General features: G+C 68.6%; 47 protein-coding genes and 4 pseudogenes (2 of these 51 cut by a window edge). 35 read left to right on the top strand and 16 right to left on the bottom strand.

From position 1 onward, the window contains the following. From ACNPQM_RS15195 to ACNPQM_RS15185, 3 genes are all read right to left on the bottom strand, one after another. A protein-coding gene (locus tag ACNPQM_RS15195; RefSeq protein ID WP_418084398.1) for a response regulator transcription factor crosses the window boundary here: on the bottom strand, positions 1 to 440 show its 5' portion. 235 nt of this gene lie to the left of the window's left edge; 440 of the gene's 675 nt are visible here — the first part of the coding sequence; its start codon is at positions 438 to 440; its stop codon lies off the left edge, out of view. 216 nt (positions 441 to 656) lie between these two features. Next, positions 657 to 1,433 carry an SDR family oxidoreductase gene (locus ACNPQM_RS15190; protein WP_418084397.1) on the bottom strand — a complete coding sequence of 259 codons (777 nt, stop codon included), beginning with the start codon at positions 1,431 to 1,433 and terminating at the stop codon, positions 657 to 659. A 202-nt stretch (positions 1,434 to 1,635) separates the two neighbouring features. After that, complete coding sequence (locus ACNPQM_RS15185) at positions 1,636 to 2,265, bottom strand: TetR/AcrR family transcriptional regulator (protein ID WP_358859259.1); 630 nt, start codon at positions 2,263 to 2,265, stop codon at positions 1,636 to 1,638. A 165-nt stretch (positions 2,266 to 2,430) separates the two neighbouring features. Here ACNPQM_RS15185 and ACNPQM_RS15180 point away from each other — a divergent pair, with 165 nt between their 5' ends. After that, positions 2,431 to 3,474 (top strand): phosphatase PAP2 family protein, encoded by a 1,044-nt coding sequence (locus ACNPQM_RS15180; RefSeq protein ID WP_418084396.1) that lies wholly within the window; start codon positions 2,431 to 2,433, stop codon positions 3,472 to 3,474. Continuing rightward, positions 3,471 to 4,436 carry a hypothetical protein gene (locus ACNPQM_RS15175; protein ID WP_418084395.1) on the top strand — a complete coding sequence of 322 codons (966 nt, stop codon included), beginning with the start codon at positions 3,471 to 3,473 and terminating at the stop codon, positions 4,434 to 4,436. The genes ACNPQM_RS15180 and ACNPQM_RS15175 overlap by 4 nt, the downstream gene beginning before the upstream one ends. Positions 4,437 to 4,526: 90 nt before the next feature. On the opposite strand, the gene ACNPQM_RS15170 is transcribed toward ACNPQM_RS15175, so the two are convergent. Together ACNPQM_RS15170 and ACNPQM_RS15165 are read right to left on the bottom strand one after the other, a co-directional pair. Continuing rightward, positions 4,527 to 5,081, bottom strand: coding sequence for a PadR family transcriptional regulator (locus ACNPQM_RS15170; protein WP_418084394.1), 555 nt, complete (start codon positions 5,079 to 5,081; stop codon positions 4,527 to 4,529). Positions 5,082 to 5,107: 26 nt separating this feature from the next. Then, positions 5,108 to 7,123 carry an FAD-dependent oxidoreductase gene (locus tag ACNPQM_RS15165; RefSeq protein ID WP_418084393.1) on the bottom strand — a complete coding sequence of 672 codons (2,016 nt, stop codon included), beginning with the start codon at positions 7,121 to 7,123 and terminating at the stop codon, positions 5,108 to 5,110. A 207-nt stretch (positions 7,124 to 7,330) separates the two neighbouring features. Here ACNPQM_RS15165 and ACNPQM_RS15160 point away from each other — a divergent pair, with 207 nt between their 5' ends. The 17 genes from ACNPQM_RS15160 (at position 7,331) to ACNPQM_RS15080 (ending at position 23,672) form a co-directional block, all read left to right on the top strand. After that, complete coding sequence (locus tag ACNPQM_RS15160) at positions 7,331 to 7,855, top strand: DoxX family protein (RefSeq protein WP_418084392.1); 525 nt, start codon at positions 7,331 to 7,333, stop codon at positions 7,853 to 7,855. A 197-nt stretch (positions 7,856 to 8,052) separates the two neighbouring features. Next, positions 8,053 to 9,837: an enoyl-CoA hydratase-related protein gene (locus ACNPQM_RS15155; protein WP_418084425.1), complete on the top strand. Its 1,785-nt coding sequence runs from the start codon at positions 8,053 to 8,055 to the stop codon at positions 9,835 to 9,837. 59 nt (positions 9,838 to 9,896) lie between these two features. After that, positions 9,897 to 10,982 (top strand): hydrogenase expression protein HypE, encoded by a 1,086-nt coding sequence (locus tag ACNPQM_RS15150; protein ID WP_418084391.1) that lies wholly within the window; start codon positions 9,897 to 9,899, stop codon positions 10,980 to 10,982. A 112-nt stretch (positions 10,983 to 11,094) separates the two neighbouring features. Then, the gene (locus ACNPQM_RS15145; protein WP_418084424.1) at positions 11,095 to 12,879 is read left to right on the top strand and encodes a nickel-dependent hydrogenase large subunit; all 1,785 of its coding nucleotides are present in this window, start codon (positions 11,095 to 11,097) and stop codon (positions 12,877 to 12,879) included. Then, the gene (locus ACNPQM_RS15140; protein ID WP_418084390.1) at positions 12,876 to 13,490 is read left to right on the top strand and encodes a hypothetical protein; all 615 of its coding nucleotides are present in this window, start codon (positions 12,876 to 12,878) and stop codon (positions 13,488 to 13,490) included. The genes ACNPQM_RS15145 and ACNPQM_RS15140 overlap by 4 nt, the downstream gene beginning before the upstream one ends. Continuing rightward, positions 13,487 to 14,158: a DUF5947 family protein gene (locus tag ACNPQM_RS15135; protein ID WP_418084389.1), complete on the top strand. Its 672-nt coding sequence runs from the start codon at positions 13,487 to 13,489 to the stop codon at positions 14,156 to 14,158. The genes ACNPQM_RS15140 and ACNPQM_RS15135 overlap by 4 nt, the downstream gene beginning before the upstream one ends. Then, positions 14,155 to 14,865: a DUF6084 family protein gene (locus ACNPQM_RS15130; RefSeq protein WP_358859250.1), complete on the top strand. Its 711-nt coding sequence runs from the start codon at positions 14,155 to 14,157 to the stop codon at positions 14,863 to 14,865. The genes ACNPQM_RS15135 and ACNPQM_RS15130 overlap by 4 nt, the downstream gene beginning before the upstream one ends. Beyond that, a complete protein-coding gene (locus ACNPQM_RS15125) occupies positions 14,862 to 16,310 on the top strand; it encodes a hypothetical protein (RefSeq protein WP_418084388.1) in 1,449 nt (482 codons plus the stop codon). Before ACNPQM_RS15130 ends, ACNPQM_RS15125 begins: the two co-directional genes overlap by 4 nt. Next, on the top strand, positions 16,307 to 16,855 hold the full coding sequence (locus ACNPQM_RS15120; RefSeq protein WP_418084387.1) for a hydrogenase maturation protease: 549 nt from the start codon (positions 16,307 to 16,309) through the stop codon (positions 16,853 to 16,855). Before ACNPQM_RS15125 ends, ACNPQM_RS15120 begins: the two co-directional genes overlap by 4 nt. A 19-nt stretch (positions 16,856 to 16,874) precedes the next feature. Further along, positions 16,875 to 16,979 carry a DUF6893 family small protein gene (locus ACNPQM_RS15115; RefSeq protein WP_418084386.1) on the top strand — a complete coding sequence of 35 codons (105 nt, stop codon included), beginning with the start codon at positions 16,875 to 16,877 and terminating at the stop codon, positions 16,977 to 16,979. A gap of 129 nt (positions 16,980 to 17,108) precedes the next feature. Further along, positions 17,109 to 17,501 (top strand): hydrogenase maturation nickel metallochaperone HypA, encoded by a 393-nt coding sequence (hypA, locus tag ACNPQM_RS15110; RefSeq protein ID WP_418084385.1) that lies wholly within the window; start codon positions 17,109 to 17,111, stop codon positions 17,499 to 17,501. A gap of 3 nt (positions 17,502 to 17,504) precedes the next feature. After that, positions 17,505 to 18,383, top strand: a complete 879-nt coding sequence (gene hypB / locus ACNPQM_RS15105) for a hydrogenase nickel incorporation protein HypB (protein ID WP_418084384.1) — start codon at positions 17,505 to 17,507, stop codon at positions 18,381 to 18,383. After that, positions 18,380 to 20,785 carry a carbamoyltransferase HypF gene (gene hypF / locus ACNPQM_RS15100; RefSeq protein ID WP_418084383.1) on the top strand — a complete coding sequence of 802 codons (2,406 nt, stop codon included), beginning with the start codon at positions 18,380 to 18,382 and terminating at the stop codon, positions 20,783 to 20,785. Before hypB ends, hypF begins: the two co-directional genes overlap by 4 nt. A 48-nt stretch (positions 20,786 to 20,833) precedes the next feature. After that, positions 20,834 to 21,154, top strand: a complete 321-nt coding sequence (locus tag ACNPQM_RS15095) for a HypC/HybG/HupF family hydrogenase formation chaperone (protein WP_418084382.1) — start codon at positions 20,834 to 20,836, stop codon at positions 21,152 to 21,154. Then, the gene (gene hypD / locus ACNPQM_RS15090) at positions 21,151 to 22,275 is read left to right on the top strand and encodes a hydrogenase formation protein HypD (protein WP_418084381.1); all 1,125 of its coding nucleotides are present in this window, start codon (positions 21,151 to 21,153) and stop codon (positions 22,273 to 22,275) included. Before ACNPQM_RS15095 ends, hypD begins: the two co-directional genes overlap by 4 nt. Continuing rightward, on the top strand, positions 22,268 to 23,386 hold the full coding sequence (hypE, locus tag ACNPQM_RS15085) for a hydrogenase expression/formation protein HypE (RefSeq protein WP_418084380.1): 1,119 nt from the start codon (positions 22,268 to 22,270) through the stop codon (positions 23,384 to 23,386). Before hypD ends, hypE begins: the two co-directional genes overlap by 8 nt. 91 nt (positions 23,387 to 23,477) lie before the next feature. Beyond that, the gene (locus tag ACNPQM_RS15080) at positions 23,478 to 23,672 is read left to right on the top strand and encodes an antitoxin (RefSeq protein WP_358859242.1); all 195 of its coding nucleotides are present in this window, start codon (positions 23,478 to 23,480) and stop codon (positions 23,670 to 23,672) included. A 164-nt stretch (positions 23,673 to 23,836) separates the two neighbouring features. On the opposite strand, the gene ACNPQM_RS15075 is transcribed toward ACNPQM_RS15080, so the two are convergent. Next, positions 23,837 to 24,736, bottom strand: coding sequence for a DUF427 domain-containing protein (locus ACNPQM_RS15075; protein WP_358859241.1), 900 nt, complete (start codon positions 24,734 to 24,736; stop codon positions 23,837 to 23,839). A 538-nt stretch (positions 24,737 to 25,274) separates the two neighbouring features. On the opposite strand from ACNPQM_RS15075, the gene ACNPQM_RS15070 reads away from it, so the two are divergent. The 5 genes and pseudogenes from ACNPQM_RS15070 (at position 25,275) to ACNPQM_RS15050 (ending at position 30,423) form a co-directional block, all read left to right on the top strand. Beyond that, a complete protein-coding gene (locus ACNPQM_RS15070) occupies positions 25,275 to 27,170 on the top strand; it encodes a LamG-like jellyroll fold domain-containing protein (RefSeq protein ID WP_418084379.1) in 1,896 nt (631 codons plus the stop codon). Between the two features lie 447 nt (positions 27,171 to 27,617). Next, positions 27,618 to 28,709 carry a PP2C family protein-serine/threonine phosphatase gene (locus tag ACNPQM_RS15065; RefSeq protein WP_418084378.1) on the top strand — a complete coding sequence of 364 codons (1,092 nt, stop codon included), beginning with the start codon at positions 27,618 to 27,620 and terminating at the stop codon, positions 28,707 to 28,709. Between the two features lie 115 nt (positions 28,710 to 28,824). Further along, positions 28,825 to 29,031 carry a DUF5988 family protein gene (locus ACNPQM_RS15060; RefSeq protein WP_418084377.1) on the top strand — a complete coding sequence of 69 codons (207 nt, stop codon included), beginning with the start codon at positions 28,825 to 28,827 and terminating at the stop codon, positions 29,029 to 29,031. 191 nt (positions 29,032 to 29,222) lie between these two features. After that, a pseudogene (locus ACNPQM_RS15055) lies at positions 29,223 to 29,857 on the top strand (IS200/IS605 family accessory protein TnpB-related protein); the annotation flags it as partial. Positions 29,858 to 30,060: 203 nt separating this feature from the next. Beyond that, positions 30,061 to 30,423 (top strand): DUF1330 domain-containing protein, encoded by a 363-nt coding sequence (locus ACNPQM_RS15050; protein ID WP_418084376.1) that lies wholly within the window; start codon positions 30,061 to 30,063, stop codon positions 30,421 to 30,423. Between the two features lie 548 nt (positions 30,424 to 30,971). Here ACNPQM_RS15050 and ACNPQM_RS15045 read toward each other — a convergent pair. The 6 genes and pseudogenes from ACNPQM_RS15045 to ACNPQM_RS15020 all read right to left on the bottom strand — a co-directional run. After that, a pseudogene (locus tag ACNPQM_RS15045) lies at positions 30,972 to 31,145 on the bottom strand (VOC family protein); the annotation flags it as partial. A gap of 99 nt (positions 31,146 to 31,244) precedes the next feature. Next, a complete protein-coding gene (locus tag ACNPQM_RS15040) occupies positions 31,245 to 33,635 on the bottom strand; it encodes an ATP-binding cassette domain-containing protein (protein ID WP_418084423.1) in 2,391 nt (796 codons plus the stop codon). A gap of 527 nt (positions 33,636 to 34,162) precedes the next feature. Beyond that, positions 34,163 to 34,579, bottom strand: coding sequence for a VOC family protein (locus ACNPQM_RS15035; RefSeq protein ID WP_418084375.1), 417 nt, complete (start codon positions 34,577 to 34,579; stop codon positions 34,163 to 34,165). Between the two features lie 384 nt (positions 34,580 to 34,963). After that, on the bottom strand, positions 34,964 to 35,953 hold the full coding sequence (locus ACNPQM_RS15030; protein ID WP_418084374.1) for a class I SAM-dependent methyltransferase: 990 nt from the start codon (positions 35,951 to 35,953) through the stop codon (positions 34,964 to 34,966). A 550-nt stretch (positions 35,954 to 36,503) separates the two neighbouring features. Beyond that, positions 36,504 to 37,808: a preprotein translocase subunit SecY gene (gene secY, locus ACNPQM_RS15025; protein WP_418084373.1), complete on the bottom strand. Its 1,305-nt coding sequence runs from the start codon at positions 37,806 to 37,808 to the stop codon at positions 36,504 to 36,506. A gap of 561 nt (positions 37,809 to 38,369) precedes the next feature. Beyond that, a complete protein-coding gene (locus ACNPQM_RS15020) occupies positions 38,370 to 39,413 on the bottom strand; it encodes an alpha/beta fold hydrolase (protein WP_418084372.1) in 1,044 nt (347 codons plus the stop codon). Positions 39,414 to 40,243: 830 nt separating this feature from the next. Between ACNPQM_RS15020 and ACNPQM_RS15015 the strand changes: the two genes are divergently transcribed. Together ACNPQM_RS15015 and ACNPQM_RS15010 are read left to right on the top strand one after the other, a co-directional pair. Next, positions 40,244 to 41,545, top strand: a complete 1,302-nt coding sequence (locus ACNPQM_RS15015; protein ID WP_418084371.1) for a Dyp-type peroxidase — start codon at positions 40,244 to 40,246, stop codon at positions 41,543 to 41,545. Positions 41,546 to 41,626: 81 nt separating this feature from the next. Then, the gene (locus ACNPQM_RS15010; RefSeq protein WP_418084370.1) at positions 41,627 to 42,691 is read left to right on the top strand and encodes a beta-propeller fold lactonase family protein; all 1,065 of its coding nucleotides are present in this window, start codon (positions 41,627 to 41,629) and stop codon (positions 42,689 to 42,691) included. Between the two features lie 70 nt (positions 42,692 to 42,761). On the opposite strand, the gene ACNPQM_RS15005 is transcribed toward ACNPQM_RS15010, so the two are convergent. Further along, positions 42,762 to 43,526 carry an SDR family NAD(P)-dependent oxidoreductase gene (locus ACNPQM_RS15005; RefSeq protein WP_358859231.1) on the bottom strand — a complete coding sequence of 255 codons (765 nt, stop codon included), beginning with the start codon at positions 43,524 to 43,526 and terminating at the stop codon, positions 42,762 to 42,764. Between the two features lie 485 nt (positions 43,527 to 44,011). On the opposite strand from ACNPQM_RS15005, the gene ACNPQM_RS15000 reads away from it, so the two are divergent. The 5 genes and pseudogenes from ACNPQM_RS15000 (at position 44,012) to ACNPQM_RS14980 (ending at position 50,232) form a co-directional block, all read left to right on the top strand. Then, on the top strand, positions 44,012 to 45,235 hold the full coding sequence (locus tag ACNPQM_RS15000; protein WP_418084369.1) for a permease: 1,224 nt from the start codon (positions 44,012 to 44,014) through the stop codon (positions 45,233 to 45,235). Between the two features lie 273 nt (positions 45,236 to 45,508). Beyond that, positions 45,509 to 46,882 (top strand): annotated as a pseudogene (locus ACNPQM_RS14995) (IS1380 family transposase). A 175-nt stretch (positions 46,883 to 47,057) separates the two neighbouring features. Then, entirely contained in the window at positions 47,058 to 48,059 is a 1,002-nt protein-coding gene (locus tag ACNPQM_RS14990; protein ID WP_418084368.1) for a hypothetical protein, read from the top strand. A 178-nt stretch (positions 48,060 to 48,237) separates the two neighbouring features. Continuing rightward, complete coding sequence (locus ACNPQM_RS14985) at positions 48,238 to 48,480, top strand: zinc ribbon domain-containing protein (RefSeq protein WP_418084367.1); 243 nt, start codon at positions 48,238 to 48,240, stop codon at positions 48,478 to 48,480. 552 nt (positions 48,481 to 49,032) lie between these two features. Next, the gene (locus ACNPQM_RS14980; protein ID WP_418084366.1) at positions 49,033 to 50,232 is read left to right on the top strand and encodes an RNA-guided endonuclease InsQ/TnpB family protein; all 1,200 of its coding nucleotides are present in this window, start codon (positions 49,033 to 49,035) and stop codon (positions 50,230 to 50,232) included. 150 nt (positions 50,233 to 50,382) lie between these two features. Here the strand turns inward: ACNPQM_RS14980 and ACNPQM_RS14975 are convergent, their stop codons facing one another. Beyond that, on the bottom strand, positions 50,383 to 50,877 hold the full coding sequence (locus ACNPQM_RS14975; RefSeq protein ID WP_418084365.1) for a MarR family winged helix-turn-helix transcriptional regulator: 495 nt from the start codon (positions 50,875 to 50,877) through the stop codon (positions 50,383 to 50,385). 114 nt (positions 50,878 to 50,991) lie between these two features. Between ACNPQM_RS14975 and ACNPQM_RS14970 the strand changes: the two genes are divergently transcribed. After that, on the top strand, positions 50,992 to 52,356 hold the full coding sequence (locus ACNPQM_RS14970) for a pyridoxal phosphate-dependent decarboxylase family protein (protein WP_418084364.1): 1,365 nt from the start codon (positions 50,992 to 50,994) through the stop codon (positions 52,354 to 52,356). A 229-nt stretch (positions 52,357 to 52,585) separates the two neighbouring features. Further along, a pseudogene (locus ACNPQM_RS14965) lies at positions 52,586 to 53,299 on the top strand (IS5 family transposase); the annotation flags it as partial. Between the two features lie 468 nt (positions 53,300 to 53,767). Here ACNPQM_RS14965 and ACNPQM_RS14960 read toward each other — a convergent pair. Both ACNPQM_RS14960 and ACNPQM_RS14955 read right to left on the bottom strand, forming a co-directional pair. Next, complete coding sequence (locus tag ACNPQM_RS14960; RefSeq protein WP_418084363.1) at positions 53,768 to 54,433, bottom strand: LuxR C-terminal-related transcriptional regulator; 666 nt, start codon at positions 54,431 to 54,433, stop codon at positions 53,768 to 53,770. Then, positions 54,424 to 55,572 (bottom strand): sensor histidine kinase, encoded by a 1,149-nt coding sequence (locus ACNPQM_RS14955; RefSeq protein ID WP_418084362.1) that lies wholly within the window; start codon positions 55,570 to 55,572, stop codon positions 54,424 to 54,426. The genes ACNPQM_RS14960 and ACNPQM_RS14955 overlap by 10 nt, the downstream gene beginning before the upstream one ends. Positions 55,573 to 55,737: 165 nt before the next feature. Between ACNPQM_RS14955 and ACNPQM_RS14950 the strand changes: the two genes are divergently transcribed. Next, positions 55,738 to 56,976, top strand: a complete 1,239-nt coding sequence (locus ACNPQM_RS14950; protein WP_418084361.1) for a serine hydrolase domain-containing protein — start codon at positions 55,738 to 55,740, stop codon at positions 56,974 to 56,976. A 327-nt stretch (positions 56,977 to 57,303) separates the two neighbouring features. After that, positions 57,304 to 57,671 carry the beginning of a cytochrome b gene (locus tag ACNPQM_RS14945; protein ID WP_418084360.1) on the top strand. Its footprint extends 1,324 nt past the window's final position, so the window shows 368 of its 1,692 coding nt (coding positions 1–368); the start codon lies at positions 57,304 to 57,306; its stop codon lies beyond the right edge, outside the window.

Genomic DNA, 57,671 nt, shown 5'->3' with positions numbered 1-57,671 from the left:
TGCACCTCCAGGAGGTGGCGTACGGGATCGAGCCGCAGCTCCGCCAGCTCGACCACGGGGTCCGGTCCGGCGCGGCGCAGCGCCGCGCGAATCCGGGCGGCGAGTTCGGCCAGGTGGAAGGGTTTGGCGAGGTAGTCGTCGCCGCCCGCCGAGAAGCCCGAGAGCCGGTCGGTGAGCGTGTCGTGCGCGGTGAGGAAGACCACCGGGGCCTGCAGCCCGGCCGAACGCATGGCCTGGCACACGTCCCGGCCGTCCGAGTCGGGCAGCCCGATGTCGAGGACGACGGCATCTACTCGGTCATCGAGGGTGCGCAGGGCGCCGGCTCCGCTGGCGGCGGTCACGACGGCGAAGTTCTCCTCGCGCAGTCCGCGGGCGAGCACGTCGCGCAGCCCGTGGTCGTCCTCGACGACCAGGACGCGGCGTTGCAGAAGTTCCGTCATGGCAGTCGAGTCCTTCGTCGGGGGCCCGCAGCCCGGTCGCAGCACTTTCGTCTACAGGACTGTAGACGAATCTGGTGGGCTCATGCTCCGCCGTGATCGTGACCGGCACTGTCGGTCTCCAGGCGGTAGCCGTGTGCTCTCACGGTGGTGATCTGTGGCCGGCGCAGGGGCGCCGCCGCGGGCGGCCAGGTCGGGGCGTCCCCTGGACCCGTCCCGCTATCGGCCCTTCGCAGCCAGGAACCGGGCCGGCACCTCTCCGCCGCCGTGCACCGCCAGATCGGCGCCGTTGACATACACCGCGAGGTCTCCGGCCAGGTACAGACAGGCGCGCGCGACATCGTCCGGCACCGCCATCCGCCGCATCGGGATGACATCCGCCACCGCCGCACCTCCGTCCTCGCCGTACACCGACGCGGCGCTCTCGGTGCGGATCAGTCCGGTCGTGATGTGGTTGACGCGCACCTTCGGCGCCCATTCCAGGGCCAGCGCCCGGGTCAGTGCCAGCAGTCCCGCCTTCGCCGCCGAGTACGCGGCGGTACCCGGCTGCGGGGTGTGTGCGGAGACACTGCCGATGTTGATCACCGAGCCGCCGCCGTCCTGTCGCTGCATGACCCGGTTCGCCGCCTGCGCCACATAGAACGGCGCCAGCAGATTCAGCGCGACGACCTTTTCGACGAACCGCGGCGACACGGTCGCCGCGGCGGCGTCGGGGGAGCCGCCCGCATTGTTGACGAGCACATCCAGCCGTCCGTACCGCTCCACCGCGGCGTCGACGAGTGCGGCGGACGCCGCCGCATCACGGACATCGACCGACCGGAAGCGGGCGGTCCGCCCACCGGCCGCCGGGAGTCGGGACGGTTCATTGCGCCCGCAGACCAGCACCTCCGCGCCCGCGGACAGGAACGCCTCGGCGATCGCGGCGCCGATGCCCTTCGTGCCACCGGTGACGATCGCCGTTCGGCCGGTGAAGTCGATGGGGCTGCCGATGTCCATGGTCCGCCTCTGCTGGTGCCGAACTCGTGGAGTCAATCTACCAATCGTTTGTTTGGCAAGCCAGGCCGTGAGTGTCCCGGGAGCACGGGCGGCCGGTGACTCCCGAAGAAGTCACCGGCCGGCCGGACGGTGCGCCACCCCCGTCCCCACGGTGCGGCGCAGGCGGGCCCTCGTCCTCCGCTCGGACGACGGCCCACGTTCATCAGGACCCGGTGTCGGGCAGGTCCAGTCCCAGTGCGGGGAAGATGGTGCTCTCCACGAAGCGGGTGAGATATGCCTCATCCGCGATCTTCGCCTCCAGCAGTGGCCTGGCCCGCACCACGCCCAGCAACTGCGCGGAGACGAACTCCGCCGCGGGGTTGTCCATGGGGATTTCGCCACGCTCCATGGCCCGCCGGACCATGACGTCGATCGCTGCGATCTCCGGCAGGATCAGCGCCTCGCGCAGCGCGCAGAGCAGCTCCGGGCTCTGCAGTGCGGCATGGCTGAGTGCGTGCAGCAGCGGGACGTCCCGTCCGGAACCCGCGCTGATGGCCTGGACCGCCAGACGCAGGTCACCGGCGAGCGAGCCCGTGTCGATGTGCGAGAGCAGCATTCGCTGGGTGCTGCGCAGTGCCGCGACGACCAGTTCCGGCTTGGAGCCCCACTGCCGGTAGAGCGTGGACTTCCCGCATCGGGTGCGGGAGGCGACCCCCTCCATGGTGAGCGATTCGTACCCGCTCTCCCTGAGCATCTCGAGCACAGCCGCGTAGAACTCTTGCGCCCGCTCCGGCGTGATCTTCGAGCGCCGAGAAGCGTGGGCCTGTTTCTGCACGGAATCGTGCGACGACATGTGCTTTCCCTCTCTGCGGCTCTGCGACGAGGTCTTCCGATACGCCAGTGTACCGAAACGCGCGTGTACCGATACGTGAACGTATCGGTACACTGGCGTATCGATTTGGCAGGGACTGGACCATGCCGCCGTAACACCGCTTCGTCAGCAAAGGGGCACCGGGTGATGTACGCCCGTAGCGAGCCCGCAGATCGGGAGCCGGACACTTCTGCCCGACCGCCCCTCGTCCGCGAGCTCCTTCTTGTCGTAGGGCTCTTCGTGGTCTACAAGTTCGGCCGGCAGGCCGCGAACGGTCACGTCGAGGAGGCGTACCGCAACGCCGGACACGTCTGGGACTTCGAACGTGCGGCGCATCTGCCGAGCGAGGGCGCCGTGCAGGGCGTGCTGCTGCACAGCGAGACGCTGGTCCGCCTCGCGAACACCTACTACGCGACCGTGCACTTCCCGGCCACGCTGCTCTTCCTGGCCTGGCTGTACTGGCGCCGCCCGCGCCATTACGTCTGGTCGCGCCGGATCCTCGCCGCGCTCACCGGTGCCGCTCTCGCACTCCACCTGCTGTTCCCGCTCGCCCCGCCGCGGATGCTGGACGCCGCCGGACTTGTCGACACCGGCCAGGTGTACGGGCCGACGGTGTATGGGGACACGCCGGAGACCGACTCGATGGCGAACCAGTTCGCCGCGATGCCCTCGCTGCACTTCGGCTGGGCGCTGATGGTCGCCGTCGGACTGATCGTCGCGACGCGTTCGCGCTGGCGCTGGCTGTGGCTGCTGCACCCGCTCGTCACCCTGCTGGTGATAGTCGGCACCGCCAACCACTACTGGCTCGACTCGATCGTCGTCAGCGCGCTGCTCGCCGTGGCGCTCGCGGTGCTGCGGCTCCAGCCGACGGAGCCGGTCCGCGGGCATCTGCCGTGGCCTTCCGGTGCAGGGGGCGAGCCAGGGCGTGTTTCGGAAGTCCCGTCTGCCGGGCGGCGTCTGGCACGCACGCTCGCTGCGTTGTCGGGCTCGCTCCGATACGCCCGCTATCGGGGCGGCGACTCCCTGCCTTGCGATCGCATGCACCGGACGCCGCCCGGCCCGCCCTACGGCCGGACAACGCCCCTTTCGAAACACGCCCTGGCGCCCGCCCGTACCGCGCCGCCGATGTCCCGTGTTCCCGTCCAGGCCGCCTCCCGGGCGTACGCCTCGTCGTCCGAGGGCCGGTCATGAACGCCACGCTCATCGCCGTCACCCTCTCCCTGGTCTCCGCCGCCGCGTACGCCTCGGCGGCGGTGGCTCAGGCCCGGCTCGCCGGACGCACGGATCCGGGCACCGGAGTGCTCCGGATGCTCGGGCGCGGGGCGTGGTGGTCGGCGGTCGGACTCAACGCCGGTGGCGCGCTGCTGCATGTCGCGGCGCTGAAGTACGGGCCCCTCACCCTCGTCCAGCCGCTCGGCGCGCTGACCCTGGTCGCCGCCGTACCGCTGGGCGCGCGCACCGCCGGGCGTCGGGTGACCGGGATGGAATGGCGCGGCACGATTCTCACCCTCCTCGGCCTGGGCGCCCTCCTGCTGACGGCGGGCGGCTCCGCACCGCTCGAGACGCTGAGCCTGGTCGAGGCGCTCGCGGTCGGTGCGGTGACCATGGCGGTCGTCGCCGGACTCAGCCGGCCGGGGGCCCGCCCCGGACTGAGGCACGCTGCGGCATCCGGCATCACGTCGGGCGTCGCCTCGGCGCTCACCCAGACAGTGACGGTGGCGGTCACGGGCCACACGGGCCCGTTGTTCAGCTGGCGCCTGGTGACCGTGGCGCTGCTCGTGTCGGCCTTCGCGATGGGGGGTCTGCTGCTCTCGCAGACCGCCTACCAGGGTGGTCTCGGTGCGCCGCTCGCGGTCCTGACGCTCGCCAATCCCGTTGCCGCCGCGGTGATAGGTGTGGCGCTGCTCGGAGAACGCCTCCAGGGCGGGACGATCGCGCTGGTTCCGGCGCTGCTGGGGTCGGCGGCGGCGGCGCGGGGAGTCATTCTGCTCAGCCGGGCGCAGGACGGGGCGACGCCGTCTGCGTACCGGGCCAGGATCGAGGCGGAGCCGGCGCCGAGTGTGCCGTCGCGGGTCGTGATCGGCAGCTCCCGGACGACGGACCAGCTGACGCTGCGACCGGAACTCGGCAGGACGCCGGTCGGCGGGCCGTAAGAGGAGCTCACCGGGGGACCGGCGCCGGACATCCGGTGGCTGTTTCCTCCTCGGTCTCCCCCCGTGACCCCAAGGACATGGGGGAGATCCCTACCCCGCCGACGGGCCCGGCCCGGTGGCCGGGATCCCGTCCAGAGCCCGGGTCAGCCAGCCGATCCAGAAGTTCTCCAGATCGATGCCGCCGCGGAGTACGAGATGCCGCAGCCGGTCCTCCTCCGAGTTCCGTTCCGGCGGGAAGTCCCGCTCCTCGATTGCCAGATACTCGGCCAGCTGGTCTCGGTGCAGCTCCAGGTGGCGCCGTAGTTCCGCGTCCAGGCCCGGTGCGCCGACCACCGCCGCCGCGCGCATCCGCAGCAGCAGCGGATCGCGGATCTGCTTCGGGTCCTCCCGGAGCGCCACCCATGCGGACAGTGCCGCGCGGCCGGCGGGCAGGACCTCGTACTCCTTCTTCTGCCCACGGGCGGGCTGCGCCGACGGCAGGGCCCGGATCTGCCCGGCCTGCTCCAGCTTTCCCAGTTCGCGATAGATCTGCTGATGCGTGGACGACCAGAAGTAGCCGATCGACCGGTCGAACCTGCGGGTCAGCTCCAGCCCCGACGACGGCCTTTCGAGCAGGGCGGTGAGGATCGCGTGCGGGAGTGACATGGAGAGCATCCTAGGGACGGCCGGCGTCACAGGGCTGCCGCGAGCTCCGTTCCCTGGTGGATGGCACGCTTGGCATCCAGCTCGGCGGCCACGTCGGCGCCGCCGATCAGATGCGGCGTACGACCCGAGGCGATCAGCTCCTCGTACAGTTCGCGGCGTGGCTCCTGACCGGCGCAGAGCACCACCGTGTCCACCGGTAGGAGGTGCTGTTCGCCGTCGACCGTCAGGTGCAGACCGTCGTCGTCGATGCGGTCGTATGTGGCGCCCGCGATCATCGTGACGCCTCGGTGCCGCAGCTCCGTACGGTGGATCCAGCCGGTCGTCCTGCCCAGCCCGGCGCCCACCTTGCTCGTCCTGCGCTGCAGGAGATGTACGGTGCGCGGCGGCTTCGGGCGCTCGGGGAGGCGCAGGCCACCATGCTCCCGGTACGCGGTGTCGACCCCCCAGTGGCGGAAGAACACCTCCGGGTCCTGGCTCGCCGAATCGCCGCCGTCCGTCAGGAATTCGGCGACGTCGAAGCCGATCCCGCCCGCACCGATGATCGCGACCCGTTGTCCGACAGGCGCCCCGTCGCGCAGGACGTCGAGGTAACCGACCACGCTGGGGTGGTCCAGGCCCGGGATCGCGGGGGAGCGGGGTGTCACGCCGGTGGCGAGGACGATCTCGTCGAAGCCGCCGAGCGCGTCCGGCGTCGCCTTCGTCCCGAGCCGGAGCTCGACCTGCTGCTCCGCGAGCCGGGTGCGGAAGTAGCGCAGCGTCTCGTCGAACTCCTCCTTGCCGGGGATCCGGCGCGCCACATTCAGCTGGCCGCCGATCTCGTCGGCCTCGTCGAACAGCGTCACCTCGTGCCCGCGCTCGGACGCCGATACGGCGCACGCGAGTCCGGCGGGACCCGCGCCGACGACCGCGACGCGCTTACGGGTCCGGGTCGGCGACAACGTGAGTTCGGTCTCGTGGCAGGCGCGCGGATTGACCAGGCAGGAGGTGATCTTTCCGCTGAACGTGTGGTCGAGGCACGCCTGGTTGCAGCCGATGCAGGTGTTGATCGCGTCGGCCCGCCCCGCGCTCGCCTTGGCGACGAAGTCCGGGTCGGCGAGGAACGGCCGGGCCATGGACACCATGTCGGCCCGCCCCGAGGCCAGGACCTCCTCGGCGACCTCGGGGGTGTTGATCCGATTGCTGGTCACCAGCGGTACGGAGACGGCCCCGCGCACCTTCTCGGTGACCCAGGTGTACGCACCGCGCGGCACGGACGTCGCGATGGTGGGGATGCGGGCCTCGTGCCACCCGATTCCGGTGTTGATGATCGTGGCCCCGGCCGCCTCGATCTCCCGGGCGAGCTGCACGACCTCCTCCAGCGAGGAGCCGCCGGGCACCAGGTCCAGCATCGAGAGCCGGTAGATCAGGATGAAGTCGCTGCCGACCCGCTCGCGGACCCGGCGCACGATCTCCACGGGGAACCGGATGCGGTTCTCGTACGAGCCGCCCCAGCGGTCGGTGCGGTGGTTGGTCCCGGCTGCGATGAACTCATTGATCAGATAGCCCTCGGAGCCCATGATCTCGACGCCGTCGTAGCCGGCCTGCCGTGCCAGCTCGGCGGTCCGCACGAAGTCCTCGATGGTCTCCTCGACCTCGCCGTCCGTCAGGGCGTGCGGGGTGAAGGGGCTGATCGGGGCCTGGATCGCGCTCGGCGCCACCAGATCCGGATGGTGCGCGTACCGGCCGAAGTGGAGGATCTGCATCGCGATCCGGCCGCCCGCCGCATGCACGGCGGCGGTGACCTGGGCGTGTTGCGCGGCCTCCGCCTCGGTGTTCAGCTTGGCGCCGCCGGGATAGGGGCGGGCTCGGTCGTTCGGCGCGATGCCTCCGGTGACCATGAGCCCCACTCCGCCACGGGCGCGGGCGGCGTAGAACGCCGCCATCCGCTCGAAGCCACGCTCGGCCTCTTCCAGACCGACATGCATCGACCCCATCAGCACCCGGTTGGGAAGGGTGGTGAACCCGAGGTCGAGCGGGCTCAGCAGATTCGGGTACGGGGTCATCCGGCGGCTCCTCGCGCAGTGTCGTTGCGCCAGTTGTAGACCACCGGTACGCCATTGTGCAACAAGTTGCATAATGGCGTACGTCGCACCGGGCCGACCACCCGGCGCCATCCCCCGGACGGAGCAGTACCGGCGTACGTCCACCGGTCGAGGCGCGGAGAGTGGATCCGTAACGCGGATCACACCACTACCCCACGGAGACCTCCCATGACCTGCGTCAACCGGCGTGACCTCGGCCTTCTTGTCCTGCGCGTCGGCACCGGCGCGGTCCTGGCCGCGCACGGCGCTCAGAAGCTGTTCGGCTGGTTCGGCGGCTCGGGCATCGAAGGAACCACCGCGGCCATGGAGGCCATGGGCTTCCACCCGCCCAAGCACAGCGCCCTCGCCGCCGGGCTCGGCGAGGCGGGCGGCGGTGCCCTGCTGGCTCTCGGTCTCGCCACCCCCGCCGCCGGAGCGGCGGCGGCGGGCGCCATGGCGGGCGCCGTCGCCGTGCACGCGCCCGCGGGCTTCTTCGCGCAGGGCGGCGGGTACGAGTACCCGGCGTTCCTCGGTTTCACTGCCGCAGCGATCGGACTGGCCGGCCCCGGCCGTTACTCCCTCGACCATGCCACCTGGTACGTGTTCAACCAGCCATGGATGGTCGCGCTCGCCTTCGCGGGCAGCGCCGGCGCAGCCGCCGCGGTGGTCGGAAAGCGGGCCCGGGGGCAGCGAAAGGGCGCTGACGAGACCTGAGCCGACGGGCCGAGCGGGCCGGCCCCGATGCGCTGTCGCTCCCGCGGCCCGTATTCCGGCCGTCGAGTGGCCGCAGGACGTTCCCTTTCGAGTGACTCCGCCGCCCCGGCGCCCACGGAGCCCGTTTCCCGTGTCCGAGGCTTGCACCCGGCCGGACCCGCTCCGGCCGGGTGCCGCAGAACCGCTGGGAGTCCGCCGTGCACATCCTGCTCGTCGCGAGCGCGTTCAACAGCCTCACTCAGCGCGTCCACGCCGAGCTGCGGGACCGCGGCCACAGCGTGGCGGTCGAACTCGCCCTCTCCGAGGGTCATCTGCGGGACGCGGTCCGGCGGTTCGCCCCCGAACTGATCGTGGCTCCGATGCTCAGGACGGCCATCCCGCGGGACGTGTGGTCGGCGCACACGTGCCTCATCGTCCACCCGGGACCTGTCGGCGACCGCGGTCCGTCCTCGCTCGACTGGGCGATCCACGAGGGCGTCAGCCGCTGGGGTGTGACGGTTCTGCAGGCCGACGAGGAGATGGACGCCGGAGACGTCTGGGCATCGGTCGGGTTCTCCGTACCACCGGTCGGCAAGAGCGACCTGTACCGCAACGAGGTCTCCGATGCGGCGCTCACGGCCGTACTGCTCGCCGTCGACCGGTTCGCCTCGGGGACGTACAGCCCCCGACCCCAGGACGGCACACGGGCCACGGGCGGCACCCGGCCGTACTTCCGCCAGGAACTCCGGCGGATCGACTGGCGGTCCGACTCCACGCGGACCGTGCTGCGCAAGTTGCGCGCAGCCGACTCGCACCCCGGTGTACTGGACGAACTGCTCGGCGGCGAGTGGTTCCTGCACGGGGGACACCCCGAGGACCGGCTGCGCGGCCGCCCCGGAGAGCTGCTCGCCACGCGGGCCGGTGCGATCTGCCGGGCGACGCCCGACGGCGCCGTATGGATCCCGGAGCTTCGGGCCAGGCGGCGGCCGGGAGGGCCCGCCCCACTCAAACTCCCCGCTGTCCTGGCGCTCGGCGACCGATTGCCTTCGCTGCCCGAGGACCCGGTCCCGCCGGACGCACCCGGGCGCCGCGGAACCTGGACCGACATCCGCTACGAGGAGACCGGCGCCGTCGGGCATCTCACGTTCTCGTTCCCCGGCGGGGCGATGAGCACCGCACACTGCACGCGCCTCCTGGACGCCTACCGGACCGCCTGCTCCCGGCCCACCTCGGTCCTGGTGCTGGGCAGCGGCCGGGACTTCTTCTCCAACGGCATCCACCTGGGCGTCATCGAGGCGGCGGCCGACCCCGCCGAGGAGTCCTGGGCCAACATCAACGCCATGAACGACCTGGTGCAGGCCGTGCTGACCACCACAGACCGGCTGGTGATCGCCGCCGTGGGCGGCAACGCCGCAGCCGGAGGAGCGATGCTCGCCCTGGCCGCCGACGAGGTCTGGTGCCGCAAGGGATCGGTCCTCAACCCGCACTACCGGCTGATGGGGCTGTCCGGCTCGGAGTACTGGACCCGCACTCTGCCGCACCGAGTGGGCCCCGAGGTCGCCGAACGGCTCGTCCACGAAGCGCTGCCGCTCGGCGCCGAGTCCGCCGAACGGCTCGGCCTGGTGGACCGGACGGTCGCCTGCCCGCCCCGGGACTTCCCCGGCGAGGCCCTCCGACTGGCCGTCCGGCTGGCCTCGTCGACGGACGTACAGGCCCGGATCGCCCAGAAGAAGCCGGCGCTGGAGCGTCAGGAGGCGGTCAAGCCGCTGGCCGTCCACCGGCGGGAGGAACTGGCTGCGATGCGGTCCATCTTCTTCGACCCGGACGCGCCCTACCACTCGCTGCGCCGCGCCTTCGTGCGCAAGGAACCCCCGGCCCGGACTCCGCACCACCTCGGCACCGGCGTTCCCGGCACGCGCATGGCGGATCCTTCCGCCGGCCGGGACCGCAATGTCACCGCAACGGCCGCGCTCGGCGCAGTACCCGGGCCGGCTGGCTGTTAGCTGGACATGAACGCCGAAAAGCGGGCATTCATTGCATAGCTCTCCAAGGAGGCATCCCCATGGGTGCAGCAACAGCGAACACGGTCGGCGCCCGGGCAGAAGGTGCGGCCGCCGACGAGGAGTCCCCGATCCACATCCTCTGGATCAATGCGGGGCTGAGCTGTGACGGCGACTCGGTGTCGCTGACCGCGGCGATGCAGCCCAGCATCGAGGAGATCGTGCTCGGTGTGCTGCCCGGGCTGCCCAAGATCCAGGTCCACTGGCCCCTGATCGACTTCGACAGTGGTCCGGTAGGCGGCGCGGACACCTTCATCGAATGGTTCTTCAAGGGCGAACGCGGCGAGCTCGATCCCTTCGTGCTGGTCATCGAGGGATCCATCCCCAACGAGTCGATCAAGCAGGAGGGTTACTGGTGCGGCTTCGGCGACAACCCCGAGACCGGCCAGCCGATCACCACCAGTGAGTGGATTGACCGGCTGGCGCCGAAGGCCCTGGCGGTCGTCGCCATCGGCACCTGCGCCACCTACGGCGGCATCCATGCGATGGCCGGCAACCCGACCGGCGCCATGGGCGTACCCGACTACCTGGGCTGGGACTGGACCTCGAAGGCCGGTATCCCGATCGTGTGCGTGCCCGGATGCCCGATCCAACCGGACAACTTCTCGGAGACCCTTACCTACCTGCTCTACCAGGCGGTGGGATCCGCGCCGATGATTCCGCTGGACGACAAGCTGCGCCCGGCCTGGCTCTTCGGAGCCACCGTGCACGAGGGGTGCGACCGGGGCGGTTACTACGAGCAGGGCGAGTTCGCCACCACCTACGACTCGCCGAAATGCCTGGTCAAGCTGGGCTGCTGGGGTCCCGTCGTCAAGTGCAACGTACCCAAGCGCGGCTGGATGAACGGCATCGGCGGCTGCCCGAACGTCGGCGGCATCTGTATCGCCTGCACCATGCCCGGATTCCCCGACAAGTTCATGCCGTTCATGGACGAACCGCCCGGCGGCAAGGTCTCCAGCGCCGCCAGCGAAGCGTACGGGGCGGTGGTCCGCAGGCTCCGGTCGATCACGGCGAAGACCGTGGACAAGGAACCGAGGTGGCGTCACAAGGGCTCCAAGCTCACCACCGGATACCGAACGCCCCGGTGACGGGCGCGGCGTCTGCCGGGTGCCCCGCACCCCGCGATCGGTGAACGTCCCGATTCCGCCCAGCTCCCTCCTCCATCAACTCCCACTCCCCAGAAGGGTCATGGCACACACAATGGCACCCACGACGAAGGCGGCCGGCGACGGCAGTGGCCTCGTCGAGATGGCCTGGGATCCGATCACCCGGATCGTAGGCAGTCTCGGCATCCACACGAAGATCGACTTCAAGCAGAAGCAGGTCGCGGAGTGCTACAGCACCTCGTCGGTCTTCCGTGGCTACAGCGTCTTCATGCGGGGCAAGGACCCCCGGGACGCCCACTTCATCACCAGCCGCATCTGTGGGATCTGCGGCGACAACCACGCCACATGTTCCGTGTACACGCAGAACATGGCCTACGGGGTGAAGCCGCCGAACCTCGGTGAGTGGATCATCAACCTGGGTGAGTCGGCGGAGTACATGTTCGACCACAACATCTTCCAGGAGAACCTGGTCGGGGTCGACTACTGCGAGAAGATGGTCCGCGAGACCAACCCCGGAGTCCTGGAGCTCGCCGAGCGCACCGAGTCGCCGCACGCCGGGGAGCACGGCTACCGCACGATCGCCGACATCATGCGCTCCCTCAACCCCATCGAGGGGGAGTTCTACCGCGAGGCCCTTCAAGTGAGCCGCTACACACGGGAGATGTTCTGCCTGATGGAAGGGCGCCATGTGCACCCCTCCACGCTCTACCCGGGCGGCGTCGGAACGGTCGCGTCCGTCCAGCTCTTCACGGACTACCTCAGCCGCCTCATGCGGTACGTGGAGTTCATGAAGCGGGTTGTTCCCCTGCACGACGACCTGTTCGACTTCTTCTACGAGGCGCTGCCCGGGTACGAGGAGGTCGGCCGCCGGCGGGTTCTGCTCGGTTGCTGGGGAGCGCTCAATGACCCGGAACACTGCGACTTCACGTACGCCAACATGACCGACTGGGGACGGAAGATGTTCGTCACCCCCGGCGTGATCGTGGACGGCAAACTGGTCACCAACGACCTCACCGAGATCAACCTCGGCATCCGGATCCTGCTCGGCAGTTCGTACTACGACGACTGGGAGGGCAAGGAGCAGTTCGTCACCCACGACCCGCTGGGCAACCCGGTGGACCCCCGCCATCCGTGGAACCAGCACACGATCCCCGCCCCGCAGAAGCGGAACTTCGACGACAAGTACAGCTGGGTGATGTCGCCCCGCTGGTTCGACGGCAAGGACCACCTGCCCCTGGACACCGGTGGCGGCCCCCTCGCCCGACTCTGGTCCACCGCGTTGTCCGGGCTTGTCGACGTCGGCTATGTGAAGGCCACCGGTCACAGCGTCGTCATCAACCTGCCGCGCACCATGACCAAGCCCGAGACCACCTTCGAGTGGAAGATCCCGAAGTGGAGCAACGCGCTGGAACGCAACCGCGCTCGCACCTACTTCCAGGCGTACGCCGCCGCGATCGCGCTGCACTGTGCCGAGAAGGGGCTCGAGGAGGTCCGTGCCGGACGCACCCAGACCTGGGAGAAGTTCGACGTGCCGGACGAGAGCATCGGTGTCGGCTTCACGGAGGCCGTACGCGGCGTGCTCTCCCATCACATGGTGATCAGGGACGGCAAGATCGCCAACTACCACCCCTACCCGCCCACCCCGTGGAACGCCAGCACGCGGGACACGTTCGGCACCCCCGGCCCCTACGAGGACGCGGTGCAGAACACACCGATCTTCGAGGAGAACACCCCGGAGAATTTCAAGGGCATCGACATCATGCGGACCGTCCGCAGCTTCGACCCCTGCCTGCCGTGCGGCGTCCACATGTATGTGGGCGACGGCAAGACCGTCAAGCAGATGCACGTCCCCACCGGGCTGAGCGGACTGGCCGGATGAGCGCCGCAGCGATGGCCGTCGCACCGCCGAGGGCCCTCGACGCCGTGCAGGCCGGGCAGCGGGTCGAGGACCTGCTCGACCGCCTGAGCGCCAACGGCGACCAGGAAGTGTGCGCCGCAGCAGAGGAGTTGGTGCGGGTCCTGATGGACTTCTACGGCGCCGGCCTGGCCCGGATCGTGGGCCGCCTCGGCACCCCGGCGGACCGCGGAACCGGCGACGGACCGCTTGCCGCGCTGCTCGACGACGAACTCGTGTCGAGCCTGCTGGCCCTGCATGATCTGCACCCGGAGGACACCGGCAAGCGCATCGCGCGCGCCCTGGACTCCGTACGTGACCCCGTCGAGGTCGTCGGCTTCGACGAGGAGACCGGCATCCTGCGGCTGCGCTCCTCGGCCGGGGCCGGTGACGGTGGTGGCTGCGGCTGCCCGAGCACGGGCGCGGCGACGCAGCGCAGCGTCGAGGACGCGCTGGCCTGCTTCGTACCGGAAGTGGAGCAGGTGGTGATGGAGCCGGTGACCGTCGACCGGGAGCCACCCCTGCTCCAGATCGGCACCCGCCCGCCGGCCGGAACTGCCGGAGCCGGCACGACCGTTGCCGCGACGGCACCGTGAACGCCCCCCCGACCAGGGCCGAGCGTCGCCCGGCGCCCGCTGCCCGCACCCGAGGCCTGCGCAGATTCGCCGCGCCGCCGGGACCCCGGCAGGAACGGTGCGAGCTGTGCGGCGTGCCCGTGACCGAGGGCGGTCACCGGCATCTCGTGGACACCGAGAAGCGTGCGCTGGCCTGTGCGTGTACCCCGTGCGCCCTGCTGTTCGAGCGGCCCGGCGCAGCCCACGGACGCTTCAGAACGGTCCCGGACCGCTATCTGTCCGATGCGGACCACCGTCTCGACGACGGTGCGTGGGAGCTTCTGCAGATCCCGGTCGGCGTCGCGTTCTTCTTCCGCAATGCGGCGCTGGACCGGCTGGTCGCGCTCTACCCGAGCCCGGCCGGAGCCACCGAGAGCGAACTCGACCCGGAGACCTGGCAGACCGTGCTGGGCGCCAGTCGCCTCGCCACCCTCCTCGAACCCGATGTCGAGGCCCTGCTGATGCGCCGCACGGAGGGCCGGGCCGAGTGCTACCTCGTACCGATCGACATCTGTTACGAGCTGGTGGGACGCATGCGCCTGCTGTGGCAGGGCTTCGACGGCGGCGCTGAAGCGAGAGCCGATCTCCAGGCGTTCTTCGCGCACGTCGAGGGACGGGCCCGGGCCCAGAGGAAGGGGCACCCGCGGTGACGGAATTCGCCTTCACCTGCGCCGGAGTCCGCACCGACCCGTACGCGGCGGGCCCCACGCTGGTCTTCCGGCTGCGCATCACCGCGTCCGCAGAAGCGCGGGTGCACGCCCTCGCGCTGCGCTGCCAGATCCGTGTCGAACCGGCCCGGCGGGGCTACGAGCAGGGCGAGGCGGACGGACTGCACGACCTCTTCGGCGACCGTTCACGCTGGGGAAATACGCTCCAGCCGCTGCAGTTCGCCCAGGTCTCCCTCACGGTTCCGTCCTTCACCACGGAGACCGAGGTGGACCTCGTCGTGCCCTGCACCTACGACCTGGACATCGCCGCGACCCGGTACTTCGACGCGCTCCAGGACGGTGAGGTGCCGCTCCTCCTGCTCTTCTCCGGCACCGCCTTCACCGGGGACGGCGGCTTCCACGTCGAGCCGATTCCCTGGGACCGCGAGGCGCCCTTCCGGATGCCGGTGGCGGTGTGGAAGGACATGATCGAGCAGCACTTCCCGGGCTGCGGCTGGATCCGGCTGCCGCGCGACACCATGAACGCGCTGCTCGCATTCCGCTCGCGGCAGGCCCTGCCGTCCTGGGAGGCGACCGTCCAGGCCCTGATCGACCTGGCCGGAGCCGCAGGTACTCCACCCTCGCGGTCCCCTGAGCGCCCGGTGCACCGGGCCGTACTGCCCCGCGTCACCGAGAGGACGGCGCCTTGACCTCATCCCTCCTCACGCCCGCACTGGAGTCCCGGTTCGCCACCGCACGGCAGGTGGCCGACACCGTCCTCTTCGAGGGCTATGTGCTCTACCCGTACCGGGCCTCCGCAGCCAAGAACCGGCTCCGCTGGCAGTTCGGGGTGCTCGTGCCCCCCGGCTGGGGCACGGACCGCGAGGAGCACGACTTCCAGCACACCGAGTGCCTGATGGAGCCGAAGCCCGGTGCGACGCTCGCCGTCGAAGCACGGTTTCTGCACGCCCAGCGGCGCACGGTTCAACAGGCCCGCGACGACGGCACGTTCGAGGACGTGGCTGAACTCGAGCTCGCCGACCGGGTGCTGGTCCCCTGGGACGAGGGCGCCGAGGAACGCGTCGAAGTGGTCGTCGACGTCGCCGAACTGGCCGGGGACGGTGTCACTGTGCCCTTCACCAGGCCCGCCCGCGAGGAGACGGAACCCGTCCTGGACGCGGACGGGCGGACGGTGGGACGCCTGGTCCGTCGCTGCGAGGTGATCAGCGGCGTGGTGCGGCTGTCCGCCCGCGAACTCGACGGACCCTACCGGGTCGTGCGGCTCACCGCCGTGGTCGAGAACACCAGCACCTGGACGCCCGACTCCGCCGAGGCCGACCGGGACGCCGCGCTCCCACGGTCGCTGGTCGCCTCCCACCTCCTGATGGGGATCAGCGCGGGCTCGTTCCTGTCGATGACGGACCCGCCCGAGTGGGCGAAGGGCGCGGTCGCGGCCTGCCGCAACCTGCACACCTGGCCGGTGCTCGCCGGGGAACCCGGGCGCGCGGACCTGATGCTGTCGTCCCCGATCATCCTGGAGGACCATCCGGCCATCGCCCCCGAGAGCCCGGGAGCGCTGTACGACGCCACCGAGATCGACGAGATCCTCGCCCTGCGCACGGCAGCCCTGACCGACCAGGAGAAGCGCGAGGCCCGAGGCACCGACGCCCGGGCTGCCGCGGTCGTCGACCTGGCCGATTCGATGCCCCCCGAGGTCCTGGAGCGGCTGCACGGCGCGGTGCGGGCCCTGCGCGAGATCACCGGACCCGACCCGTCTCCGCCCGCCGTCCAGACCACCCTCCCGGAAGACGTCGACCTCATCGACGTCCGCGGTGTGCTCCGCCCCGACACCCCGTGGTGGGACCCCGCGAGCGACGACACGGCCGACCCGGCCCGGGACCGGATCCTGGTGGACGGCCGGTCCGTGGGCGTGGGCAGCCGCGTCCTTCTGCGACCGGGACTGCGGCGCACCGACGCCCAGGACCTGTTCCTCAAGGGCCGCAGCGCACAGGTCGAAGCAGTGCTCCACGACGTCGACGGGGGAGTGCACCTCGCGGTCACCGTCGAAGGCGACCCGGGCGCGGACATCCGCCGTGAGCAGGGGCGCTTCCTGTACTTCCAGCCGGACGAGATCACCCCCCTGGAGGATGCGTGAACGCCCCCGCGCAGGAACGTCCGAGAACCCTGATCGCCGGGATCGGGAACATCTTCCTCGGCGACGACGGCTTCGGCGTCGAGGCGGTGCGCGCACTGTCCTCGCACCGCCTCCCGGACCACCTCGAGGTGGTCGACATCGGCGTACGGGGGGTGCACCTCGCCTACCAGGTCCTCGACGGATACGACACGCTCGTCCTGATCGACGCCACGGAGCGCGGCGGCGCCCCCGGAACCCTGTACCTGATCGAGGTCGACGAACCGGGCGCCGTCGAGCCGCAGAACGCACTGCTCGACGGCCACCGGATGTCCCCCGACGCCGTCCTGGCACTCCTCGGCACCCTGTGCGCGGGCACCGGAGCCGTACCGCCGAGGCGCACGCTCGTCATCGGCTGCGAACCCGACAACGTCGACGAAGGGATCGGACTGAGCGCCCCCGCTGCCGCAGCAGTGCCACAGGCCGTACGGATGGTCCTGGACCTCGTACAGGAAGAAGACCACGAGGCCGCCGCCCAGCGGGCGCCGGCCGGTCCCGTCATGAACTGAGCAGAAGGAACTCACCCCCATGAAAAAGACCCTCATCCTCGGCCTGACCGCCGCCGCTCTCGTCGCCGTCGCCGCGCAGGTCCTGCCCGACGTCAAGCGCTATCTGCGGATGCGCTGCATGTGACGGCGCCCGCCGCCCGGTACCGGCCCCTGGCTGCACCGAATGGTGTATGTGCCGTACGGGTACCGGCGAGCCGGTCCGCCGGCCCCCGTCACCCGCCGCTGTAATGACGCACGGCAGGACGGAGACGCAATGCATGAGATGTCGATCGCCATGGCCGTCGTCGACCAGGTGGAGGAGGCGGCTCGGGCAGGCGGAGCCGCCTCGGTCGAGTCCGTCCGGCTTCAGGTCGGCGAACTGGCCGGAGTCGTTCCCGACGCCCTGTCCTTCTGCTTCGGACTCGCCTGCGCCGGGACCGTTCTGGAAGGCGCCGAACTCGTCGTCGAACCGGTGGCGGCCCGCGCGCGGTGCGAGCCCTGCGCGGACGAGTGGGCGGTCGGCATGCCACCCCGGCTGTGCTGTCCGGCCTGCGGCGAGCCGACCGCCGAACTCCTGTCGGGGCGCGAGCTGCAGATCGTCAGCGTGCACTGGCAGGACGGACCCGAACACGAACACACCCGCGAAACGATCTCCCAGGAGCGCTGAACGATGTGCCGTGAAGTCGACCTGCAGCAGGCGGTACTCGCCAAGAACGACGCGACGGCACGCAGCCTGCGAGCCGCGCTCACGGCGCGCGGCACCATCGTCGTCAACCTGCTCTCCAGCCCCGGCAGCGGCAAGACCGAACTGCTGGAACGCGAACTCGGCCGGGCCCGGGAGAGGGGAGTGCCGGTCGCCGCGCTCACCGCCGACCTCGCCACCGAGAACGACGCGGTCCGCCTGGCCCGGTCAGGAGTCCCGGTCAAGCAGGTGCTGACCGACGGACTCTGCCATCTGGAGGCCGGGATGCTGGGCCGTCACATCGACGACTGGCTGCCCGACGGGACCCGGATCCTCTTTGTCGAGAACGTCGGCAACCTGGTCTGCCCCGCTTCGTACGACCTCGGGGAGACGCTCAGGGTGGTCCTCGCCTCCGTGACGGAAGGCGAGGACAAGCCGCTGAAGTACCCCACCGCGTTCGGACTGGCCCAGCTTGTCGTGGTCACCAAGACCGACATCGCGCAGGCCGTCGGATTCGACGAGGCCGCCTTCCGCGCCCATGTCGAGCAGGTCAACCCCGGTGTGGACGTGGTGCTCACCGCCGCCCGCCGCGGTGAGGGGGTGGGCACGCTCCTCGACCGGGCCCTGGCCGCCGGGGAAGGCGCCGCGGTCCACACACCGGTGATGGCCCGGCAGCACCCGTCCCACCAGCACACGCACGGAAGCCAGCACACCCACACCCACACGCATACGGGCGTGCATACGCACACGCATCCGGACCTCGGAACCCACGATCACCCGCACACCGGCCCGCACGTCCACGCGCACCCCGACGAGCCGCTCGTCGTGACGACAGCACCCGCCCCCGCGGCGCAGCAGCGCCCGTGACGACCCCACAGCCCGGGACCGCCGTCGGTGGAGCCGTGCAACGGAGGCGGGTCGTCGTCCGCGGCGTCGTGCAGGGCGTGGGCTTCCGGCCCTACCTGTACGCCCGCGCCACCGGGCTCGGGTTGGCCGGGCACGTCACCAACACCACCGAAGGCGTCGTCGCCGAGGTCGAGGGCGCCCCGGCCGCGGTGGCCCTGTTCTGCGACCGGATCGCGGCGGACGCCCCACCGCTCGCCCTGGTGGATTCCGTCGACCACAGGGAAGTCCCCGCCGCCGGCGGATCCCGCTTCAGCATCGAGGACTCCAGGACCGGCGGACCGGCCCGCACACTGGTATCCCCGGACGTGGCCACCTGTGCCGACTGCCTCACCGAACTGGCCGATCCGGCCGACCGGCGCCACCGCCACCCCTTCATCACCTGTACGCACTGCGGGCCCCGCTTCACCATCGTCACCGGAGTGCCGTACGACCGCGCACACACGACCATGGCCCGCTTCCCGATGTGCGCCGACTGCGCCCGCGAGTACGCCGACCCCGCCGACCGGCGCTTCCATGCACAGCCGGTCGCCTGCCCCGACTGCGGCCCCCGGCTGCGACTGCTCGTCGGGCAGCCGGACCGCGCACTGCCGGCACAGCCCACAACCGGACGCGACCCGGTCGCGGAAGCCCGTCGGCTGCTGTCCGACGGCGCTGTCCTCGCGATCAAGGGACTCGGCGGCTACCACCTCGCGTGCGATGCCGAGAACTCCGCCGCGGTGTCCCTGCTGCGCCGCCGCAAGGCCCGCGGCGACAAGCCGTTCGCCATGATGGCCCGCGGCATCGACGACATTGCGCACCTCGTGCAGCTGGGCGGCGAGGAGCGAGCCCTGCTCGTCGGTGCTGTCCGGCCCGTCGTCCTGCTGCGACGCCACGCCGACGCCCGCCCGGGCCCCGGCACCCCGTGGCCGTCCGACGCGGTCGCCCCGGGCAGCCCCGACCTCGGGGTCATGCTCCCGTACACCCCGCTGCACCACCTCCTGCTGGGCCTGCCCGGTGACCCGCCGGGACCGCGCCTTCTGGTCATGACCAGCGGCAACGTGGCGGGTGAACCGATCGTCACGGATGACGACGAGGCGCTGGAGCGACTGGCCCACCTCGCCGACGCGTGGCTCACGCACGACCGCCCGATCCATGTGCCGTGCGACGACTCCGTCGTGCGCGTCTGCGACGGGGAGCGGCTGATCGTACGGCGCTCACGCGGCTATGCCCCGCTGCCGCTCGCCCTGCCGCATCCGGTACCGGCGACCCTCGCCACCGGCGGCGACCTGAAGAACACCTTCTGCCTCGCCGAGGAACACCGGGCTTGGCTGTCCGCCCATGTCGGCGACATGGACGACCTCGCCACCCAGCACGCCTTCGAACGTGCCGAACGGCACGTGGAGACCCTCACCGGAGTGCGCCCCGGCATCCTGGCCACCGACCGGCATCCCCGCTATCGCACCGGCCAGTGGGCCCTGCGCCGGGCCGACGGCCGGCCGGTCGTCCGCGTACAGCACCACCACGCGCATATCGCGGCCGCGATGGCCGAGCACGGAAGGGACGGCAGCCGCCGAGTGATCGGCGTCGCCTTCGACGGTACCGGTTACGGGGACGACGGTGCGGTGTGGGGCGGCGAGATCATGCTGGCCGACTATGAGACGTACCACCGCTTCGCGCACCTCTCGTACGTTCCGCTGCCCGGCGGCGATGCCGCCGTGCACCGGCCCTACCGGATGGCGCTTGCTCATCTTTACGCGGCCGGCATCGGCGCGGCGGAGGATCTGCCCTGCACGGCAGCCTGCCCGCCGGACGAACGGCGCGTGGTGCTGCGTCAGTTGGAGCGAAACCTCAACTGCGTCCCCACCTCCAGCATGGGCCGGCTGTTCGACGCCGTCTCCTCGCTGGCCGGCGTCTGCCACCGGGCCGGGTACGAGGCCCAGGCCGCTGTCGAACTGGAGGCCGCCGCGGTCGGCGCCGCCGTGGATCTCGGACCCGGTTACGGCTTCGCGCTGCGCCCGGCGGGCACGGCCGACGGGCAGCGGTTGATCATGGACCCGTCGCCGGTAATGGCAGCCGTCGTCGACGACGTGCGCGCCGGCACTGCGCCGACGCTTGTCGCCGCACGCTTCCACCGGGCCGTCGCGGACCTCGTGCTTCAGGTGTGCACCTCGGCCCGCGAACAGCACGGCCTGCACGAAGTCGCCCTGACCGGTGGCGTGTTCGCCAACACCCTTCTCTCCTCCTGGTGCGCCAGGACGCTGAGCGAGAACGACTTCACCGTCCTGCGCCACCGGAAGGTCCCCCCGAACGACGGCGGACTGGCGCTCGGCCAGCTCATGGTGGCCGCCCGCACCGGAGCGGCGCACATGAGCGCCGCCGACTGACGTCCTGCCCGGCGGAGCCGGGCAACGCCCCCACAGCAAGGAGCAGCCATGTGCCTGGCGGTACCCGGCAGAGTGATGGACATCGAGGAACGCGACGGTACCCGGATGGCCACCGTCGACTTCGGCGGCGTGGTCAAGGAAGTGTGTCTGGAATATCTGCCGGACCTCCAGGTCGGTGAATACGCCATCGTCCATGTGGGGTTCGCCCTGCAGCGACTCGACGAGGAGTCGGCGCGGAAGACGCTCACCCTCTTCACCGAACTCGGTCTGCTTCAGGAAGAGTTCGGAGATCCGTGGGAACTGGCGGCAGAGGCCGGCGGAACGTCCCCGACCGGTGGCGCCGAGGCGCCGCAGGAGGTTCAGCAGTGAAGTACATCGAAGAATTCCAGAACCCGGACCTGGCGCGCCGACTGCTGGACGACATCCACTCCATCGTGACCCGTCCGTGGGCGCTGATGGAGGTCTGTGGCGGACAGACGCACACCATCATCCGGCACGGCATCGACCAACTCCTGCCGGAGCAGGTCGAACTGATCCATGGTCCGGGCTGTCCCGTCTGCGTCACACCGCTGGAGGTCATCGACAAGGCACTGGAGATCGCCTCCCGCCCCGAGGTGATTTTTTGCTCGTTCGGGGACATGCTCCGGGTCCCCGGAACCGGCCGTGACCTGTTCCGGGTTCGCAGCGAGGGCGGCGACGTGCGGATCGTGTACTCGCCGCTCGACGCCCTGAAGGTCGCCCAGCAGAACCCCGACCGTGAGGTGGTCTTCTTCGGGATCGGATTCGAGACCACCGCACCGCCCAATGCCATGACGGTGTATCAGGCGCGCAGGCTCGGCATCCCGAACTTCAGCCTGCTGGTGTCCCATGTACGGGTTCCCCCGGCCATCGAGGCGATCATGCAGTCGCCGAGCTGCCGGGTGCAGGGGTTCCTGGCCGCCGGCCATGTGTGCAGTGTGATGGGCATGCGGGAGTACCCGGAGCTGGCCGAACGGTTCCAGGTCCCCATTGTGGTCACCGGTTTCGAGCCGCTGGACATCCTCGAAGGCGTACGGCGGACCGTCCTGCAGCTGGAACGCGGTGAGCACACCGTGGAAAACGCGTACCCGCGCGCCGTGCACCCGGACGGGAACCCCGCGGCGCTCACCATGCTGGACGACGTCTTCGAAGTCACCGACCGCGCCTGGCGCGGCATCGGCACCATCCCCGACAGCGGCTGGCGGCTCTCCACCCGCTACCGGGACTACGACGCCGAGTACCGCTTCTCCGTCACCGGCATCGACACCAAGGAGCCCGCCGAATGCCGCAGCGGTGAAGTCCTGCAAGGACTGCTGAAGCCCCACGAGTGCGAGGCGTTCGGCACCACCTGCACCCCGCGAAACCCGCTCGGGGCCACCATGGTCTCCAGCGAGGGCGCCTGCGCCGCGTACTACCTCTACCGGCGCCTGGACATCAGGACCGCACCCAGGGAGACGAGCCCCGTTGCCTGAGACCACCGAAGCACTGAACACCGCCGTCACCGCGACCGCGGGCGGCCCCGGCGAGGCGCCCGTACTCGACCTCACGGCGTGGACCTGCCCCGCACCGCTGCGCGACCAGCCGCGGGTGGTGATGGGCCACGGCGGCGGCGGCGCACTCTCGGCCGAACTGGTCCAGCACGTCTTCGCGCCCGCCTACGGGGGCGGCGTGCTTGCGCAACTGGCCGACTCAGCCGTGGTGTCGCTGGGCGGCGCCCGGCTGGCCTTCTCCACGGACTCGTACGTCGTGCGGCCACTGTTCTTCCCCGGCGGCAGCATCGGCGACCTCGCGGTCAACGGCACGGTCAACGACCTGGCCATGAGCGGTGCCAGGGCCGCCTACCTCTCCTGCGGGTTCATTCTGGAGGAGGGCGTCGAGCTTTCGGTCGTCGCGCGCGTGGCCGACGCGCTGGGTGCAGCGGCGCGCACCGCGGGCGTCGAGGTGGTGACCGGCGACACCAAGGTCGTGGACGCCGGTCATGGCGACGGCATCTTCATCAACACCGCCGGGATCGGCCTCGTCCCGGCCGGCGTCGATCTGTGTCCCCAGCGAGTGGTCCCGGGCGACGTCGTGATCGCGAGCGGGGCGATCGGCGCGCACGGCGTGGCGATCATGAGTGTGCGCGAGGGTCTCGAGTTCGGGGTGGAGATCGAGAGCGACTGCGCGGCGCTGGGCGGGCTGGTGGAGACCATGCTCGCGGTCACCCCGGACCTCCATGTCCTGCGCGACCCCACACGTGGCGGACTGGCCGCGGCGCTCAATGAGATCGCGGTGGCCTCCGGCACCGGTGTCGTTGTTCAGGAGCGCAACGTTCCCGTCCCGCCGGCCGTGGCCAACGCCTGCGCCGTCCTGGGCCTGGACCCGATGTACGTGGCCAACGAGGGCAAACTCGTCGCGTTCGTCCCCCGTGAGCACGCCGAAGCCGTTCTGGAGGCGATGCGGGCGCATCCACTGGGAGCGGAGGCGACCGTGATCGGCGAGGCCGTGGAGGCGCATCCTGGCATGGTCGTGGCCCGCACCGGGCTCGGCGGGACGCGCGTGGTCGACCTGCCGATCGGGGAGCAGCTGCCCCGGATCTGCTGATCCGACGGTCCTGCGGACGGCTTGCGCGGATGCGGGACCGGCGCTGTGTGGCGACCCTGGAGAGGTGGGGGTGACTCGCTGAGGAGGACCCATGTCCATGATGGACAAGATCAAGCACATGCTGAAGGGCCATGAGGACAAGGCGGAAAAGGGCATCGACAAGGCGGGCGACGCCATCGACACCAAGACGCAGGGAAAGTACACCGGCCAGGTCGACACGGCCCAGGACAAGCTCAAGGACGAGCTCGGTTCTGAGCGGGGCGAGGACCGGCCGCCGCAGCCCTGACCACGCCGCTGTGCTCCTGCGGATCGCGCAGACGCCCCACGATCACACGGCCCCTTGTATTCCCGTGCCCGTTGCCGTTGAGGATGCGTACGAGTCGTGCGCGGGCGCCGGCTCCAGGGCGACGACGCCGCATCGGGCTCGCACGAGCCCGATGCGGCCTGCCGTCATGCGCCCGGACGCCGAGTGAAGCCGGTGGCCGGGCGTTCCAACCGCTCGCCGTCCACGATGATGTCGACGGCTTCGTTGTAGAACGCGATGAGATCCTTGACCGCACCTGCGGCCGGGACGGGGTCGGGGTAGCTCCACGCCACGTGCGCCGGTGAATCGCTGTCCGGGTCGGTCAGGGACCAGTATGCGGCCGTCCCCTTGTACGGGCATCCCGTACGCAGGTCGGTCGGGGTGAACAGGTCAAGGCGGACGTCCTCGCGGGGGATGTAGTAGCGGACAGGCAGGCGCGTCTCGAAGAGAAGTACCGGGCTTCGGGTGTCCGCGACGAGCGTTCCGTCGATCTCGATCTGCACGTGCCGAGAGCTGCGGAGCGCGTCCACCCGTGAGTACGGGTCGCGGGGATGGACAAAGATCTCTTCGTCCTCCTCGTACCAGTGATCGGGACCTACGCCGACGCGTCCGAACCACTCGAAGGCGATGTGTCCGGCGAGCTCGGCGCCCGGAAAGGTCCATGCGGCGTTGGGCTCCGCGACGCCGTCCACGACGAGGTCGTAGAAGACCGTGGAGCCCGAGTGCGCGCCCATGGCGGGGTCGGCCGCCGGGCGGAGCAGATCGGTGCGGACGTCGTCCCGGGGGAAGGCGTAGAGCGGTACGGCATGGCCGGGTTCCCACACGAGGACCGGGCGGCGGCTGTCGACGACGACGGTCGTGCCCTTCTTGCCGCGTACTCGGCGCTCGCTCGGCTCCCAGGTGAGGGTGGCGTCCGGCACCGGGTGACGGCGCTCGACGGCAGGGGCGGGTGGAGTGGTCACGAAGTCCTCCTGCGCGAGGGTGCTGATCGAGGTGTCCGTCAGGACCTCTGCGGCGGTCCACCGGGCGAGGCTCCAAGGATCCATGCGTCCCCCGGTCCGGTTCACCGGCCGGGCCGGTGGAGGACCGTCACCTTGCACCCGTAGCCCAGCCGATACCGGACCGGTCTGTCTCAGCGTACGTCCGCACGCGGGCCGGAGTACCGGATGACATCCCCGTACCGAGGACGGGCACGGGCCGTTTCGTCCGGCCCACCACACCGGCCCTCTCGGCACGCCGCCTGATGAAGAGGTTCGGCGGTGCGGGCACCGGGTGGGAAAGCAGTGGTCGGGACGTCCGGCACGGGGGAGAGGCATGAACGGCCCGCGACCGTCCTCGCCGCCGCGGTGATCCTCTGCGGACTGCTCACAGTCGGACTCGTCCACCCCACCCCGGCTGCCGCGCACGACGCCACCACCACCGCGTACGCCGAGGTCGCGCCAGGATTCGGTGCCGCGACCGGAAGCCGCTCCTCCCATTCATGTACTCGCCGCGCAGTTGTTGCCGCTGAGGCCCAGCTTCTCCCCACTTGCCGCAGCTAGCTTGCAGTTGGTCCCCCGACGCTCGTCCTCCGCGGAGAATTTCATGTGCAGCCCGCTCCACCAGCCCGACGGTCCGCTCCTGCCTGCCGCCGCGCGCCGTACGTTTCTGCGCGCCACCGCGGTCGGCGGCGCCGCGATCGCCACCGCAGGTCTCGCGGGCGCCGGCCCCGCTGCAGCCCTGCCACACCAGAACACCGCTGCCGGCAGCAGGTGGCGCCCTGACCCGGACGACGCGAGATTCACCGTCGTCGTCATGCCGGACACCCAGTACCTCTTCGACGGGGCCAGCATCAACAGGGCCCCGGTCGAGGCCTCGTTGCGTTACGTCCTCGATCACGGGCGCGACGAGAACATCGTATTTCTGTCCCATCTTGGCGACTTGACCGAAAGTGGCCACCCGGACGAATTCGGGCCCATCGGCGAGGCGTTCGCCCTTCTCGACCGGCAACACGTGGGTTATAGCGTCGTCGCGGGCAACCATGACATCAAGTCCTCCACCGACGACCGACGCGGCCGCACCCCGTACCTGGACACCTTCGGCCCCCAACGCATGCGACGCCTAACGACGTTCGGCGGCGCAACGCCGGACGGCTACAACACGTACCACCTGTTCCGCGCCGCGGGGCGCGAGTGGCTGGTGCTGGCGCTCGACTGGCGGCCGTCGACAGCCGGGCTCGCCTGGGCGAGGGACGTCATCGCGGGACATCCGAACACGCCGGTCATCCTCACTACGCATGAACTGGTGTACGCGAACGCGGACGGCGACGAGGCCGAATTCTCCGGTCACGGAAAGCATCTGTGGGACGAGCTGATAGCAGGGCACGACCAGATCTTCCTCACCCTCAACGGCCACTACTGGCCCGCCGGGCGCACCATTCGCAAGAACATCGCGGGCAACGACGTCCATCTGCACATCACCAACTACCAGAACCGCTACTACGGTGGCAGCGCGATGATCCGTCTCTACCGCTTCGACCTCGCCAGGAACACCATCGACGTAGAGACGATCTCCCCGTGGATCCTCGGTCGTGCCGGCGGAAAGCTCAACGACCTGGAACGCGCCGAGATCGAACTGACCGGCCCGCAGGACCGCTTCAGCATCCCCCTCGACTTCGAGCGCAGATTCGCCGGCTTCGCACCCGTCCCCGCACGTCAACCCCGCCCCGCCGAGCAACTACTGATACCCGGCACTGTCGCATACTGGCGCTTCGATTCCCCGACGCACCCGGACGGCTCCGCCGCCGACGCGGCCCTGCGCGTCCCCGACCTGTCCGGAGGCCGCAACGACCTGCTGCGCCGGACCGTTGCCGGCAGCGAGCCGGACACACTGCGCTGGTCGGACGACCACCACCCGGACCAACCGGGTCACGGCAGCCTCTACTTCGGCGGAGAGAAGGGACCACTCCGCGGCTCATACCTGTCCACGGAGAACAACGCCCCCCTCAACACCAAGACATTCCGCTCCGGATACACCATTGAGGCCTTCCTCCGGCTGCCTGCTGACTGGGATGCCGGACGCCACGCCTGGGGCGGTGTCCTGGGCCGACGGGGCACGCTCGGCTCCGCAGGCAAGACGACCGGCGACCCGGACGAGCCTGTGGCCACTCTGTCCTTGTCGGACGGGCCCGGGCTGCAATGGGCAGCCGCGCCACTGAACCAGCCGGGGGTCGTCACCAACTGGAGCCATGAACTGCAGCGTGAACGGTGGTGGCACGTCGCCGTCGTCAACGACGGATCGCACACCACGATGTACATCGACGGGTGCGTCGTCGCTCGTAACCCCGACACCCGGACCGTTGGGCTGGCCACGGCCGGCTTGCCGTGGTTGCTCGGCGCGTACGAGTACGGCGGCGCTCTCGATCAGCTGATGCACGGCTGGATCGGCGACGTACGGATCGTCGAACGCGCACTACGGGTCAAGGAGTTCATGATCGCTTGACCCGTCGGGAACGCCGGGAGGACCGGGGTGAGGGCTGCTGTGTCCCCGCCCAGGCCTTCGTGGTGCTCTTCCCCGTCCCGCGGCCGTGCCCGCATATCGGTTTCCGGACCTACCCGCCTCGCGAGGCAATGGGCGGCGGAAGCCGGCCAGGCGAATACAGGCATACGCCAGGCCATGTCTGCTGTCTGCCTTCCTATATCCGATCGTGCCGGCGTGAGCAACCTGGTCGGGACCTGCCCGCGAGCGCGGCATCGCGCACACGATCCCCGAGGAGAGCGACCAACCGCGTCACCGGCGAAAGCGCGGTCGACGTGGCGGGCGGCCACCAAGCCTTGACCGGGAGACCTACCGCCGACGTACTCCGGGAGTTTCGCGGCAACCCCGCCGGCGACCACATTTCGCGCCGTCCGGGATGCGGCGTGCGCGCCTTCCGGGGAACGTGAGGGAGTGGTGCAGCAGAGTAGAGCCCTGTGGATCCCGGCCTGTGTCATCGTGCTGGCCGTGGTGATCGACCTGGCGACGCCGCCCGATGTGACGTCCGCCCCGCTTCTGATGGTGGCGCCGGTCTCGGCCGCTCCGCTTCTGATGCCCGGGGGCATTGTCGCAGTGGGACTCGTGTCGATGGCGGTACACGCCGGGCTGGCGAGAGTGGACGGCACCCTCGGCTGGCACCACGGCGTTCCCAACCAGGTCACTCTCCTGGCTGTCACCGTGCTCGCCGTCCTCATCAACCGCACCCTGCACCGTCAGCACGCCAGGACCAGGCGCGCACTCCACGTCGCGGCCGTGGCACAGCGGGCAGTAATGCCCCGCCCACCGTCACGGCTGGACGGTCTGGAGATTGCGGCACGCTATGTGCCCGCCGAGAACGAGGCCCTGATCGGCGGGGATCTGTACGTCGTGCAGAGCACCCCGCACGGCACCCGACTCATGGTCGGAGACGTGCGCGGTAAGGGGCTGGGCGCGGTGAATGCGGTCTGCGCGGACATCGGCGCCTTCCGGTACGCCGCGGACGAGGCCGAGGATCTCGCGCAGCTCGTGCTTGCGCTGGAACGGGCCCTGCTGCGCGAGGGAGGACGGCGCGGGGGCCTGGAACAACAGGAGGGCTTCACCACCGCCCTGGTCGCGGAGTTCTCCACCGACCTGAATGTCGTACGGATGGTGAACCGCGGCCACCCGCCGCCGTTGCTCCTCGACGTGCACGGGACCGCGACAGTCCTGGAACCCTCGCAGGAAGCGCCTCCCCTGGGGATGATCGCGCTGGGGGACTGGGTCTTCCCGGTCGACAGCTTCTCGTTCCCGCCCGGCTCGACCCTGCTCTGCTACACGGACGGAATCACCGAGTCCAGGGATGCCACCGGCACGTTCTACGACGCAGCCGCCCGTCTGCCCGTCCTGCTCCGGCACGGCGCGCGAGCCGGGACACGTGCCACGCCGTCACAGACCCTCGACGCACTGGTCGGCGACGTACGACGTCATGCGGGCGGCAAACGCCAGGACGACCAGGCGCTTCTGGCCCTGCACCGCCCATCGGAGTGACGTACGTCGTCGGCGAGCCGCAGACCGACGACGGGGCGCTACCGGCAGGGGACGCCCAGCGAGCCTTTCGGCGCGTCTCGGAGGAGCCGGACCACTGTCCAGGGAGACTCTCGTCATGACCAACGCAACGAAGGCAGTCCTTGAGGGCGGCCCTGACGACCTCCCCCAGCGCATCGTTCCCCTCACCACGCCCGGATCGGACCTCAAGATCCCGTTCCGCGGCGGGTACGAGCACTTCAAGGCAACGACGCGCCACCAGGAGACCGCGGAGGGGGAAATGCCCGTCTACGAATGGTGGGAACGCACGGAAATCCCAGGGTAAGCACCACACGGGTACGGCCTTCGCGCCCGCCCGATACGAAACACACGGTTCCGTTCGGCCGACGGTACGCATTCCCGCTCGGCTCCCGCACTGCCAAGTGGATGCTGCCGGCCGACGGCGACGAGGTGGAGTACGACCGGCTGCTCATCGCGACCCGCCTGCGACGCGGGATGCCGGGCCTTCGACTTCCGTCCGGGACCGCCAGTCACCGCGACGTGCAGATCCGCCACGCCCTCACTCGGTTGGTCAACTGGGCGGGGCGTGTCGGTGTCGCCGCGATCGGCATCGAAGACCTCGACTTCACCACCGAGAAGACCCGCGAGAAGCACGGCCGCCGCAAGCGGTTCCGGCAGCTCATCTCCGGCATCCCGACCGGCAGGCTCAAGGCCCGGCTGGTCTCCATGGCCGCCGAACACGGCCTGACCATTGTCACGGTCGACCCCGCCGGCACCTCGCAGTGGGGTGTCCAGCACTGGCAGGAACCGCTGGTAACCACCCCCACCGCGCCATGTCCCGTCACAATGTCGCCGATATCGCGATCGGGCGACGCACCCTCGGGTACCCGGTCCGGCGACGGGTGGCACCGCCCCCGCACGACCGGAGCGATCGTGCGTGCCAGACGCCGCCCGGCAGGCGGGACTTTCGAAACACGCCCTGGGCCGGACCAGGTGACCAGGGGCGTGAGGAAACCCGCCGGCCCGCGAGGGACCAGGCCCCTGGAGGCGTGCCGCCGAGCGGGAAGCGAAAGCGGGAACCCGGTGCATCCAACACCGTTCGGCATGCGCCCAGTACGCAGCAGTGGGTCCCGGACTCACTCACGCACACTGGTGAGGAACGGGTTCGAGAGCAGACTGGAAGAGGAAGGGCATGGTGTCGTACGGATCGGCCGGTCCTTTTGGCCGTTGTCCGTGCGTTGGAATGCAATGACGGCCTTGCCGCGGAGAGGGGGCACGACCGGGCCGGTCGGGGCGCGGTGCTGTTGGCATCCGGCGCCTCTGGTGTTGAGCATCGCCACAAGGAGAGGTATCCATGTCGACGTATCTGGTCAATCACCTGCGCATCCCCGGCGTGCCGGAGGAGGAGAACCTGGCCTATCTGGAGCAGGTCGAGGCCACCACTGCGCTCTACGGAGGCAAGTGGCTCGCAATTGACGGCGAGGTGCAGGTCCTCGAGGGCGCATGGCCGGGCTCGGTAGTACTGATCGAGTTCCCCGACATGGAGACGGCGCAGGCGTGGTACAACTCGCCGGAGTATCAGAAGATCATTCACCTGCGCACCGGTCGGACCATCAGTGATCTGGTCCTGGTCGACGGCGTAAGCTCGGACTTCACGGCTGTCGGCTACGCGCAGCAGCTCCGTGCGACGATTGCGGCCGCCGAGTGCGGCAGCTGATCCGGCCGGCGCCGCACTGAGTTGAGAGACGGGCGAGTTCACCTGCGGTACCCCGGCCGCGCGCCGATCTCAATGGTTTCTGCACGTGTGCGTCGACGGAGCGATGCGACCCTATGTCGGGCGGGCCCGTCGGTCTGGGGGCGACACGAGGGTTCGCTTGGAGGATGTTGCGCTTCACCGCTGTAGCGATCCGTGACACACCGTTGAGGTGAGCAGCGATCCCCGGTGAGGAGTAGGCGAAATGACGACCCTGCTGGAGTGCTTTCTCGCAGCCTGCGGTAGGCGTGATCGCTGGAGCGGCAATTTCCGTATGCGAAATTCCAGGGTGCCTCGAGCAGATGGAGACGGTGAGATTTTCTCCGGAGCAGAGCATCGGTGGCGGACCGGTGGGGCAGGCGCTCATTGGGGATTCGCCCGAGCCGCCTATGCCAGCAGCCATGAAACCTGGGGATACGTGGCTGAGCCGTATCTCTTCGCGTGGCCTGGCATCGTTTTTTCCGTTCCCCCGCCTCAAGGTTCCGGGATTCCGGACGAACGTCACCCTGCCGGTTCGCCAGAGCGCTCCGGAAGAGTCCATCTGCCTGCTCCGCGGCGCGGACACCGTACGGCTGCTCGATCGGCTCCTGCAGCACCTCGCCACCCCCGGCGCGGATGCGCTCGAGGGTGGCGTCGCGGTCGTCGGTCCTGAAGAGGACAGCGAGCAGCAAGGCCTTCGTCGGCAGGGCCGTCCGACTGTCCGGAAGCGATCGATATCGGGTACCGAGTGGGGCGAGTTCACACAGGTGAGAGAACTCGTCTCAGGGTGTCCGCGAGGGCCTCGGTCAGGTGCCGACGTAGGCCGCGAGGTGCTCGCCGGTGAGGGTGGAACGGTCGGCGACGAGGTCGGCGGGTGTGCCCTCGAAGACGATCCGTCCGCCGTCGTGGCCGGCGCCGGGGCCGAGGTCGATGATCCAGTCGGCGTGCGCCATGACCGCCTGGTGGTGCTCGACGACGATGACCGACTTGCCGGAGTCGACGAGTCGGTCAAGCAGGCCGAGCAAGTGCTCGACGTCGGCGAGGTGCAGGCCGGTGGTCGGCTCGTCGAGGATGTAGACACCGCCCTTCTCAGCCATGTGGGTGGCCAGCTTGAGCCGCTGCCGCTCGCCGCCGGACAGCGTGGTGAGTGGCTGGCCGAGGCTGAGGTACCCGAGCCCGACGTCGGCGAGCCGGCCGAGGACGCGGTGCGCGGCCGGCGTGTGTGCCTCTCCGGCGCCGAAGAACTCCTCGGCCTCGGTCACCGACATTGCCAGCACCTCGCTGATGTCGCGGCCGCCGAGGTGGTAGTCCAGCACCGATGCCTGGTACCGCTTCCCCTCGCACTCCTCGCAGGTGGTGGCGACGCCGGCCATCATCGCCAGGTCGGTGTAGATGACGCCGGCGCCGTTACAGCTGGGGCAGGCGCCCTCGGAGTTGGCGCTGAACAGCGCCGGCTTCACGCCGTTGGCCTTCGCGAACGCCTTGCGGATCGGGTCGAGCAGTCCGGTGTACGTAGCCGGGTTGCTCCGTCGCGAGCCGCGGATGGCGCTCTGGTCGATCGAGACCACACCCGCGCCGGCGGGGATCGACCCGTGCACGAGTGAGCTTTTTCCGGAGCCGGCGACGCCGGTGACGACAGTGAGTACCCCGAGCGGGATGTCGACGTCGACGCCCTGCAGGTTGTGCGCTGTCGCGCCGCGGATCTCCAGCGTGCCGGTGGGTGTCCGCACCGTGTCCTTGAGGGCGGCCCGGTCGTCGAGATGGCGGCCGGTGATGGTGCCGCCGGCCCGCAGCCCCTCGACGGTGCCCTCGAAGCAGACGCTGCCGCCCCCACTACCGGCGCCGGGGCCGAGGTCGACGACGTGGTCGGCGATCGCGATCGTCTCCGGCTTGTGCTCCACTACGAGCACCGTGTTGCCCTTGTCCCGCAGCCGCAGCAGCAAGTTGTTCATCCGCTGGATGTCATGGGGGTGCAGGCCGATGGTGGGCTCGTCGAAGACGTAGGTGACGTCGGTAAGCGAGGAGCCGAGGTGGCGGATCATCTTGACGCGTTGAGCCTCGCCCCCTGACAGCGTGCCCGACGGCCGGTCGAGTGAGAGGTAGCCGAGGCCGATCTCCACGAACGAGTCGAGAGTGTGCCGCAGCGCGGCGAGCAGCGGCGCCACCGACGGCTCGTCGAGGTCGCTGACCCAATCGGCCAGGTCGCTGATCTGCATCGCGCAGGCATCGGCGATGCTGATCCGCTTGATCTTCGAGGACCGGGCACCCTCGCTGAGCCGGGTGCCGTCGCACTCAGGACAGGTGGTGAAAGTGACCGCGCGCTCCACGAACGCCCGGATGTGCGGTTGCAGGGCCTCCTTGTCCTTGGACAGGAACGACTTCTGGATCTTGGGGATCAGCCCCTCGTAGGTGAGGTTCACGCCCTCGACCTTCACCTTGGTCGGCTCCCGGTAGAGGAAGTCCTGCATCTCCTTCTTGGTGTACTTGCAGATCGGCTTGTTCGGGTCGAGGAGGCCCGACTCGGCGTAGACCCGCACGGTCCAGAAGCTGTCCGACTTCCAGCCGGGGATGGTGAACGCGCCCTCGGCGATCGACTTGGAGTCGTCGTAGAGCTGGGTGAGGTCGATGTCGGAAACCGTGCCCCGGCCTTCGCAGCGCGTGCACATGCCGCCCGTGCGGGTGAAGGTCGCTTTCACCGCTTTCTTGGCGCCGCGCTCGACGGTGATCGCACCGCTCGCCCGGACCGAGGGGACGTTGAAGGCGTACGCGCTGGGTGGGCCGATGTGCGGATCGGCGAGTCGGCTGAAGAGGATGCGCAGCATCGCGTTGGCGTCGGTGGCGGTGCCGACCGTGGAGCGGGGGTCAGCACCCATCCGCTGCTGGTCGACGACGATCGCGGTCGTCAGCCCTTCGAGTACGTCGACTTCGGGCCGCGCCAGCGTCGGCATGAAGCCCTGCACGAAGGCGCTGTATGTCTCATTGATCAGCCGCTGCGACTCCGCGGCGATCGTGTCGAACACCAGAGAACTCTTGCCCGAGCCGGAGACGCCGGTGAACACCGTCAACCGGCGCTTCGGGATCTCGATGCTGACGTCCTTGAGGTTGTTCTCGCGCGCGCCGTGTACGCGGATCAGATCGTGGCTGTCCGCACCGTGCAGCGCAGTCGACCGCGTGTCCGTCCTCTTGGCCATGCTTATCGTGTCTCCATCTGTTGGGTGGTGGGGCCGCCTTTGCGGTCTCCAGCGGCGTCGCCTGCCTCGATCTGACCAGCTGCGAGGAGTACTCCTGGTTCTCCTTCGTCGGCGCGGTTGCGGCAATGGTGCGTTGTCCACCAGACCGGCGGCGTCGGCCGGGGTCGCGCTCGGCGCAAGAGCCAAGGCATCCACGCCGCTTCGGCCAGCGGCGCCTCTGGGTCTCGGCCAGGCGGCGCGCCCGGCCGAGGCGTCAGACTATCCAGCGACCGTCGCGCATCACCTCGAGTTCGGGTATCTCGTTCACCTCGCGCTCAAGGGCTGTGCCGACATCCCTGGCGGAACCGCGTGGCGTCGGATGCGCTGCGTCGCCAGGCGGAGGGCGTCCGCATACCGGGTGTATTCGGATGTTCCGACAATGCGGCGAGGTGCCGCAGTTGTCGTCGCTTGCCGTCAGGGATCACGGGACAGCCCTTGGCCTGGATGCCGCGCGGGGTTCGCTGCAGGTAGCGCCCGGTTCGCGGGGCCGGAGTTCACTGCCTGCGAGGCTGGCTGAAGCGCAGCATGTTGCCGGCCGGGTCGCGGAAGGCGCAGTCACGGACGCCGTACGGCTGGTCGATCGGCTCCTGCAGCACCTCGCCACCCGCGGCGCGAATGCGCTCGAAGGCGGCGTCGCAGTCGTCGGTCCTGAAAATGACACCGCGCAGCAGGCCCTTCGACAGCAGTTCCGCCATGGCCTTCTTGTCGGCGGGCGAGGCGTTCGGGTCCGCGAGCGGCGGCTCGAGGACGATCTCCACGTCCGGCTGCGACGGCGCGCCGACGGTCACCCAGCGCATCCCCTCGAACCCGACGTCGTTGCGCACCTCCAGGCCGAGAACGTCCTGGTAGAAGGCGAGCGCCTTGTCGTGATCGTCAACGGCGATGAAGCACTGTGAAAGCTTGATATCCATGCGCTTCACGCTACGGACGGGGTGCAGGTTTCGCTTCTCCATTCCTGACCGGTCGCATGGGGATCTCGGCGACGCAGGCCGGGATGGCGGCGGCCTCGCCTCAGGCCTGTCCCGTAATCCCTGGCGGGCGCACGACGACAGCTGCGGCACCTCGCTGCGTTGTCGGAACACCCGAATACACCCAGTGTGAGGACGCCCCTCCGCCTTGCGATGCACCACATCCGACGGCGGGCGCTGATCCACCACGGATGACGTGACCGCCCTTCGCCGTGGAGCTTGGAGGGCAGGCGGTACTTTCGAAACACGCCCTGGTACGTGCCGGTCCGGTACCGGCTCCGGCCGCCATCCTGGGGGCGTTTCGGTGCAGCCCGCACCACCCGGCGGCTACGTCCTGCGCGTCACCTTCTTGACCAGCCGGGCAAGACCAGAGGATCCGCTACCGCTGGGCTCGGCCGCGTTCAGGGCCTTCTCCAACTGGGCGAAGTGGTCCTTGCGGGTCCGGCTCAGGTATTCGTTCGAGGTCAGCGGCTTGGCTATCTTCCAGGCGCGGCGGTGGTCACCCTCGTAGTGGGCGACATAGGCCTTGGCGAGTTCGATCACGGCTTTGAACGGGATCCCGTCGGTGTAGTCCCGGTCGACGGCATCCTGGACGTCCGACATCAGCTTCAGCTTCTCGTCGGTGTCGAAGGCGTCCTCGGCTAGGGCCCGCAGCACGTCCTGCGGGATCGGCTTGATCACCTCGAAGGCCAGTGTGGAGCGGATGGGCGGCCCGGCGATCTCGATGTACGGCAGCAGCAACCCGGTGCTGTAGTGCAGCCACGGCAGCCGGGGGCTGGCGAAGTCCTGGTGCAGCAGAACGGCCCCTGGCTCCAGGCGCGGCAGGAAGCGCTCAGCCACACAGCGGAAGACCCGTGCCGTCTTGGCGATGTCGACGTGCAGGAACTCGATGGGGGTGTGGTCCTCGGGGTCAGAGGTCTGCCAGATGTCGCCGGGGTGCAGCTCGATGAAGTCGATGAACGGCTTCAGCTTGTCCTTGAAATCGTCGAGAAAGGAGTTGGTGTCCTCGGGGGCGGTCCCGGCCGAGAAGAATTTCTCGGAGGCGAAGGTGCCCTTCCCGACCCGGAAGAAATCGTACGCGTGCAGCTTTTTGGTCTTCGTGTCGAAGTCCGGGTTCTCCTGCAGACCGAGTGCGAGCGCGTACGTCGATCCGCCGCCGCCCGACCCGAGCTCGATCACCTTGCCCGCTCCAGTCAGCCGATGACGTCCCAACAGGTAGAGAAAGCGCAATTCCCATGCGCTTACCTGGGAGTAAGGAATCACGTCCGGAAGTTCGACGTCGTCGAGCTGGAGATAGAGCTTGCTGAGGGGCGCCACGGGTACCTCGCGGTCTCAATCGGATGGACGGGTCGCGAGTTTAACGTCGTGCGCCGGAGATCCGTCGGCGAAACTCTGTGATGGATTCGAGGATTTCCCCGGCTGTCACGGTCCGGATGAACGGTGTTGGTTCGACGTTTCCCTTCTGGATCCGAGCGCGGATGGTCTCGACTTCGAGTGACCGCGTTGCGAGCACCGTACTTGCGTATAACGGCAGCCCGCGCACAAGCAGCCCACCGCCCCTGACCAGGCATTACCCCTCGGGTTCCAGTTCGCCGACCACGACCAAGGGCGGGCCCCGGTGAACCGGGAGTTGTATCTGCCCAGGTCCTGGACGGAGGATCCCGGCCGCTGCAAAGCCGTCCGGGTTCCTGGGGAACTGACCTTCACGCCCCAGGGCGAGCCGGCCACCGCACGTCCACCACTGGGCCGCGGCCACACTGCCCGCCACCGTCGTCTTCGACCCGGACCCGCCCGCCCACGCGGGCGGGGGCGTGCAGGCGGGCGATGCAGAACACCGCCAGCTGATCGCCCGTCCCCTGGCCGGGAATCAGCGGAGAAAGCCTTCGTAATCGTGCTGCTGGAGCTGGCTGTTGATCTGCTTTACCGTTTCCAGACCCACGCCCACGATGATGAGGATGCTTGTTCCGCTGAGGCTGCTGGCACCGCCATAACTCGCGAAGGCGACTGTTGGTACCAGTGCGATCACGCCCAGGTAAAGAGCTCCCGGCCACGTCATCCGGTTGAGGACATAGCCCAGATACCGTGCGGTGGGTCGACCGGCTCGGATTCCGGGAATGAAGCCACCGTATTTCGTCATGTTATCCGCGACTTCTTCGGGGTTGAACGTGATCGACACGTAAAAGAATGCGAAGAAGACCGTCAGCAGGAAATACGTGGCTACGTAGTAGGGGTCGTCACCCTTGACGAAGTTGCTTTCGATCCACGCCTTCCACCCCGAGGTCGAACTGGCGAACTGTGCAATGAGCTGTGGAATGTACAGCAGCGACGATGCGAAAATGACAGGAACTACACCCGCCTGGTTGACTTTTAGTGGGATGTATGTGGACGCGTGACCGTAGGACTTCCGGCCGATCACCCGCTTTGTGTACTGCACCGGGATGCGGCGCTGGGCCTGCTCGACGAAGACGACCAGGCCCACCATGACGAATCCGACGGCAATGACGCTGCCGAAATTGATCCAGCCACCGGCGATCTTGCCGTTCTGTTTGATGGCCCACAGCGTGCCGGGCAAAGTGGCTGCGGTCGAGACGAATACCAGGATCGACATGCCGTTGCCTACACCGCGGTCCGTGATCAGCTCGCCGAGCCACATCACGCACGCTGTTCCTGCGGCGATCGTGAGCACCATGGTGGCGGTGATGAAGATCGACTTGTCCGGCACGATGTCCGAGGCGACTGGACAGCCGCTGAACAGGGCGCCGCTCCGGGCGGTTGCGACCAGGCCTGTGCCCTGCAGTACGGCGAGCGCGATCGTGAGGTAGCGGGTGTACTGGGTGATCTTCGCCTGCCCCGCCGAGCCCTCTCTCTTGAGCGCCTCCAGCTTCGGGATGACGACGGTCAGCAATTGAAGAATGATGCTGGCTGTGATGTACGGCAGAATGCCGAGCGCGAACACTGCGATATGCAGCAGTGCCCCGCCGCTGAACAAGTTCAACAGACCGAGTAGACGGCTGTTGGCGGCCTGTGCTGTGCAGGTCTGGACGTTTCCGTAGTTCACCCCGGGGATCGGGACGTGTGCGCCGAAGCGGTACAGGAGGATCATACCGAGCGTGAAGAGCAACTTATTGCGCAGTTCGGGTGTCCGGAGAACGCGGACGATCGCGGTGGGCAAAGCGCCTCCTTCGCCTCTGCGCCGGTGATCAGAGATGACGGTGGTGAGGGATGGTCGCATTGGCAACTTGCGACCGAGGAACGCCCTCGCCGGAATGGCAGATGGCTGCGTCAGTGCGAAGCGTGCCACGATCACAAACTCGGCACCACTTGAGCGGAACTCGACGTGCGCAAGCCAGTGACGGCCTCAAAGGCGTGGGATGGCAGCAAGGGGTTGCACATCACATCGCGCAACTCGAGGGCTTCGTCAGGGCGATGTGGGCTCCCCGCACCGCTCCGTGTTCTGCGCGCATGCGCCGGACCGCACGATGGGCGGCTGAGACCTCACGTGCGTCGTGTCAGGAGGGTCTGACGGTTCCGGCCCCGGCGCGATCACCACGGAGCCAAGGGCTGTCCCCGTCGACGAACTCCTTTGTGATGAGCGACGGCGCGGTCGATTGCCTTCAACGATCGACTGATCCCTCTTGGCCCGGAACTCCTGCGAATCGCTTGTAGGTTCTGGTACGAACGGCTGACACGCTGTGGTTCAGCGGTGAGGGGAGACGGCCACTCCAGGTCGCGATCAATAACCGTCGACTTCGACGACCGATTCGACGAATTCTTTCGGCGCTTCCTGTGGCACGTTGTGGCCGATGCCCTTCAGGGTCCGGTGGGCATACGGGCCGGTGAAATGGCTGCGATAACTGGCGCCGCCCCCGGGAGGAGTGAAGGGATCCAACTCGCCGTCAAGGGTGATCGTGGGCAGCGAGATGGCGGGGCTCTGGGCAAGTCGTTCTTCGAGCCGATCGTATTGGGGATCGCCCTTGGCCAGGCCAAGTCGCCAGCGATAGTTGTGGATCACGATCGGGACCCAATCCGAATTATCGAAGGCCGCCGCAGTGCGTTCGAATGTTGCGTCATCGAAATGCCACGTCGGGGAGACGTTCTGCCAGATCAGTTTCGCGAAATCATGCCTGTACTGCGCAAGGCCGAGCCGGCCCCTTTCTGTGGCGAAATAGTACTGATACCACCACGCCCACTCGGCCTTCGGCGGCAGCGGCTTTTTGTTGGTTTCGCGGTTGGTGATCAGATAGCCGCTCACCGAGACCAGCGCCTTGCAGCGTTCGGGCCAGAGCGCCGCGATGATGTCAGCCGTCCGTGATCCCCAGTCGAAGCCGGCCATGATCGCCTTGTTGATCTTCAGTGCATCCATCAGCGCGATGAGGTCGACGGCAAACACCGACTGCTGAGCATTCAGGAACGTCTTGCTGGAGAGGAAGCGCGTTGTGCCATGGCCGCGCAGATACGGGACGATCACCCGGTAGCCCCGGGCGGCCAACAAAGGCGCCACGTCGACATAACTGTGAATGTCGTACGGCCAGCCGTGCAGGAGGATGACCACGGGACCCTTGGCGGGGCCGGCCTCGGCGTATCCAATGTTCAGGACCCCGGCATTGATCTGCTTCACTGATTCGAAGGGCGTGTTCCCCGGCTTGCCCATGAGGTGCGCCATCGGCTCTTCCCGGCCGGGTGCCGAGGCCGATGTTGCCGTGAGCGCCGACAGCGATGCTCCGGCTGTTCCTGCAGCGAGAATCTTGGAAAATGTCCGCCTGTCGATGTTCGTCACCTCCCAGAAGGCTTTTATACGCTCATGTATGACGAACGAACGGCAAAAACGGACGTGGCGGGTGAATCATTTTTTGGGATCCGCGCGTTGGCGTCATGTGTCCATGAACCCGTCGGCCAATAGGGTTTCGTCGCCCGTGCGCCAGCGCAGCAACCACGTGTTGTAGCGTCAATGCGTGGTGTTCCTGCTAAGAGCTGTCCCGTAATCCCTGGCGGGCGCACGACGACAGCTACGGCACCTCGCTGCGCTGTCGGAACGCCCGAATACGCCGAGCGGACGAACTGTGCTTCCTGATCATCTGAGTGTGAAACGGAGTGCTGCCCGGGGCCTTCGGTGCCGGACGCCGTCGTCCTTGGACGAGGCAGTGCGGCTCGCCAGAGAATTCTCCCCGGACGAGTCGCCGGCCCTCGTCAATGGCCCGCCGGCCTGGCTCGAGGAGTTCAGGCCGCTCCTGCGGGTGGGCTGGGCTGTTTCGGGAAGTCATTAGTCTGCCCGTCGGCCGTCCGGGGGAGCTCTACAGGGTGGCCGACGGTCTGCGATCCGGTCGCCGAGAAGCGGCCGTGCCGCTGGCCTCGCACTGACAGCACACGGGCACGGTCGACGCCGCCGCACGCGATCCAAACCCCTTACCTCGCACCGCACTACCCAGTGGCGCGCACAGAGATGTCGCATATATTCCGTTTTATGGGCGGTCGTGCGGCTGGCGGTTCTTCGAGCGCTGGTTGGGAACTGCCGCCTGCGGTCGTGCCCCGCTGGGCAGGCCTGCGCACGGAATCCGATCGCGGCAAGAGCGTACGGCTTGCCACCTGGCTCGTGACTGAGGGGGAACGATGGCTGACGAGACGTCCGCGACCCTGGAGGAAGGATGGAGCGGCGAAGGGTGTCCGGCGAGCGCGTTTGCCCGGCGGTCGTTTCTTCACGGTGCTGCCGCGGGCCTGGCCGGAGCGGCGGGCGGGGTCGCCTTGGGCAGCGGTGCGGCGCGCGCCGACACAGTGGCTGTTCCCAAGATGGGACCGGCATCTCGTGCGATTCCCTTCCACGGATATCACCAGGCGGGCATCGCCACTCTGCCCCAGCAGGCCGCGATTCTCGTCTCGTTCGACGTGACCGCCTCCAACCGGGCAAAACTCACCGACCTATTCCGCACGCTGACCTCGCGAGCCCGTTTCCTCACGGCGGGCGGCAGACCACCGAAGGTGGCCCCGACCGCACCGTCGACGGACAACGGCATCCTGGGACCCACGGTCGTGGCGGATGGTCTCACCCTGACCGTCGGAGTGGGCGCATCCCTCTTCGACGACCGCTACGGACTCAGCGCGCGCAAGCCGGTCCAGCTCGTCAAGATGACACCCTTCCGCCATGACGACCTGGACCCGGCGCTGAGCCAGGGGGACCTGCTGATCCAGATCTGCGCCGATCACCGCGACACGACGGTGCACGCACTGATCGACATCCTGACCCACACCAAGTCCGCGATGAAGCTGCGCTGGCGTATCGACGGCCAGCGCAATCCGGAGCGTCCGGTCGGTGTCCCGCGCGACTGGTTCGGTTTCAAGAACGGCATCTCCAACCCGTCCGTCTCCGACGACGCCCAGATGAATCAGGTGGTCTGGGTCCAGCCGAAGAGCGCCGAACCGGCCTGGGCAGCGGGTGGCACGTACCACGTGGTGCGTATTGTGCATTTCGCTATCGAGGCGTGGCAGAAGGTGCCCGTTGCCCAACAAGAGCGGATCTTCGGCCGTCGTAAGGCGAGCGGCGCCCCCATGTATGCAGTGGCTGAGAACGCCCCAGATAGTCTCGACCCCATCTACACCAACGATCCGCTGGGTCTGATCACCCCGCTGAACTCTCACATCCGCCTGGCCAATCCCCAGACTCCGCAGACCGCGGCGACCAGCACCATCCTGCGTCGCAGTTACGACTACGACCGGAGCCCCAACCTGCCTGAACTGGACATGGGGCATGCGTTCGTCTGCTTCCAGCAAAAACTCAACACCTACATCGCCATGCAGACCCGGCTGCAAGGCGAAGCACTGGTGCCGTACATCAGCCCACGGGGCGGGGGCTACTTCTTCGCACTTCCGGGCGTCCAGGACGAGAAGGACTACTACGCCCGCCGGCTCCTGACCTGATCCGACCCCGCTGCCGGGCAGCCGGCGGCGGGATGCCGCCCGGTCCTGGACCGAACCATCGCAATGCGTACAGGAGGCGAGATGTTCTCTGCCCTGCGGACCCGAGCCGGCGGCGGCCACTGGCGACCCGGCAGGATGCTCCGGCCGGCACTCGCCGTGGGCATGGGGATCCTGTTGATCTCCTGTACGCCCAGCCCCTCGGCCAAAAAGGAATCGGGTCCTGCACCGATTGCACCGATTGCGCCGACTGCGCCCATTACCGGTGCCAGTGGCCGCGTATATGTCACGAACCAGCAGGACAACACACTCTCGGTGATCGACGCCCGTACCTACAAGGTCGTCGCAACCGTGCCGGCCGGCACGGCACCGGAAGGCGTCGCGGTCACCAAGGACGGCAGGCGCGTGTACATCGCCAACAGCGGCTCGGCCCGGGTCTCGGTCCTCGACACCCGGAACAACAAGATCGTCAAAACCGTGCCGGTCGGAAAGAGCCCCACCGGTGTCGGCCTCAGCCCCGATGGTAAATCCCTCTATGTCACCAACGGCAAGTCCAACACCGTTTCGGTGATCGACACCCGAACCAGTCGGGTGGCCGCGACCATCCGGGTCGGAAAATCACCGCTGAATGTGGCGTTCAGTCCAGACGGCGGAAGTGCCTATGTGGCGAACGCCGGGTCGGGCAAACTGTCGGTCATCGACACCCGCACGCGCCGGGTCGCGCGGCAACTTTCCGCAGGGCGCTCCCCGGTGGGCGTCGCCCTCACGCCGGACGGCGAGTCGGCCTACGTCGCCGACGAAGTGGGACAGCAGGTCCTTGCCGTCGCAACCCGTACCGGCAAGGCGACTGCCGTGTCTGTCGGCGAGGGCCCCTTCGACGTGGCCATTGGGCCCGATGGCCTCTTCGCCTACTCCGCCGATCTCGGCCCGGGCAACGTATCCGTGATCGACACCGGCAGCCATCGCGTCGCGGCGACCATTGCCGTGGGCCCTCCAGGAACCGACCCGTTCAACCTGGAAGTCACCAGCCACGCTGTCTACGTCACGAACCAGGGAGCGGGCACCCTCACAATCATCGACCCGACATCCCACAAGGTCGTCGCCACTGTCACTGTCGGCGCCAGCCCCTACGGCGTGGCAGTGAGCTGAACCCGCGACGCGGACGGCACGTCCCAAGGGAGAGGGGCCGACTTGCCGTCGGCAGGGGTCCGCGGCGGGGTCAGAAGAAGCCGCCGTCGGCCTCGATGGTGCGGCCAGTGATGTAGGAGGCGTCGTCGGAGACCAGGAAGGCTGTCACGGCGGCGATCTCCTCAGGACGGGCCAGGCGGCCAAGGGCGCCGTGCATCTTCTCCCACTCCGGCAGCGGTACGTCGAGCAGCGGGTGCCGGTAGTGGACGGCGTTGGCGGCGGCCATGGCGGTGGCGGTACCGCCCGGGGCGATGGCGTTGATGGTGATCCCGCGCTGTCCCAGTTCGGCGGCCAGGTTGAGCACCATGCTGTTGACCGCCCCCTTGCTCGCCGCGTACAGCGTGTGGTGGAAGACCGAGCGCGTGGCGCTGACTGACGAGGTGAGCACGATCCGGCCGCCCGGGCGGAGGTGACGGGCCGCCTGCTGGGCGGCGAATAGCTGCCCCTTGGTGTTGACGGCGAACACCCGGTCGAAGTCCTCGGGGGTGATTTCCTCCAAGGGGGCGAAGTGCTCGATCCCGGCGTTGCTCACCAGGACGTCGAGCCTGCCGTATGTCTCGACGGTCTGCTCGACCAGACGCTTGGTCTCAGCCAGGTCGGTCACGTCCGCCCGGATCGCAACCGCCTGGCCGCCGCGTTCCTCCAGCTCCGTGACCAGCCGATCGGCATCGGCCGCGCTGCTATGGAAGTTGACCGCCACAGCGGCGCCGTCCTCGGCCAGCCGTAGGGCGACGGCCCTGCCGATGCCTCGGCCGGCCCCGGTGACCAGGGCGACCTTCCCGCTGAGTTTCGTCATGCTCCGCCATCCCATCCGGTAACCGGGCCCTTCGGAGGGCGCACTCCGACAACCATGGCAGCGCGCTGGCGAACCTGCCTCTCCACATCGCCGCATGGGTGCCGGACCGTCGCTGCTTTCGATCACATCCTCCCTGCCCTGGCCGTGGCCGCGGGAGATGGCGGCCGTGCCGTCGGGGCCGGCCGGAGTCGCTGTAGCGTCATCCGGTGGACCGGTTCCAAACCCGCCGGTTCGCCATCTCGGAGATGTAGTCGACGTGCGCCTGCAGTAGCCAGTACATGCGTTTTCAGTCGCCGATGACCATGGACGCGATCATCACGTCCATCACTCCAGTGCCGCCTCCGCTGCCGCTGTTGCCCATGTGCGGGACGCCGGTGTCCGGGTTCTGGATGCCGCCGGAGCGGCGCGCGCCGACGACGGCCAGAGGTCACTCTTGGTGTGCGGCTCCAGGGTAAGCAGCACGTCACGGAGAAGGGCTGACGGATATGCAGGCAATGTGGCACGCACTGTCGATCACCGGGTCCATGACCTGGGAGATCACCTGGGCACTGATCCTCGGCTTCGCCCTGTCCGCCGTTGTCCAGGCCGTGGTACGCAAGTCCACCGTTGTGCGGATGCTGGGCGACGACCGCCCGCGGACCCTGGCCGTCGCCGCCGGCCTGGGGGCTGCCTCCTCCTCCTGCTCCTACGCCGCCGTGGCCCTGGCCCGCTCTCTGTTTCGCAGGGGCGCCAACTTCACCGCCGCGATGGCCTTCGAGATCGCCTCGACCAACCTGGTGGTCGAACTCGGGGTGATTCTGGCGCTGCTCATGGGATGGCAGTTCACCGCCGCGGAATTCGTCGGCGGCCCCATCATGATCATTCTTCTTGCGGTGCTGTTCCGGCTGTTCCTGCGCGACGAACTGCTGCGCGACGCACGCGAACAGGCCGACCGCGGTCTGGCGGGATCCATGGAAGGGCACGCGGCTATGGACATGTCCGTCCAGCGCGAAGGCTCCTTCGGGCGGCGGCTGCTGTCTCGCCAGGGCTTCACCTCGGTCGCCCACGTCTTCGTCATGGAGTGGGCGGCGATCCTGCGCGACCTGGTCATCGGGCTGCTCATCGCCGGCGCCGTGGCCGCCTGGGTGCCCGACTCCTTCTGGCGCACCTTCTTCTTCGACGGCCACCCCCTGGCGTCCAAGCTTTGGGGGCCGCTGATCGGCCCGCTGGTGGCCATCGCCTCGTTCGTCTGTTCCATCGGTAACGTGCCACTGGCCGTCGTTCTGTGGAAGGGCGGCATCAGCTTCGGCGGCGTCGTGGCGTTCGTCTTCGCCGACCTGCTGATCCTGCCGATCCTCAACATCTACCGGAAGTACTACGGCGCGAAGATGACCCTCTTCCTCCTCGGCAGCTTTTACGCGGCCATAGCCACCGCCGGATACATCGTCGAGTTGGCCTTCAGCGGCCTCGGCCTCATCCCCGACCGCGCCGACGCCACAATCCCGATGAACGGCGTCACCTGGAATTACACCACCTGGCTCAACTTCGCATTCCTCCTACTGGCCGCCGCCCTCCTGGTGAGGTTCTTCCGCACCGGTGGCCTGCGCATGCTCCGCATGATGGGCGGCTCACCCGACACCGCCCACGACCACACCGGCCACCGTGACGGCCAAGGCGCCATGCAGCACGGACACGAGACCGGGCACCCACCCGGCAACCACCACCACTAGGGCGTGTATCGAAAGCCCCGTCTGCCAGGCGGCGTCTGGCACGGCGACCCTCCGCCCTGCGATCGCACGCACCAGACGCCGCGAGCTGATCGGACTCCCGTTTTGTTGCTTCTCTATGCGTACAGCCGATCCCGTGGAGCTGGCCCGTCTAACCTCGGGCTTTCACGTGGCCGGGTGTCCGATGCGTGATCGAAAACGCGAAGAGTGCTCCTGACCTGCAACGATGGGACTTGTCTAGGGTCCGGGTCGTCGCATGAAAGAAGCACTCCTCAGGTGAAGAAGCGTATCGGGTCCTATCCGCGTGTCCGCATCGAGGGCGGCGGGAGGGGGGTGGTCTCGCAGGCCGGCGGGGTGCTGCTGGTCGAGACCGCCCGTAAGACCCGCCTGGATAGCGCGATATCGGCGGCGCTGACGCCGTGGCGGCGGCCTCGGGCGGTGCACGATCCGGGCAAGATCCTGCTGGATGTGGCTCTCGCGGTCGCGCTGGGCGGGGACTGCCTGGCCGATGCAGGAATGTTGCGGGCCGAGCCGGCTGTGTTCGGGCCGGTGGCCTCCGACCCAACGGTCTCCCGGCTGATCGACGCCCTCGCCGCGGCCGGGGACAAGGCCCTGACCGCGATCCGCTCGGCGCGGGCCGAAGTACGCAAGTAAGTCTGGGTGTTGGCCAAGGACGCTTCTCCGGATGCGGGCGGCCAGGTGATCGTGGACCTGGATGGAGTGCTGGTCCTGGCCCACTCCGACAAGCAGGACGCGGCCGCGACCTGGAAGAAATCGTTTGGACATCACCCACTGATGGGCTTCGTCGACCACGGAAGTGGTGGCACCGGGGAGCCGGTGGCAGCCCTGCTACGACCCGGGAACGCGGGATCCAACACCGCCGCCGACCACATCACCGCCACCCAAATCGCCCTGGCCCAGCTCCCCAAACGCCACCGGCGCGGCCGGTCCACACTGATCCGTACCGACTCCGCGGGCGGCACCCATGAGTTCCTCGCCTGGCTCACAAAACGGGGCCGGTGGCTGTCGTACTCGGTCGGGATGACCATCACTGAGCAGATTCATCAGGCCGTGTTGAAGGTCCCGGCCTCCGCCTGGAGTCCGGCGGTCGAGCCGGGCGGTGAGATCCGCGACGGCGCTTGGACCGCCGAACTCGGCGGCGACGTGCTCAAGGGCTGGCCGAAGGGGATCCGGCTGATCGTCCGCAAGGAACGACCCCACCCCGGCGCCCAGTTGCGGTTCACAGACGCTGACGGACTGCGACTCACCTGCTTCGCCACCAATACGACTGGCGGGAAGATCACAGACCTGGAACTGAGGCACCGCCGACGGGCCAGGGCAGAGGACCGCATTCGCAACGCGCGGGCCACCGGTCTGCGGATGCCCCTGCACGAGACCGCGCAGAACTGGATCTGGCTGGAGATCGTCCAGCTCGCCCTCGACTTGCTCGCCTGGATGCCGATGCTCGCCCTGACCGGCAAACCCCGACTCTGGGAGCCCCGTCGTCTGCGGTTGCGGCTGTTCTCCGCCGCTGCCCAAATCATCACCACCGCCCGCCAACGACACCTGCGATTCGCCGGACACTGGCCATGGACCGACGTGATCACAGACGCGATCAGACGGCTCGACACCCTCCCGAACCCAGGCTGACCAGCAACGACCCGCCCCGACGAGGAGAAGAGCCACCGACCGGAACCGTGGAACCCGGCGCCCACCCGATGCGACGATCGGGCCCCCTGCATGCCCGCACACACTCCACAACGACGAATTGGCCGCCAGTCGAAGCTGACGACCAATCACGAAAGATCAAGGCTAAGCTCCCGGCATGCGAGATGACTCGATAGGTCTGGTCTGGAAAGGCATCAACTACGACACCGGCACCAACTACGCTGAAAGCGGCTTGTCACGCAAGTCCGTGCCCGGCGGCCTGATCCGTCAGCACATGGCGGTCATCCAAAACGATCTGAATTGCACCTCGGTCAACCTCTTCGGCACCGATATCAGGCGGCTGACCGAGACCGCCGGTGCCGCCCTGGACCTGGGATTGCACGTCAGCCTGCAGCCCCGACTCATAGAAGCCGAGCCGGACGCGATGCTGCAACATCTCGCTGCAGCCGCCACGGCCGCCGAAGAACTGCGGGAGCGGTACGGCCGGGTCATCCTCAATGTTGGCTGCGAGTTGACGGTCTTCGGCTCTGGAATCATACCCGGCGGCACTCACGCGGACCGGTCCGCCAAGCTGGCCGACCCACAGTGGTGGCCGCGTTTCCCGGAGTTCAACGAGGAGCTGAACGACCTACTCGGACGCGCTCGTGATGTGGCCCGGGCGCACTTTGGCGGCCACCTGACCTATGGAGCAGGTCTGTGGGAAGAGGTGGACTGGGACGGCTTCGACATGGTGGGGCTGAATTACTACCGGATGGCCTACAACGACGCCGACTACGCCACCAACCTCCGGCGATTCCATCAATACGGCAAGCCCATAGTGATCACCGAGTTCGGCTGCTGCTCCTTTGACGGCGCCGCCGAGATGGGCCCAGCCGGTTACGGCATCATCGACTGGACGGCCAATCCCCCCAGACTGGCAGGCTCATTCACCCGCAATGAGCAGGTTCAGGCGGACTACCTGTCACAACAACTGGAGCTCTTCGCGGACGAGAAGGTCTACGGGGCGTACGTGTTCGAGTTCATCGCGCCAAAGCCCCACTCACCCGACGCGCGCTACGACTTGGACATGGCCAGCTTCGGCGTGGTCAGGGCGATGGGGGATGGCTGGGAACCGAAGGCCGCGTTCCACGAACTGGCCAGGCTCTACAACTCCCACTGAACCCACAGCCACCTCGCTGAGAAAGGCAGGTACTCCCAGCTGTGCACTCACCCCTTGGACTAGATCATCTAGGCCCAATGCCGTTCGGTTAGGGGTTTGATCGGCGGCGCAACTCTTGACGTTTCGGCTGGTGATGTGGGTGCAGCCCTTGTAGTGGTTCTCGGGTCCGCCAAGACTCGTGTTCCTCCACAAGGGCTGCAGTATCCGATTCTGTCATTACGCATGCTCCCGGCGTGTTGGCCGTGGGGCACCTGGGCGAATTGACCCAGGTCGTTCTCCCGGCGGTGCCCCGAATGCGGGCACACCCACACAAGAGAATTTCCACTGCGTCTCGTGCGGCCACACCGCGCACGCAGACACAGTCGGGGCTCTCAACGTTCTACGGGCCGGGCTGGTCCGTCGCGAAGCCCAACCGGCATAGCGAGAAGCCCCCTCAATTTATGAGGGGGAGGAGTCACGAGGCGTTGCGGATCCCCCATTTGGCCAGCGGCAAGACAGACGTGCTCTGTCAGGTTCCCTACCTCGGACGCGCTGGCCAGCAGCCGCGCATCGTGCCAGCGAGTTGCCCGCTACCAGCGGATTGCCGTTGGGGCGAGTGTGAGACACCAACCCGCTGAGACACGTTTACAGGTTACAAAACGCTGTTCAGCCCGGTACCGACAGGCAGTTGGTCGAGGGTCGCCTGTCGGATCCCTGAGCGTCTCTTGGAACCACGGCAGTCCCGGCCTCTCGCAGGGCGGTCAGGCGCCGTTCGTTGCAGATCGCGCTCGCTGAAGTAGGCGGGCGTGAGCAGTTCGTCCAAGCGCTGCGAGTAGAGGCCGAAGACGGCCATCCGTGATCTTGCGTGGGTATCCCCGGCTTCAGCCGGGGAGGGAAACGCATCCTCGGCCCGGAGGCGCGAAGCGCCGGAGTTCGCTGCGTTGTCAGTGGCCTGCACTATGTTGATCACGACAGCCGAAGGGGGGTGGGCCGGATGATCCGTGCGTACAAGTTCCTCATGCGGCCCACTGCGGGCCAGGCGATCGCGCTCGCCGAGATGCTGCGTGATCACTGCTCGCTCTACAACGGAGCGTTGCAGGAGCGCCGGGACGCCTATCGGCACGGCTCGAGGACGACGGTTCGGTACGGGCAGCAGTCCGCGCAGCTCAAGGACATCCGGGCGTTCGACCTGGAGCGTCAGGGCCGTTGGTCGTTCTCTTCGCAGCAGGCGACGTTGCGGCGGCTGGACAAGGCGTTCGCGGCGTTCTTCCGCCGGGTGAAGGCCGGGGAGGCGCCGGGGTATCCGCGTTTTCGTTCGGGCAAGCGGTTCGACACCGTGGATTTCCCGAAGGACGGCGACGGCTGCCGCTGGGACTCGACTCCGCATGATCCCGTCACCCGCGTCCGCCTCCAGGGCGTCGGGCACGTCAAGGTGCACCGGCACCGTCCCGTGGTCGGCAAGGTCAAGACGGTCAGCGTCAAGCGTGAAGGGCGGCGCTGGTACGTCATCCTGACCGCCGAGCAGACCGCGCCTGAGCCGCTTCCCCGGACCGGCTCCGTGGTCGGCATCGACATGGGGATAACGAACTTCCTCGCCGACTCGGGCGGCGAGTTCGTGCCCAACCCCCGTCACGGGGCGAAGGCCGCCGCCAGGCTCGACGCCGCGCAGCAGGCCCTCGCCCGGTGCAGGCGGGGCAGCAGGCGCCGTCGTAAGGCCGTGGAGACGGTGGCGCGGCTGCACCGCAAGGTCCGCCGTCAGCGCCTGGACCACGCGCACAAGACCGCGCTGAACCTGGTGCGTGACCACGATTTCATCGCGCACGAAGACCTCAGCATCCGCAACATGAGCAAGGCCCCGGCCCCGAAGCCGGACCCCGCCACGCCGGGCAGCTTCCTGCCCAACGGGGCCGCCGCCAAGGCCGGGCTGAACCGTTCGATCGCTGATGCCGGATGGGGGGTGTTCCTGACGATCCTCACCGCCAAGGCAGAATGCGCCGGACGGGAAGTGATGGCCGTGGACCCCCGCAACACCTCCCGGCGGTGCCCTCGGTGCGGGCACACCGCCAAGGAGAACCGGCCCACCCAGGAGAAGTTCCACTGCGTCTCGTGCGGCCACCACGCGCATGCGGACACAGTGGGCGCCCTGAACGTCCTACGGGCCGGGCTGGTCCGTCGCGAAGCCCGACCGGCATAGCGAGAAGCCTCCTCGTTTACGAGGGGGAGGAGTCACGAAGGCGGCGTCGCTCGTGGGCATCTCCACCGATGCCAAGCCCCGCACAGCCGAGCCGCTGACACGATCCAGCGCCGACACACTCCCCGGGGCGGGCCGTGATTCAGGGCCCCTTCACCTGGCGTCGTCGCGCAGTGCCTTGTCGATCTCGCTCAGCGCGCCGGTGAGCCGGGCATAGTCGTCGGCTGTCAGCGGTTTGACGAAGAACTGCTCCACCACTCGGGCATGGACGGCCGCGCCGCGCAGGAAGGCCGTGCGGCCCTCGGCGGTCGGTTCCACCAGAACCACCCTCCGGTCCCCGGGAGACGGTGCGCGGCGGACCAGGCCGGCCTCCTCCATGCGGTCGATCAGGCGGGTGGTGCCGCTGCTGGTGAGGGTGAGGTCGTCGGCCAGTTGCCGCTGGGAGACCACTTCTCCGGGCTTCTGGCAGAGCCGGATGAGTACTTCCAGCATGGTGTGGCTGATCCCGCACTCCCGACGGAGGGCGGCGTCGATCCGCTGTTCCAGGCGGGTGGCGGACTTGAGCAGCAGCCCGAAGTCGCGCACGACCCGGCTGTTGGCTGCACGGGCAGCGGCTTCGTCGTCGCCCTGTCGGCGTGTGGCGTTCACCTGCGCGATTTTACTGTCATCTCACCTACTGCTGTCTCAATTGCTGAGCAAGCAATTGCTGACTAGTCAGCTAAATTGTACGCTGGGCGTCCGCGTCACAGGAGAGGGAGAACAGTGGATCTGCAGCACTGGCTCGGCCGAGCCACCCACGCGATACAGGACTGGGCCGACACCTTCGGCCCCTACCGGACCCACCCTTCCCTCCTGGTGGACGACGACCGCTTCGCCGCCGCCTTCGGGGAGCTCACAGGAAGGCTGAAGGACAACTACCCCTTCTTCCACCCGCACTACGCGGGCCAGATGCTCAAGCCCCCGCACCCCGCCGCCGTGGTCGGCTACGTCACCGCGATGCTGATCAACCCCAACAACCACGCCCTGGACGGCGGCCCCGCCACCGCGGCGATGGAACGCGAGGCCGTCGCCCGGCTCGCCGCGATGTTCGGTTACGACACCCACCTCGGCCATCTCACGACCAGCGGCACGATCGCCAACCTCGAAGCCCTCTTCGTCGCCCGCGAACTCCACCCCGGCCGGGGCATCGCCTACAGCGAGGACGCCCACTACACCCACAGCCGCATGTGCCACGTCCTGGGCTTGAAGGGGCACGCCGTGCCCACCGACGGCCAGGGCCGCATGGACCTCGACGCGCTGGAAGACCTCCTGCGCACCGGGGAGGTCGGCACCGTCGTCCTCACCACCGGCACCACCGGACTGGGCGCCGTCGACCCTGTCCACCTGGCCCTGCCGATCGCCGAGCGCCACGGCGTCCGTGTCCACATCGATGCCGCGTACGGCGGGTTCTTCACCCTTCTCGCCGGCGCCGACGGACCCGAGGGGCTGCCGGCGGAGCCCTGGCGGGCCATCGCGCGATGCGACTCGGTCGTGGTCGACCCGCACAAGCACGGCCTCCAGCCCTACGGCTGCGGCGCGGTCCTCTTCCGCGATCCCGAGGTTGGCCGTTTCTACCTCCACGACTCGCCCTACACCTACTTCACCTCCGTCGAACTTCACCTCGGCGAGATCAGCCTGGAGTGCTCGCGTGCCGGCGCGTCCGCCGCCGCCCTGTGGCTCACCTTCCAGCTCCTCCCGCCCACCCCCGACGGTCTCGGCCAGGTTCTGGCGGCCGGCCGGCGCGCGGCGCTGAAGTGGGCGGACCTCATCGACGCATCCGGGCACTTGGCGCTCTACCAGCAGCCCGAGCTGGACATCGTCAGCTACTTCCCCGCCGTCGAACCGGCAGCCCTGACCGGCATCGACGCGGCCTCCGCCCGCATCCTGGACGACGGCATGACCAGTCCCGAGCCGGTGTTCCTGAGCACTCTCAGGGCCAGCCGCGAGGCATTCACCGCTCGCCACCCCCAGGTCACCGCGGACACCGACGGCGCCCGGATCCTCCGGAGTGTGCTGATGAAGCCGGAGTCCGAGCACCACGTCGAGCACCTGCACGACCGGGTCGAACAGCTGGCCCGGGTTCGTTGATCACGGACATCGGCGGTACGACAGAACTCGCACGACGAACGGAGCCCCCGTGAAGATCCTCCTCAGCGGCATCACGGGCGTGATCGGCTCCAGCGTCGCCGCCGAAGCTACGAGACACGACAGACAATAAGAGGTCGCGCAGATAGGCGCGGGTGGGGCTGGTTGCGGACGGGACAGGCACAGGTTCCGCGATCATGGAGTTGCGACGCTCTGTGATCATGGGAGACCTGTGCCTGCGCTGCCATCACGGCTGACCGAACCACTGTGGGACCGATTCGCCGCCCTGCTACCGCAGCGCCCGGAGTTCGATCCGACCCACCCGCTGGGCTGCCACCGACGCCAGATCAGTGACCGAATCGTCTTCGACAAGCTGCTGCAGGTCCTGCGGTTCGGCTGCTCCTACGAGGCGATCGCGGACTCCGTCTGCTCGGCCACCACGATCCGCAACCGCCGCGACGAGTGGATACGCCTGGGCCTGTTCGCCCGACTGAAGCAGATCGCACTGGGCGCCTACGACCGCATCGTCGGTCTCGCCCTGGACCAGATCGCCGTGGACGGCGCCATCACCAAGGCCCCCGGCGGCGGCGAGGCGGCCGGACGTTCACCAGTCGACCGGGGCAAGCAGGGCCTGAAACGGTCGGGCATGACCGATGGCTACGGCATCCCGCTCGGCCGCGTCCTGGCCGGCGCCAACTGCCACGACTCGCCACTTCTGGCTCCAACACTGGATCTTCTGTACGAACTTGGGCCCCTTCCTGATGAGATCACCGTGCACCTAGACGTCGGCTACGACTCGGCGAAGTCCCGCACCGTGCTCGCCGAGCGCGGGCTGCACGGCCGGATCGCCCAGAAGGGAACCAGGGCGTCGGTCCAGGCCACCCAGTGGTGGCAGGTCGAGCGCACCCACGCCTGGCGGATCGCCTTCCACCGGCTCGCCCGCTGCGCGGCACCGACGATCTCATCGTCTCCGACACCTCGCTCTTCGACCTCGCCCACCTCGGTGCACTCGGCGCCGTCTCCGGCTGGCCGGGCACCTACCACTGCCATGCCCAACCCATGCTCGCCCAGACCCGCCACGCACTCGATCACTACGCCGCGGGCGGCCACGTCCGCGAATCGGCCATCCCCGACGCCGGCCACGCCGTACACATCGGCAAACCCAAGGAGTTCATCGCCGCCCTCCTGAAGACCCTCACCGTGGGCCGGTGAAGCGGCCTGGCGCAAGGCCACCACCAGCATCGACATCTTGACGTCAGTTCCCGGCCCGTAACCTCGCGGCCTTGACCTACAGCCCAAGGCCGCGCAGGGCCCGAAGCCGGTGTTCACCGCCGACCGGGCGGCGGTGCCCTCGGCGATGCCGACCGCCAGATCTCCCGCCCGCGGTCCCGAGCACGACAGAACCGCGGGCCACTCAGCAGGGGTTGGGTTCGGTGCCGCCGGGGCGGCGGAGGTAGGCCAGGACGGCGCGGACCCGGCGGTGGCCGCTGTCGCCGGCCGACAGGCCGAGTTTGAGGAAGACGCTGCCGATGTGTTTGTGGACGGCGTTTTCGGTGATGAAAAGCCGCTGGGCGATGGTGGCGTTGTTGTGTCCTTCGGCCATCAGAGCCAGGACCTCGCGTTCGCGGGGGGTGAGGGCGTTGACGGGATCGCTGCGGACGGCGAGGAGCTGGGCGATGACCTCGGGGTCCATGGCGGTGCCGCCGGCGGCCACCCGGCGCAGTGCGTCGGTGAACTCTGCGATACGGCTCACCCGGTCCTTGAGCAGATAGCCGATGCCGCCGCGCGCGTCGGAGAGGAGGCGGCCGGCGTACTCCTGCTCGACGTACTGGGACAGGACCAGGACGGGAAGCCCGGGGCGGTCGCGGCGAGCCCGGAGGGCGGCGCGGATACCCTCGTCGCGGAAGGTCGGGGGTAGCCGCACGTCGACGATGGTGACGTCCGGGCGGTGGGTCTCGACGGCGGCGAGGAAGCCAGGGGCGTCATCCGTGATCGCGGCGACCTCGAAGCCCTGGGATCCCAGCAGGAGTTCGAGTCCGGAGGACAGCAGGACGTTGTCCTCGGCGATGACTACACGCACGGCAACTCCACGGTGAGGGTGGTCGGCCCGCCAGACGGGCTGCTGATCTTCATAGTGCCGTCCAGGGCGGCGGCGCGGCGACGAATTCCGTCCAGGCCGCTGCCTCGAGATGCGTTCGCCCCGCCGGTCCCGTCGTCGGTGATCTCTGCGGAAAGCATCGCGCCGTCGCGGGTGACGCGGACGGCGGCCGTGGTGGCTCGGCTGTGCCGGGCGATGTTCGCCAGTGCCTCGGTGACAGCGAAGTAGGCGACCACTTCGACCGCGGCAGGGACCTCGCCGAGCTCGCCGATGTCGATACGGGTCGGCACGCCGGACCTGGTGGCCAGGGTGCTGAGCGCGCCGACGAGGCCCTGATCGGCAAGGACCGGAGGGTAGATGGTGCGGATGACGGAGCGCAGCTCGGTCATGGCCTCCTCGGTCTCGGTTTGGGCCTGCCGTACGAGCGCAGCGGCCGCGTCGGGGTCCTGGCGAAGGCTCTCCCCGGCCACGGCGAGCCGCATGGCGATGGCCACCAGCCGGGCCTGGGTGCCGTCGTGCAAGTCGCGTTCGATCCGGCGGAGTTCCGCGCCGTGCGCCTGCAGGACGTCTGCGCGCGTCTGGGTGAGCTCGGTGACGCGCGCGGCCAGTTGTTCCGCAGGGGACGGTGCCAGGACTGCCAGGCAGCACCGCGCGTGCACCCGGGCGAGCGGTGGCAGGGCGATGGTCGCCAGCGCCGCAAGAAGCAGGAATTGTGCGAGGTTGATCGTCAGCGCGGGGGCCCAGCTGTCGATACGGACACCGAGCAGCGGCAGCCGTGGCGGATCCGACGTGGGAAAGGCCCACCACCCCACGGTGACGACAAGGGTGAGGAGCAGGTTGCCCAGGCACAGCAGGGCGATTATGCCAGCGGGCAGGCCGGTGGCTAGCTGGGTCACGAGCCACGCAAGGTCGCGGCGGAGGGCGCGCGGGCGTGGCTTCACCGGTCGGCCCAGCAGCGCCCCGGCGCGCCGGCGGTGGCGCTCGGCCCAGGGAGCTGCCAGCGACGGTACGCACAGCAGTGGCGCCGCCACGAGCGTCACCGTCGCGGTCATCAGGGTGCCGAGTAGGTAGCGCCCGCTACGCCTGGTCTGGATCAACCGTATGCGGGCCTCGCCGATCACGCCGTGCACTGGATTCGCTTTCGTCTGTCGTAAGGGACCGGTCGCGGCCCTCAGACGCGCCACTGTATGTGCCGGCCGCCCCTGCGGCACTACAGCCACCTGTAGGTTTCCATCGGCTGCCTGTGGTAGCGACATGCAACTCGACGCTTACCTAGCGTGGGATTCATGAGATCCACAACCCCGGCCTCCGCGCCGCGCCACCGCCCGTCCCAGCAGCGTCAACGCCGGATCGGCCGAGGGTGGCTGGCCGTCGCGGCGGCCGCACTCGGCACAGCGAGTGTGGCCATAGCTGTCCAGCCCTCGGACGGCTCGGCCGCGAAGTCCGCGCCCGGCTACCAGCAGGACGACCTGCGCCTGGGCACCGATGCCATCCAGGCGCTGGGGGTCACCGGCGTCCAGGCGCGGGTGACCACCGCCTCCGGCCGGGATCTGGTCGCCACCTCCGGCGTCGCAGTGGTGGGCACGAAGCGTCCGGTGCCCCGCGACGGCTACTTCCGGATAGCCAGCACCGGCAAGGCGTTCATGGCCGCTGTCATCCTGCAGTTGGTCGACGAGGGCAAGCTGTCACTGGACGACACGGTGGACCGCCGGCTACCCGGTGTGATCGATGGCAACGGTAACGACGGACGGAACATCACCGTGCGTCAGCTTCTGCAGAACACCAGCGGCCTCCACGACGACCTTCCCGGCTTCGACACCCCGCAGGAGTACTACCAGCACCGCTACGACACCTACACCCCCGAACAGATCGTCGCCCGGGCGATGAAGCATCACCCGGACTTCCGGCCCGGCACCGGCTGGAGCTACTCCAACACCGGCTACGTCGTCCTCGGCATGATCGTCGAAAAGGCCGCTGGTCGCCCATGGCAGGAGGAGGTCGAGAGCCGGATCCTGAAACCGCTCGGCATGAACCACACCTACCTGGCGGGCACCACGTCCACCCTTCGTCGCCCGCACGCCGACGGCTACCAGGTCTTCGCCTCCGGCGAACGGACCGACGTCACTGAACAGATCGTCCCCGACCTCGGCGGCTATGTCTCCACCACGGCGGACGTCAACCGTTTCTTCCAGGGACTGCTGGGCGGCAAGCTGCTGTCCGAGGCGCGCATGGCCGAGATGCAGGACACCGTCCCGGTCGACAAGCGGATCGAGGCAATCTGGCCCGGCGGACGCTACGGCCTCGGCTTGGTCAGCCGCCCCCTGACCTGCGGCGGCAGCTACTGGAGCCACGAAGGAGGCGAAGCCGGCTACATCACCCTGAACGGTGCCACCGACGACGGCAGCCGCACCGTCACCGTCTCCATGTCCACCAGCGTCAACGACTTCGATGAAACGCTCCGGCAACACAAGGCCGCCAGCGACCTCGTCGACCGCGCGCTGTGCGACACCTCCAGCAACAGCTAGGGAAATTGGCCGCCCGGGGCGTTCGTGACGGCTCCGGGCCACCACAGGCTGCTCCCTGCAACGGCACCGGCTGGCGCGGGCGGTCGTTCAAGAGGCCGTCCTCCTGACCGGCACCAGCGACCAGGGCCATGATCCGCTCGACGCTCTCCGCCGTCAGCCGCGCCGAGATCCGTGCCGGCACGTCGTCGACCACGCACGTCATGCGCGGGCACGTCACATTCCGCGGGGCTGTCTCGTCTGAGATACGGGGAACTTGCAAAGACCTCCTCGGACGGGATCAGCCGTCGTCGCGCGGAGGATGTGGGAGAGAGGAGAGGTGTGCCTCGCATGAGTGCACAGGAATCGACCGCCAGGGTCGGCAGTGGAGCAAAAACTGCCAGCATATCCGTCCGGGACAGCAAGGGTGTCCGCCTCGCCGACGCGCTCGATGAGAGATTGGGGATCTACCGGCTCGGCGGAAAGTACATCCGGAAGGTTTTTCCGGACCACTGGTCCTTCATGCTGGGTGAGGTCGCGCTCTACAGCTTCATCACGCTGTTGTTGACCGGCGTCTACCTGACGTTGTTCTTCCATCCCAGCGCACAGGAGGTCGTCTACAACGGCTCCCACGTGCCGCTGAAGGGTGTTCACATGTCCCAGGCGTACGCCTCGACGCTGGACATCAGCTTCGACGTCCGCGGCGGATTGTTGATCCG

It is taken from the genome of Streptomyces sp. NPDC056231 (genome assembly GCF_048270745.1).
Taxonomy (GTDB): domain Bacteria; phylum Actinomycetota; class Actinomycetes; order Streptomycetales; family Streptomycetaceae; genus Streptomyces.
This window is presented reverse-complemented; position numbering and strand designations above follow the sequence as displayed.

Coding starts and splice junctions, on each gene's coding strand:
- ACNPQM_RS15185 (WP_358859259.1), bottom strand. CDS start 2,265: ATGTCGTCGCACGATTCCGTGCAGAAACAGGCCCACGCTTCTCGGCGC.
- ACNPQM_RS15005 (WP_358859231.1), bottom strand. CDS start 43,526: ATGACGAAACTCAGCGGGAAGGTCGCCCTGGTCACCGGGGCCGGCCGA.
- ACNPQM_RS15160 (WP_418084392.1), top strand. CDS start 7,331: ATGACCTGCGTCAACCGGCGTGACCTCGGCCTTCTTGTCCTGCGCGTC.
- hypB (WP_418084384.1), top strand. CDS start 17,505: ATGTGCCGTGAAGTCGACCTGCAGCAGGCGGTACTCGCCAAGAACGAC.
- ACNPQM_RS15075 (WP_358859241.1), bottom strand. CDS start 24,736: ATGGATCCTTGGAGCCTCGCCCGGTGGACCGCCGCAGAGGTCCTGACG.
- ACNPQM_RS15010 (WP_418084370.1), top strand. CDS start 41,627: ATGTTCTCTGCCCTGCGGACCCGAGCCGGCGGCGGCCACTGGCGACCC.
- ACNPQM_RS15060 (WP_418084377.1), top strand. CDS start 28,825: ATGACCAACGCAACGAAGGCAGTCCTTGAGGGCGGCCCTGACGACCTC.
- ACNPQM_RS15080 (WP_358859242.1), top strand. CDS start 23,478: ATGTCCATGATGGACAAGATCAAGCACATGCTGAAGGGCCATGAGGAC.
- ACNPQM_RS15145 (WP_418084424.1), top strand. CDS start 11,095: ATGGCACCCACGACGAAGGCGGCCGGCGACGGCAGTGGCCTCGTCGAG.
- ACNPQM_RS15035 (WP_418084375.1), bottom strand. CDS start 34,579: ATGGATATCAAGCTTTCACAGTGCTTCATCGCCGTTGACGATCACGAC.
- ACNPQM_RS15115 (WP_418084386.1), top strand. CDS start 16,875: ATGAAAAAGACCCTCATCCTCGGCCTGACCGCCGCCGCTCTCGTCGCC.
- ACNPQM_RS15175 (WP_418084395.1), top strand. CDS start 3,471: ATGAACGCCACGCTCATCGCCGTCACCCTCTCCCTGGTCTCCGCCGCC.
- ACNPQM_RS15190 (WP_418084397.1), bottom strand. CDS start 1,433: ATGGACATCGGCAGCCCCATCGACTTCACCGGCCGAACGGCGATCGTC.
- ACNPQM_RS15015 (WP_418084371.1), top strand. CDS start 40,244: ATGGCTGACGAGACGTCCGCGACCCTGGAGGAAGGATGGAGCGGCGAA.
- ACNPQM_RS15140 (WP_418084390.1), top strand. CDS start 12,876: ATGAGCGCCGCAGCGATGGCCGTCGCACCGCCGAGGGCCCTCGACGCC.
- ACNPQM_RS14980 (WP_418084366.1), top strand. CDS start 49,033: ATGATCCGTGCGTACAAGTTCCTCATGCGGCCCACTGCGGGCCAGGCG.
- ACNPQM_RS14990 (WP_418084368.1), top strand. CDS start 47,058: ATGCGAGATGACTCGATAGGTCTGGTCTGGAAAGGCATCAACTACGAC.
- ACNPQM_RS15180 (WP_418084396.1), top strand. CDS start 2,431: ATGTACGCCCGTAGCGAGCCCGCAGATCGGGAGCCGGACACTTCTGCC.
- ACNPQM_RS14950 (WP_418084361.1), top strand. CDS start 55,738: ATGAGATCCACAACCCCGGCCTCCGCGCCGCGCCACCGCCCGTCCCAG.
- ACNPQM_RS15070 (WP_418084379.1), top strand. CDS start 25,275: ATGTGCAGCCCGCTCCACCAGCCCGACGGTCCGCTCCTGCCTGCCGCC.
- ACNPQM_RS15095 (WP_418084382.1), top strand. CDS start 20,834: ATGTGCCTGGCGGTACCCGGCAGAGTGATGGACATCGAGGAACGCGAC.
- hypA (WP_418084385.1), top strand. CDS start 17,109: ATGCATGAGATGTCGATCGCCATGGCCGTCGTCGACCAGGTGGAGGAG.
- ACNPQM_RS15050 (WP_418084376.1), top strand. CDS start 30,061: ATGTCGACGTATCTGGTCAATCACCTGCGCATCCCCGGCGTGCCGGAG.
- ACNPQM_RS15150 (WP_418084391.1), top strand. CDS start 9,897: ATGGGTGCAGCAACAGCGAACACGGTCGGCGCCCGGGCAGAAGGTGCG.
- ACNPQM_RS15170 (WP_418084394.1), bottom strand. CDS start 5,081: ATGTCACTCCCGCACGCGATCCTCACCGCCCTGCTCGAAAGGCCGTCG.
- ACNPQM_RS15165 (WP_418084393.1), bottom strand. CDS start 7,123: ATGACCCCGTACCCGAATCTGCTGAGCCCGCTCGACCTCGGGTTCACC.
- ACNPQM_RS15000 (WP_418084369.1), top strand. CDS start 44,012: ATGCAGGCAATGTGGCACGCACTGTCGATCACCGGGTCCATGACCTGG.